A 49,945-nucleotide genomic window follows, 5' to 3' on the forward strand; every position below is an offset into this window, starting at 1 on the left:
TCCCACCGTGGCGGGCGTCTCTCTTACCCATACACCCTTCTTCGTGGATATCTCCAACTTGTGCTCTTTTAAAACCCCCCCGCCCCGGGGCCCCCCCCCCCCCCCCGGGGGGGGGCCCCGGCCCCCCACCCCCCCCCACGTTCAACACCGCCCGGACTCCCCGATCGGGCAAAGGCAAGGACACGACATGACCACCCCCACCCCCACGCCTACCCCGGCCGGACCTGCTCTGGAAGGGTTCGAGCACCGCTATGCCGACGTCAACGGCACCCGCCTGCACTACGTCACCGGCGGCCGCGGGGAGCCACTGGTGCTGCTGCCCGGCTGGCCTCAGACCTGGTGGCAGTTCCACAAGGTCATGCCCGCCCTCGCCGAGCGGTACGAGGTCATCGCAGTCGACTACCGCGGCATGGGCGACTCGGCCAAGCCCGAGAGCGGCTACGACAAAAAGACGATGGCGCGCGACATCTACGAGTTGGTCCGCCATCTGGGGCACGAAAGCGTCAACATCGCGGGCGAGGACATCGGCTCGATGGTCGCCTACGCCTTCGCCGCCAACCACCCCGAAGCCACCAGCAAGCTCGCCCTGTGGGAGGTCGGCCACCCCGGGGAGGTCTTCAACGAGATGCGCATGCTGCCCCAGCCCGGACAGCCGCACCTGTGGTGGTTCGCCTTCAACCAGGTCGACGACCTGCCTGAAAAGCTCCTCGCCGGCCGCTACCGGCTCCTGATCGACTACCTCATCGGCCTCGAAGCCCTCGACCCCGACGCCATCGAGGAGACCAGCCGCGAGATCTACGCCGCCGCCTACGAGGAGCCCGGAGCGGTCCGCGCCTCCAACGCCTGGTACCAGACCTTCGGGCGCGACATCGAAGACGCCCGCACCTACAACCAGCTGACCATGCCAGTCCTGGGCCTGGGCGGCATGAACTTCGGCTTCGTCCCCGCCCTCCTCGACGGCAAAGCCGCCGACGTGCGCTACGTGGAGTTCAAGGGCGCCGGCCACTACCTTTCCCAGGAACGCCCCGAAGACCTCACCCGCGAACTGATGCAGTTCTTCGGCTGATACGCACGGCCCCCAGCCGTCGGCCGGGGCCCAGTGGGCGCAAGGTCGCTCGGTGTCGGTCACCACGCGGAGGGCGCCGGCTCGCGCGGAAAGAACCGGCCGTGGCGGGTCCCGCACAGCGTCCCCGAAGCCGACAGCCGCGCACACCCCCTGGCTAGCCGTCCGGGGACCAGAAGTACCGGATGTGGGGGTCCCGGCTCCAGCCCGGCGACAGGTACCGGGACAGGGCCTCGTGACGCGCCGCCGCCTGCTCGTGGGTCATCCACGACCGCACCTGCCCCGCGTTCTGGTACTCCTCCTCGGTGAGCGGGACCCCGAACTCCCAGAGCCTGGGCAGCATGTCCAGCTGGGCGACCTCCTGGAGGTACTGGGCCCGGGCCCGGTCGTCCCCCTGCGGCCGGCGGCCTCCGCGTCGTGCCGGCGGCCCTCCAGCCCCCGCTCCTGGTCGAACCGCAAGAGGGCCGCCCACTTGAGCTGTTCCGCGGCGGTCATGCGCGCCTCCCCCCGGCCCGCTCGTACCGGGGCCGCCGACCGGGCCGCCGCCGGTCGGCGGCCCGTGCCCACCGGACGATCCTCCGCCCGGAGAGCCGGCGCCAGACGCCCCGGTGACAGCGCCCGCCGGCACGATCATCGAAGCGGCACCCGCGGCCGGCGCACGGCGGCCGGCCGGCGGGTGTCCGGCTACTCACACGACCGGTGAGTACCCGCGCTCTGCTCCACCGGATGTGGTGCGCTGGCGACGTGGAGAGATGGTTGCGAGTTGGAATTGCCGCATCTGGAGCCGTGTGACGCCCAGGAGAGCATCGCAATCGACGTGGTCGTGTGCCCGATGGCCTCGCCTTCAGTGTCCCTGGACCGCTGTGATCGTTACGGCAGACATGAGTCCTACTAAGCGCACCATCGCCACCGTGATCCTCACGGGCGCCCTGGCGACTGCCGGAATCGCTCAGGCCAGTGCTGCCGAAGCGCAGGCCCGGCCTGAGGTATCACGGCAGAGTGCCGATCCGGCCGACGGGTTCGACATCATTTTCGATACTGTGGAGGAGCCGTTCGGCACGGTGTACAACACCGCGGTGGGCCTTGTCCGAGCTGTGTCTGGAGGGAGTCTCCTCCCAGCTGCTCGCGGGTGACCTGCGTCGGCTTTCGGACCCCCGCTCGGCATCCCCCTGCGCACCGGTGCCCGGTTGCGGCTCCGCCGACCCCAGACTCTCGCACGCGCGTCTAGGTCTAGGCGCTGCCCCCAAGGCGTGTTGTGCTGGTCAAAGGCCCCAGCGCGGCCGGGCTTGGCGTCAGCCTGGGCCATCAGGAGACGACGTCTCAGTTCGTGAGCGCCGTGTCAGATGAGGGTCGCGGCTATGGCGACGACACCAAGGAAGTGTTCGGCCTGCGTTCGTAGCGGCGATGGAGTCGGCGGCATTCAGCAAGGCAGGACATGGCCCGCCGTTTCTCTGATCCCATCTCACCATCACCAAGTTCGCCACGTCGCGGACAGAGCTCAGGGGACCAGTGCAGACTGCGGTTATGGCTGATGAAACGCTGAATCCGAACGAGGACGATCCGACCAGGTTCTGGCGCCTTGACGGCGACGGAAACCGGCTCGACTTCCAGTGCGGCAGAGGGACCTACTTCCATCCGGAGCTCCAGGCGTGTGTCCATCCGTACCAGATGCCCTCCGGCTACACCGCCCCGGAGGGCTGGGCCCCGCCTGAGGGCTGGCCGCCCCTGCGGGAAGCGTAGTTCGCCGCAACCCCTTGGCCGTCACCACCCTGGCGGGCGACCCACCTGAAAGAGGAAGCGATGAGCGACACCGGTGAGAGTGCAACCCCCAGGTCCGCGTATGACAGGGAACTGGAGAGGATGATGCGGATCGGCGGCATCACGACTGAGCAGCCCGGCGAACTCGGCGTCCCCGTGGGTACGCCCGACGGCACCGAGCCCGAAGCCGACGCCAAGTAGAGACCGCTCGAACGCACCGAGGCCCGTCCTGCATTTCTGCTCTCATGCAGTTGCGGAGGACGGGGCCTTGCCTCGTCCAGCCCAGCGGTTATGAAAGCCGGCCGCCGACGCCCACGCCTCTCGGTGATGGGTAGTTCGTCGACGTGGTCTCGCAGACCCCGCCCCAGGTCAGACTCTGGTGGAGCCGATCCCAGGTCCGGCCATGGCCTTGCAGGGAGGCCAGTAGGTAAACGGCAGGCCAGGGGGCTCCGCGGCGTTCTGGCCGGGGTCCTGGTTCGCCGGGGTGCTGGTGGCGGAGGTCAGCGCGGACCGAATCGTGGGCCGGGAAGCGCCGGCTGGCCCAGGAGGTCACACCGGAGTTGCGGGGCTGGGACTTGTGCCACTCCTCCCGGCTGTCGAACACCGCGCGACGAAGAGCCAGGGGGTGCCTTCGCCGCCGAGATCACTCTGTCGTCACACGCACGCATCACGCGCTGGTACTTTATGTAGTCGGTTGCTCTCTCTTGGTCATCTCACTTTTCAGGGGTTGGTTTGCGCTCGTGGCGACGCTGTCTGGACATGAGTTGCGTGCGGGAGCCTCGACTGCGAGCTGACTACGCGGCAGCTGACCGGTATCTGCGACGCCGGGAGTTTGCTCTGTGGGGTGCGATGCGACTACTGACGCCGCCCGAGTTTCAACCCCATGCCGCTGCCGGGACAGCGCTGCTGGTTTTCACCGATGACATCTGTGACCGGGGGGCTGCCTCCAGCCGTTTGAAGCGGTTCGAGACCTGGGCGGGTCATGTGCAGAGGGCTCTGAATTCCGGCACTTCCCGCCATCCTCTGCTGCGGGCCTATCTGCATTCCGCGCAGGCGTGCGGACTGCCCCGCCGCTGGGTGGATGCGTACCTGGCAGGTACCCGCATCGATCTGGACTTCCCCGGGTTCGCTGACGAGGCCGACTACCAGCGGTACATCGAGACGTTGACGTGGCCCGGGGTGATGGTGAGCACGGGGCTGATGCCGCGCCTGGTGGCCGATGAGGTGTTCGCGGACTCCTGCTGGCTGATCGCTGACGGGTTTCAGCGCGTCGACTTCCTGACCGACTTGTCCGAGGACCTGCAGAGCGGGCGCCTGGCGTTGCCCATGGCCGACCTCGACCGTCACGGTGTCAGCCGTGCCGATCTTGAAGCGGGCCGGGACACCCCCGGTGTGCGAGTTCTGATCTCGGCGACAGCGGGCCTGGCACGGGCCTCGCTCACTGCGGCCCAGGTCACGATCGACCAGGTGCCCGATGCTTATCGGCCGGTGGTGCGCTGCCTTCTCGGCTTGTACCACCATCGCCTGGACAGGGTCATGACCATGGGCGCCGCCATCACGCGTCGGCCGGTCCGGGATGACCCGTTGGCGTGTCTGCGGCTGCTGGCCCGCTCTCGCCGACCGGAGCTGCCCGGTCAGCCGGCTCCCACGGACGTCAGGACGAACACACCCGCCCCTTCCCCGTAACCAAGCCCCCCGCCCGCCTGCCCGTCTGAGGCGGGCGGGAGGGGGGAATGTGGCCCTGCCCGCATCCGCAGGGGCCGGCATCAGACAGCGGAAACACCGGACGAAGCCTGGGCCCGTCCGCTGTGAGGCTGGGCTCGGTCAGTGCTGGGCGACAGCCGCGCCTGCGTGCTGCTGCACGAGAAATTCGGCCGTGACGGCTCCATAGCGGCGCTGCCGACTGTGATAGGTCGCGATGGCCTGGGCCAGGTGCTCGGCGCGGAAGTCGGGCCACAGGACGGGAGGGAAGTACATCTCGGCGTACGCCATCTGCCACAGCAGGAAGTTGGACAGACGGTGCTCACCCGAGGTGCGGATCAGCAGGTCCACGTCCGGGAGGTCGGGCTGCTGCATGTGCCGGGCGAGGAGCTCTTCGTTCACGTCAGCGGCTTGGACACCAGCGTCGATCATGGAGCGGAACGCGTTGACGAGATCACGTCGGCCGCCGTGGTTGAAGGCCATCGTCAGCGTCATGCCGGTATTGGCGGCCGTGAGGTCCTGGACCCGTGTGATGTCCTCGCGGACGAAGTCGGGCACGGGGGCGTCCAGCGCGCCCAGGTAACGCAGCCGGAGGCCCATGCTGTGCCAGCGCGGGGCGTTGTTACGGATCACCCGCTGGTTGAACCGCATCAGGTAGTCGACTTCTGCCTGCGGACGGCGCCAGTTCTCGGTCGAGAACGCGAACAGGGTCAGCCACTTGATGCCCATGTCGTGAGCGCCTTGCACCGCGGCCACGATCGCGGCTTCACCGGCGGAATGCCCACCGGTCCGCTCCAGACGGCGCTGCTGCGCCCAGCGGCCGTTGCCGTCCATGATGCACGCCACATGCGCCGGCGTCGCGCTCTCGGCAACCGGGGTCGCATCGGCGGGCGCCTGCAGCTCGCGGGCGGGACGAGGACCGGCAGGCATCTCCTGCGACGGCACTTGCGGCCCCGAAGCGAAGGTCACGACATCCTCCTGTTCAGCGAATGGCTGGCGAAGCAGGGACGGCACGGCGGCACGCCAGCGTCCCCGGCCATCCGCACTCCACTTGTGCAACGACTGACCCAGATGGCGGACACGCACCCCCGGTGCGCCGGTGGTGAGGCGTGTGGGACAGAATCCGTGCGCACGCCCGCCGCTTGGACAATGTTCAGTGCTCGGGCCCGGCGGCTCGGCCCTGTTGCGCAGGCGAGGCTGCGTGAGGCACTACGGGGGTGAGTTGTGGTTCCGCGCGCATTGGCGCGGTTTCTTGGCGCGGCACGGGAAGACCGGCGTTGCCGCTTCCTCGCCCAGCCACAGGGGTCAGTGCGGCTGCGGGCAGGGTGCTGCGGGTGCCGCGGCGGAAGGCCATCAGGGCGATCAGGGCGGCTCCCGCGAACCAGGTGAGCTGGATGACCAGGTGACGCGGCACCGGGTTGCTGGAGAATCCCGCCGCGGTGCTGGCCTGCATGGCTCCGTAGGAGGGCAGGTAGCGCATGATCGGGGTGTCGGCTCCGGAGCTCGTGATCGGGTTCTGCAGTGCGAGGTCGATGATGCTGGTCATCACGATGGCGAACATGCCCTCGACCTCCCGACGCAGCACAGAGCCGAAGCCGACGCCAAGAGCGCCGTAGGTGAGCCCGGCGGTGAACAAGGCGGCGGCCAGCAGGAAGGGCTGTCGGGGTGTCCAGGCCAGGCAGGTGATGGCAGTGGCGTAGGCAGCGACGGCAGCCGAGATCAGAGCCAGGGCGGTGACCTTGGCCAGGACGAGGTGGACGCGGGGGTAGCCGGCCATCGCCAGCCGGCGGTCGAAAAGGCTGCCGGAGAAGGTCGCGGCGAACATCATGAAGCCGGTGATCAGGGTGACCGCGTTGAGGGCGCCGCTGATCTCAGTCAGCTCGTTGCCGCGGGGGGACAGCCTCTCGCCCGTGGCATGCAGCTGCATGGGGGCCGGGGTCTCGGGCATCGCCAGGTAGGCAAGAGTCGTCCACAGAGGGACGAACAGGACCACGAGGACCATGGCGAACCGATTGCGGCCGTGCTCGGTCAACGCGAAGCCGGTCGCGAGAGCGAAGCGGGACAGGTGAGACCTCACGCGGCCACCACCTGGTCCGGGCACAGTACCCCGCCGTCCAGACGCCACAGCTCGTCCAAACGCTCCGTGTCGTACGCCAGGTGGGAGACGACCAGGACAGAGCGTCCCGCATCCCGCAACCGCACGGCCAGATCCCAGAACCGCTGGTAGGTGTCCCAGTCGAAGCCCTGATAGGGCTCGTCCAGCAGCAGCACCTGCGGATCGTGCATCAACGCCAGCGTCACGTTCAGCTTCTGCCGCGTCCCGCCGCTGAGCACCCCGGCCCGCTCACTGGCATAGTCGGCGAACCCGAGCACGTCCATGACCTCTTCGGCATACCGCAGATCTGCCAGACGGTAGGCCCTCTGGAAGAACCTCAAATGCTGCCAGACGGTGAGCGCGTCGTTGAGGACCACGTGCTGCGGGCAGTAACCAAACCGGCCCCCATGAAGGACCACGCCCCGGGCGGGCCGCAACTCACCGGAAAGAATCTTCAACAGTGTTGATTTGCCCGCACCGTTCTCCCCGACGATCCCACACAGCACCCCGGCTTCGAGCCGCAAGTCAACGCCCCTCAGGACCGCACGCCGACCGTAGGCATGGTGCACGTCCTCGACCTCCACGCCTGCCTCCCCGGCACTCGAACCGACCCCGTATACACGCCACAACGATGACGCTGCAGGAACGACACGGATGGACCACGACACCGCACACCACCGAGGCACCCCTATGCCCGCGGCGTGCTGGACCTTCGACGGCGACCTCGAAAAGCGTCTCCTACGCCAGGTTCACCGGATACTCGAGGCGGAACGGCGCGCCCTCCAGATACATTCGCTGGCCAGTGTCATGTGACCGGTTGCTCCGAGCCCCGAGACCACGCGCTTCTACGCTGGGAGCCCCGTGTCCTGTATCAGCCTGTGCTTGTACGCCCGCAAGTCTGCGCCGGTCGCTGACCGCCAGGGAACTCCCCGCCGCCAAAGCCACGACAGCAGCAGACGGATGTCCCGTCGCGTAATTCCGACGCGATTCCCGTTCCAGGCTGCGGAATTCGGGTGACAGAGCGAACTGCAGCAACTCTGCGTCCACGACGAAATCAGGCCGTACAAATACCGGATCGCCCGGCCGAAGCCCCACCGACTCCAAGGCGGCCGGGAGGTCTCGGACCCCCAGCATCCCCTCCTCCGGCAGTGGCCCCCATCGCTCCGGATCCGGCACGAATACCAGCCGCCACTCGTCCATCTACCACGCCTGTGAGTCGCTTGAACTCACTCAAATATCAGGGAAGGGATCATCGGCGCGGTCACCCAGTACCCTCACCCGCCCGCAGCTGCTCATCCTCGGCCGCCACGACCAGGCCGGCCGCCTGCGCCCTATCGGTCGCACGGTGCCTTGGCGGGCTGGTCAGGCCCGCCAGGTCGCGGAGCACCTGGCCGCAGCCGGCCCCGGGCACCCGTGGGAGGGAGCCCGGTTCACTGCCGCATGGGGCCCCGGGACGTCCTCGATGTCACGGTGGTCAGTCCGGAGCTGGTGGCTGAGGTCAGCGCGGATCGGGCCGGTGCTCGGGGTGTTTTCCGGCACCCGCTCCGCTTCAAGCGGCTGCGCCTGGACGTGAGCGTGCAGGATGTGCCCTCGTTCGGGGCGGGTCCTGCAGCGGCTGTCGGCTGAGCTGTTGCAGGGAGCGTGATTGCGATGACGTGGCCTGGACCCTGGTGCGGGCGCTGAGGCTGGCCGAGTGGCAGACGGCCCGGCCGTCCTGACTAGGCTTGGAGCCCAGGCTGGCCTGGTCTCCGAGGGCGTGGGAGAGGTGCGAGCTCGGACCGCTGGAGGCCAGAGCCTGCACTCCGCCGTCCCGCCACATCTGATGCCACTGGTAGACCGATTTCCGGCTCACCCGCAGCCTCCGCGCTACCTCCGGTGGCTTGAGCTTCTGCCTGAACAACCCGGCCGCCTGCATCCGTACCGCCTCCCGGCGTCGGCGTCCCGCAGCGGTCAGCCCACCCCCATCCGCATACCTCACACACCACGAAATACAACCAGCACCCCAGCTGCATCAGGAACTTCGCGAAAGATCACCCTGACGAGCCGAAGTCAGTAACGCAGACGCCCCAAGCGTGGCCGTGCTCTGTCTCGGTCAGCATGTACCGCAAGCGCCCGCGATGGTTCTCGTCCTCATGCACGGTGGGAATCATGCCCCGACCACGCTCTGACGCTGAAGCCGTTCGTTCCCGCCGGGCACACGGTCAGGGGTCGCCGCTGGGCGGCGGCACTTGCCCGGTGTCAGTCGGCTGAGACTGAGCACGATAGGTGTCGTCATCCTTCCGTCCCGACCTGCCCTTTCGTGAAGTTCTGAGCGCGACATCTGTCGCCGAATTCGCATCGTTCCTGACGTGATCCGCACTCTTCGCAGGCAAGTTGTCGTCCGGACCGTAGGCGCCGTGCACGGACACGGCGCGGGTCGGCGCGTTCTTGTACGACGACGGGGTGGGCGTGGGGGAGCTGGACGGTGCGTTCGTGATCGGGTCCTGGTGTGGGAGAAAGGAGCGTGGGGCGGGTTCTTCTCGTTGTGGCGGGCGGCGTTCTCGGTGTCCGGCAGGGCCGTTGCCCTGGGTTCACGTCATGGAGACGACGACCTTGCCGGCCTTCGCGCGGCTCTTTTCGACGTACTCCATGGCCTGAAGGGTCTCGTCGAAGGGGAAGATTCGGTCGACGACGGGGCGGATCTTCCCGGCGTCGATGAGGGGGGTGAGTTCGCGCAGCTGGTCGCCACTGGCCTTCATGAACAGGAAGGAGTACGTGACACCGAGACGCTTGGCCTGGCGCCGGATCTTGGCGCTGAGCGCGGCGATGCCCAGGCGGAGCACCAGGTTCGAGCCGAGTTCGCGGGCAGTGGCCGGGTCGGGCGGGCCCGCGACGGAGATGGCCAGGCCGCCGGGCTTGAGGATGCGCAGGGACTTGGCGAGGTTCTCGCCGCCGAGGGAGTCCAGGACGAGGTCGTAGCCGGTGAGGAGTTCGGAGAAGTCCTGGGTGCGGTAGTCGATGACCTCGTCTGCGCCGAGGTCCTTGACGAGGTCGATCTTGGCGGTGCTCGCGGTGGCGGCCACGTGCGCGCCCAGTGCCTTGGCCAGTTGGATGGTGATGGACCCCAGGCCGCCGGCGCCCGCGTGGATGAGGACCTTCTGGCCCGGCTGGACGTTCGCCCGCTCGACCAGGGCCTGCCAGGCGGTCAGCGCGACCAGGGGGAGGGAGGCGGCCTCGGTCATGGTGAGCGTGGCGGGCTTGGCCGCCAGGTCGTCCTGGTGGACGGCGAGGAGTTCGGCGAAGGTGCCGATGCGGTCCTTGTCGGGCCGCGCCCAGACCTCGTCGCCCACCGCGAAGCGGGTGACGGACGATCCGACGCGGACGACGGTCCCGGCGAGGTCGTTGCCCAGGACGAGCGGGAGACGGTAGGGCAGGATCTGCTTGAGGTCACCGTCGCGGATCTTCATGTCCAGCGGGTTGACACTCGCCGCGTCGATCCTGACCAGGACGTCGTCGGCGCCCATCTGGGGTTCGGGTATCTCGGCGGCACGCATGTTGGACGCGTCACCGTACTTCTCGACCATGAAGGCCTTCATCGTCATCTCCGTTCGTGTGGTCTCCCGTCCAAGCGGGAGGGGTGTTCTGTCCGTGAGAGGTTTGTCTCGTTACGAGATGGTTTGTGGTGTCTTCTGGTCCGCGCGCTCCGCGTCGGCACGGCAGTGGCCAGTGCCTGCGCGGAGAGCCCTGCGGCGGCCGTGTTTCCGGGCTCAGGCCACCGGCACGACCGGGGCGATGACGCTGCCCGCGTCGCCGCCCTGGAGGCGGCCCAGCGAGCCCGCGACGCCCTCGTGCGGTACGCCGAGCGGCATGGCGCTGACCTTGTCGAGGCGCGCGTACTGCTCGTCGGTGAGCTGGACGTCGAGGGCTGCGAGGTAGCTGTCGGCGCTGTCGAGGAAGGTGCCGCCGACCTCGGCGAACCGGTCGAAGATCCGGCGGGCCTCGTCGGGCTCGGCGCCGGCGCCCCAGCCGGTGCCGAAGTTCGCGGTGCCGAGCGCGTACTCGGAGACGCGCAGTCCGGTCTTGCGGCCGAAGGCCGTTTAACGCATGAGAAGTCCTTGCGCAAGGGGGCCTGGAAGGCCGTCGTGCCGTGGTGGAGGGGGTGAGCGTCAGCCCGCGTTCGGCTGGGGCGCCGCGGACAGGCTCTGCTTGACGTACCTGCTGGTCTCGTCGGCGAGGATCTCGGGCAGGCCGGTCTCGATGCCGTAAAGGGCCTGGGCCGCGACGTCGGCGGCGGCGACCTTCTGATCGGCGGGCACGCCGGCGGCCATGTCGGTGTCCATGTAACCGACGTGCAGCGCCGAGACGGTGATCCCGCGCGGTGCCAGCTCCTCACGGGTCGCGTCGCTCAGCGCCCAGGCGGCGGCCTTGGAAGCCGCGTAGGAGCCGAGGCCTGCCGGGTGGAACCAGGACAGGGCGGACAGGACGTTGAGTACGGCGCCGCCGCCGTTGCCCTCGATGACAGGAGCGAAGGCTCGTGTGGCGACGAGCGGGCCGAAGAAGTTGGTCTCCATCTCGCGACGTACCTCGTCCAGGTCGCCGCCGACCAGCGTCGCGCCGGTGGAGACGCCCGCGTTGTTGATCAGAAGCGTCGCGTCCGACGCGATGCGGGCGGCCTCCCGTATCGACTCCTGGTCCGTCACGTCGAGGCGCAGTGGGCGGACGCCCGGCAGGTCGACCGTCTCGGGACGGCGGGCCGCCGCGTAGACCTTGGCGCCATGCGCCACGAGCTGGGCGGCCAGGTGCCGCCCGAGGCCCCGGTTGGCGCCGGTGACCACCGCGACCGCGTTCTTGAGTTCCATGCTCGCTCCTGTCCTTCACAGGCGCCGTCGGAGCACCCGTGTCAATTAGATTGCAAGCACAATCTAAACACAGGGCTATGATAGATGCCAATCGACATCCAAACGGGAGGTGGCCATGGGCCGCGTATCGCAGGCGCAGGCGGAGGAAAATCGCAGGCGGGTGGTGGACACCGCGTCGCGGCTGTTCCGGGAGCAGGGCACCCACGTCAGCGTCGCCGATCTCATGAAGGCGGCCGGCCTCACCCACGGCGCCTTCTACAAGCAGTTCGCCTCCAAGGAAGCGCTCGTCGATGAGGTCACCGCCCACGCCTTCGATGAGATCGCACGGCGCAATGCGGCCGGGCTCGAGCGGCACGACGGGCAGCGGGATGCCGCTCAGCGGGCCCTGATCGACGCCTACCTCTCCGTCGAACACCGTGACAACGCGGCGGACGGCTGCCCGGTCGCGGCTCTCGCCACCGATATCGCGCGCGGACCCGAAGGCCGCGAGGCGCGCCGTACCTACGCGGAGGGCGTGGCCGACTTCGCCGCGTTCCTCGCCCCCGCCGAGGCCGTCGGGGGCGGCGAGGGCGTCGGGGGCGTCGGGGGCGGCGAGCGCGGCCTCGCCCGGCTGTGCACCCTGGTCGGTGCTCTGGTCCTGTCCCGGGCCACCCAGGGCTCCCCGCTCTCCGAGGAGATCCTCGCCGCCGCGCACGCGGCCCTGACGGAAGCCGACTGACCGGGGGCCCGGCATCGGGCGCCGCGCGGCGTGTGCGCACCGGCCGCACCCGCGATCTGTTGGGCAAGCCCTCGACTCGGAGGGCTTGCCCAGCGTCCGGATCACGTGGCGGGACGGCTCCCGAAGTCGTGGCGTCACCGTCCGGGATGTGGAGGCCCGGAGCCGCCCTACGCCTCCTCGGCGGTCGTACGACGGAGTCATGAGACGACACCAGCAGAACAACACCGGGCTCGTACCGAGCCTCCCGGGGGACATGCGGCACGCCCTCGCTTCCCTCCACGGGACCCACGTCGATCCCGTCGGCCACCTCGTACCCCTCGACCGCCCCGATGCGTTCCTCTCCCTCACCCGGCCCGGCGACATCGGGTTCACTGCGCGAGTGGAGCTGTCCGGCGGGGAGACGATGGGCCACCTCCACGACCTGATCACCACAGTCACCCGCGGCATCACCTACGAACTGGGCGCTGCCGAGCCCGGGACCGCGTTGGAGATCATGTTCGGCAAGCGCCACCAGCTCGCCCTTCACACCGGCCACGTCGACGGCCTCACCCGGCTCCTGCGCGATGCCGTCGACACCGTCGACGCGCACAGCACCTCCGGCGACGGACCCTGCTTCCACTGCTACGGCTCCGGGCGTGCGCATCCTCTGTGGGGAGTCGAGGCCGAGCAACCCTGAGCGCCTGGGTAAGCCTTAGGCGACTCTGGGCAGGCCCTTCCGTGCGGGGGCTTGCCCAGGCTCCTCTCCCGGGCCGTCCCGTCCCGGGCGCAGGACGTCGGCGTAGATCCGGGCCCGGACACCGGGCTCACCGGGATCTCGGCGCACCGGGCCGATGCCCGAGGTTGCCCAGCGCTCCTCCAGCGCGGTCATGACGGCCCGGACGGTGTCCTCGTCCCTGCCGGTGATGTCGAGCACGACCAGGCCGGGCTCCGCGATGTGCTTCTCGTCGAGCTTCATCCGCACGTGCGCGAACCAGAGGCAGGTCTGCCCGGTCGGCCGGACCGGCCCCCAGCGGTTTAACGGAGCCGGTGCTGCCGCAGGGATGGGGGGACTCACCCCCCGTGTCGCGGGGGGGCTATGTCCTTCGTCAAGGATGTGGCGCCGGGTTTGAGGCTGTTTGGGGGCGGTCATGCGGCGAGAGTCACGGTAGGGGTTCGGGATTCGTAGAAGGTTCCGTCGCGGAGCATGGCGAACAGGACGCTGATGCGTTGGCGGGCGAGGCGGAGGAGGGCTTGGGTGTGGGTTTTGCCGCGGGCTCTTTGCCGGTCGTAGTAGGTGCGGGAGGCCTGGTCGGCGTTCATGCAGGCGAAGGCGGAGAGGAACATGGCGCGTTTGAGCTGCCGGTTTCCGCCTCGGGGTGCGTGTTCGCCGTGGATCGAGGTCCCGGAGGACCTGGTCGTGGGGGCGAGGCCGGCGTAGGAGGCGAGGTGGGCGGCGCTGGGGAAGCCGCTTCCGTCGCCGACGGTGACCAGCAGGACGGCGGCGGTCCTGACGCCGACTCCGGGCATTGAGGTCAGGACCGGGTGAAGAGGGTGGGCCTCCAGAAGGGTGCTGATCTGGGCTTCGAGGGCCCGACGCTGGTCGTGGACCGCGGCGAGCGAGCGGGCCAGCGACGGGATGACCACGCCGAGGGTGCCGGTTCCCGGGACCACGACGGTCTGTTCGTCGAGGGCGTCGAAGACGTCGTCGATCAGCCGGACCGCCATGCGGGGGGCCTTGGGACGGATCACCTCGACGAGTCTGCGGCGGCCGGCTTTCCGCAGAGCGTTCGGGGATCCGTATCGCTCGAGGAGCCAGGTGACGGCGGGGTGATCCAGCCGCGGGCCCAGGACCCGCTCGAGGCTGGGGTGGAACTGGGTCAGCAGACCGCGTATCCGGTTCGAAGTGCGGGTGGCCTCGGCCGCGAGGTCCTGGTCGAAGCCGGTCAGGACGGTCAGTTCGGCGGTGATCTCGTCGGTCAGCTCCAGCGAACGTAGCGTGTGAGGGATCGTCCGGGCCGCGTCCGCGATCACAGCCGCGTCCTTCGCGTCGGTCTTCGCCTCGCCTGGATAGAGGTCGGCGATCCGTCGCATCGCGAGTCCGGGCAGGTAGGCGACCTGGCAGCCGGCGTCGCGGGCGACCGTCAGAGGCAGGGCGCCGATGGATGCGGGCTGGTCCACGATCACCAGGACGGTGCCGAACTTCGCCTTGAGCTTGTCGAAGACGGCCCGCAGCTTCGGTTCGCTGTTGGGCATCGGCTTGTCGAAGACCTTCTTCCCGGCCGGGGTGAGCCCATGACCGAAGTGGGAGGTCTCGACGACGTCCATCCCGAGGAAGACGCCTATGCCTTCGGTGTCTAACATCGCACCCTTCCGCAGGTGTTGACCGTGCCGGCCTTGGCGGTGGCACCGTGCTCGCGCATCCACGTTACGCAGACCTGCCGCCCACTCATCTGCCTGGCATTGCGCCAGGCCGGGCGGTGGCCGGGTCTCTCATCAGCGTCTCCGACGGCACCCCACAGGCCCGGCGACACCACCCCCCAGGTCATCCGTTTCGACAGAGGGGACACAGTCATACCGGGCCCGGAGGCCAGCGGCCCCATTGCAGGACCGCGAAAACATAACGGGGGGGCCGCGCACAAGCTCAACCTGCGAGAAGGGCCGTCTATGGCCGGGGTGAGCGGGGTGGGGCCACTTCCCGCCGTTCCCCCGGGGCCGGCCAACCCCGTCCAAGACAGCCGCCCCCCAACTCGGCGAGCGCCGGCCGCTGCCGGTCGGCGCCGGCGACGAGAGTTCGGTGCCCCCGGACCACGGCCCGGGGGCACCGCAGCTCTACTCCGCGTGCAGGCTCCATCCGCTGCTCCGCCACTCCTCCCCGTGGAAGTCACCGGCAGGATGCACGGTCACCACCGGCACGACGTGCGTGGAGTACACGAGGAACGCCACCGGACGCTCAATCTTGCCCATGTGCACCTCCTCGGACTTGCGGACCCACCATCCGGTGCCTGGCACGACTCCGAGCGGCTGCTCGTCGGCCACCGTTTCGATCTCCGTGAAGCCGGGCTGCTCCGCTGCCGCCACCACGCGCCCGGCCGTCCGGTCCAGGACCATCGCCGCGCCGTCGGAGTCCCGCCACCCCACGACCGGCTGGCTGACCACGTCGTCTTCGTCAGCGTCCGGGGCGGGGTCCTTGAACCGGGCCGTGAACCGCAGTTGTGAATTCATCCGACCATCCTTACGGCCAGCACCCGGGCCTGTCCGGCGTACGGGATCACGCCCCGCACCAGGTCCGCCGGCACGGCGACCGCGACGTCGACCGCGTGTTGGTGGAGGACTCCTGTCGGCGGCGGTGTCCGCTTCGCAGGTCAGGCTGCGTTTCACGGCAGCGGCCGCAGCCGCCGGGCGCGGCAACTACAGGAGAGGTTGGTAGCAGGTGGGGGAGACGAAGGAGGGCGCGCTGAGCGCGTACCGGCAGCGGGCGGAGCGCCGACGGGAGAGCCGGGGAACGGGCGAGGCCCGGCCATCCTCCCCGTTCGCCACAAAAGGCCTCCTGGTCTGCGGCTTCACGAGAGCACAAATTGGGACACAGGCAGGGCCACAGGAGAGGACAAAGGGACACAGGCGTCGCTGCCGACCGAGTGGGGCCCGGGGTGGATAACGCGCAGCTCGTGCCCGTTGCCACCCCGGTATCCAGCGCCGTTGCCGCCGGGAGGGTCAGCCTTCCTCGCCGGTGGCCGCTTCCGTGATCGCCCCCTGGACGAGGCGGAGCTCCGTCTCGTCCAGCGTGCCCAGCGCCGCCTTGAGGTTGAGGGGCGCGGCCCCGGCCAGCGAGGTCGCGATGCGCAGGACGGCCATCTCGCTGCGCGAGCCCCGGATCGCCGGCACGTTCGTCAGTGGGAACTCGTTCATCAGGCGATCGTCCAGCCGGACGACGTCGGGGTCCAGGCCGGCTCGCCGCAGAAACTCGAGTAGGTCGGCGGGGCCGAGGATCTCACCGTCGCAGCGCACCCGGCGCCCGCCTTGGTGGTCGGGCGGGTAGAACACCACGCGCAGGTCAGGACTCGTCCCTCCACCTGCCGGTACCCGCTCACTCCAGCACTCCCAAGGCGGTGTCTGGTCGGCAGTGGACGCACGCGGGCACGCCCGCGGCCAGCAGCCGCCGTATCTGCTCTGCGGCGGCGGGGGCGCAGCGGTGGCCGGTGTCCCAGCAGTCCCCGGTGTGCACGCGGGCCGGGAGCCGGCCAGATCCGATCCCGCGCTCGACCAGCCATGCGGGCGGCTCCTTCGGGGGTCGTCTGGAGGCTTCGAGGGCCTCGCGTTCCTCGGCGACGGCCAGCGCCTGTTCGGCCCGGCCGAGTTCACCGCGCAGGTAGGTGACTAGAGTCCGCAGCCGGGGCAGGTCGGGCGGCAGGACGGACACGGCTCAGCCCCCGTGCTGCGCCCGCCGCGCTTCCTTGCACGCCGCACACAAGGGCGGCGCTCCCACCCCGTACCGGCACGTCGGAGCGTGGCTTCTCTGCACTTCACCCGATCCTGGACGGGGATGACGAACGTTGGCGGCGCTTCTGTCAGGTGTCCGCCATCATCCGCCGAGCCTGGGCGGGGCAGCCCCGTTGGAGGCAGAGCCTGGTTGCGGCGCTGGGTTGTTCCGGGCCCCCGCTACGGGGGACAGGAGGAGTCTTCGCTGTGTGCCATGCCGGGCGTTAGGGATGCGTAAGGATTTTTGGGGTTGGGAGTTGGCAAGAAGTGCTGTGGTGTCCTCCGGGCACGGGGCATGGGGGCGGTGGCATGGTTCCCTGATCGGTGCTTTGCCCGTTACTGCGTGGCTTGTTGAGGTTGGGGATCCTAGCCGGGGTGCTGGGTGATGCGTAGGGCACAAGAGCAGGGCGGGTAATGGGGCTGGGCTGTCCGGTGCGGGTCCGCGTCGGCGGCAGGGCCATACTCGATGATCGTCGTGAGGCCCTGAGTTGGTGGCCGTTATGTGGGTGCGCTGGACGGGCCGGGAAAGGTTGATGGGGGATATGAGGGACGCGGATCAGGCGGGTATGCCGGAGGTGGTGGACAGCCCTGCGCTGCGGGCTCAGCCGTCCGGCGGGCTGGCACGGTGGATGCTGCGGCACCAGGTGCAGCCGGTGGGGCCGGCGGCGGGCGAAGGGCATGCCAAGCCGCACGCGTGGTGGAAGGTGATGTGCCTGACCGGCGTCGACTACTTCTCCAGCCTGGCCTACGTCCCGGCGATCGCCGCCCTTGCCGCAGGGGCCGTTTCGCCGCTGGCGACGTTGCTGATCGTGGCGCTGACGCTGCTGGGGATGCTGCCGATGTACCGGCGGGTGGCGAAGGAGAGCCCGCACGGCGCCGGGTCGGTGGCGATGCTCGAGGACCTGCTGCCGTTCTGGTGGGGCAAGCTGTTCGTCCTGATCCTCCTCGGCTTCGTGGCCACCTCGTGGATCATCACCATCACCCTCTCCACCGCGGACGCCTCCGTGCACGTGGTGGAGAACCCCTTCTTCCCCGCCGCCCTGCACGGCCACGAAGTCGCCCTCACAGTGGCGCTGCTGCTGGTCCTCGGAGGGGTGTTCCTGCTGGGGTTCAGCGAAGCCGTCAGCGTCGCCATCCCCCTGGTCGCCATCTTCCTCGCCCTGAACGCGGTCGTCATCGGCATCGGCCTGGCCCATGTGTTCACCACCCCGGGGGCCTGGTCGGCGTGGACCGACGCCCTCTCAGCGGGCGGAGGCGGCTTCGGTGACCTGGTGGGCCCAGCGCTGCTGGCTTTCCCGCTGCTGGTGCTGGGCCTGTCGGGCTTCGAGACCGGCGTGAGCATGATGCCGCTCGTCGCCGCCGACGGAGCCGACGCGGAGCAGCGGCTGCGCTCGCGGATCCGTAACACCCGCAGGCTGCTGACCGCCGCCGCGCTCATCATGAGCGTCTACCTGCTGTCGGCGAGTTTCGTCACCACGCTCCTCATCCCGCACGAGTTGTTCGAGCCGGGCGGCGCCGCCAACGGCCGCGCGCTGGCGTGGCTGGCCCACGAACATGTCGGAGAGGCGTTCGGCACGGTCTACGACATCAGCACGATCCTGATCCTGTGGTTCGCAGGTGCTTCAGCCATGGCGGGCCTGGTCAACATCGTTCCCCGCTACCTGCCCGACTACGGCATGGCCCCCGAATGGGGACGCGCCGTCCGCCCGGTCGTGATCGTCTACACCGTCCTGTGCATCGCCATCACGATCGCGTTCAACGCCGACGTCGACGAACAGGCCGGCGCCTACGCCACCGGCATCCTCGCCATGATGGTCTCCGGCGCCTTCGCCGTCACCGTCTCCGTCGCACGCCACCGCCGCCGCGCCACCACCGTCGGCTTCGCCCTGCTCACAGCCGTCCTGCTCTACGCCCTGGTCGCGAACATCATTGACAAGCCCGACGGCATCGTCATCTCCGCCTTCTTCATCGCCGGAATCATCATCGTGTCGCTGATCTCCCGCGTCTCACGCACCACCGAACTGCGCGCCGACCGCATCGTCTTCGACGCCGACGCCCGCCAGTTCATCAACGACACCCTCGCCCACGACAACTCAATCAACATCATCGCCAACCGCCGCCAGGCCGGCGATGTCGCCGAGTACAGCGACAAGGAACGCGAACAGCGCGGCGTCAACCCGGTGCCCGGCCGCGCCGACGTCATCTTCCTCGAAATCGACGTGGTCGACCCCTCGGACTTCAGCGACACCCTCACCGTCCACGGAGTCGACGTCGACGGCTACCGGATCCTGCGCGCGGCCGCGCCTGCCGCGCCGAACGCCATCGCCGCCATCCTGCTGGCCCTGCGCGACGCCACCGGCGTGCAGCCGCACTGCTATTTCGCCTGGGCCGAGGGCAGCCCGCTGGTGCACATGGTCCGCTACTTCCTCCTGGGACGCGGCGACACCGCCCCGGTCACCCGCGAGATCATCCGCAAACACGAACCCGACCCCGCCCGCCGCCCCGGCATCCACGTCGGCGGCTGACCACTGCAGCCGTACGCAGCCACTTCCCAAGACGCCGAGGTGGGGACACCGAAAGGCACGCCATGAGCTCTACGCCGGACCGCCGCATGCGGCTCAGGATCATCGTCCTCACACTGGGCGCCACCGCCATGATCACAGCAGGAGCGGCCACCGAATGGTGGTGGTTGCTCGGCATCGGCGTGTGAACCCTGATCATGGCGTTCCTGACGGAGCTGGTCTACCGCCCGTAGACCGGTGACGCCTTCGTTCTCCGTGCCCGTATCAACCCCTGTGCCAACGGCCTCAGCGGCGCCTGGCACAGATGGCTCAGCGGCCGTGCGTGCCCGGCCAAGGATGTTGATCATCGAAGCACCTTGAAGATCATTAGGGATTCCCGTGCCCGCACCGAAGGAAAGGCGGCCCACTCGTGACCCGGGTGCTCGTGGTGGAGGGTGATCCTCAACTCGTCCGCGCGCTCAAGATCAACCTTCAGGCCCGGAAGTTCGAGTGTCAGGAAGCCGGCACCGGAGCCGACGCGCTGCGGCTCGCAGCTGCACGCACTCCCGACGTCATCCTGCTGGACCTTGGTCTGCCGGACATGGACGGCGTCGATGTGATCAAGAGCATCCGGCGCTGGAGCGGAGTCCCCATTCTGGTCCTGTCCGCCCGGCGTACCTCGCAGGAGAAGGTCCGCGCCCTGGAAGCGGGCGCGGACGACTACGTGACGAAGCCGTTCAGCATGGATGAGTTGCTCGCCCGACTCCGCGCTGCCACCCGAAGGAAGGCGATGCCCGGCTCCGCGGACCGGCATGCGGTGGTCATCACCGAAGACTTCACCATCGACCTTGCCGCGAAGAAGGTCCGGCGCGAGGAGCACAGTGTCCGGCTGACCCCGACCGAGTGGCACCTGCTGGAGATTCTCGTCAGCCACCCCGGCCACCTGGTCGGCCAGCGCAAGCTGCTTGTGGAGGTCTGGGGACCTGCATACGCCGACAACGCCACCTACGTGCGGGCCTACATGGCAAAGCTCCGGCACAAGCTGGAGGCCAACCCTTCTCATCCGCGGTACCTGATCACCGAACCAGGCATGGGATACCGCTTCGAACCCTGACCGTTCGCTCCGGCCCCGTACAGCAGCACCACCGCGCACGGGGAGCCATGCGCGGTGAATGCCTGCGCCTTCGTCGAAGAAGGTGCAGTTAACAAGTCACCGACAGCATGGACCGGTCTGCGACGGGGACCACGTGGAGATCGGCGGCCTGGTGGCGGGGGCCGGGGCGGGGGAGGTCATGGCGCTGCTCCTCGGTGCCGGGATCCCTCCATTCCATCGTGTGTTCGATTATTTGTGCGAGTGCCTCGCAGGTCACCTGCCGTACGTCTTGTGACTGTGCGCGATAGTTGGCGCTTGAGCACGCTAGTTGGCGGCTGCGCGCGATAGCTGGCTGGAAGGATGGTCTGCGGCGTGCAGCGCCCTGACTACCCGGTGGCTCTCCTTGGTCCGGATCGCTCATGATCCAATCTCTGGTGGATTCGGCGGGGGTGCGGCGTGGGGGACTGGCGGACCGATCCGACGTTCGCGATGTGCAGGGCTCTGGTGGACGGGGCGGATCTGGCGTCGTTCGCGGGAGGCCCATTCGACATCCGGGCTGTGACGGCGACCATCCGGCCCGAGACCATCGACGGAGCCGTCCTCGACGGCCTTCCCTGGGGGAACTTCCCTCACGGGGAGGATGCCCGGGAGGCCGTTCGCCTGCTGCGGACCAAAGACGGATCGGCACGTAGCGCGACGGGTGTACTGATCGGCATGTGCGCCGACGACAGCCGGGCCGCCGCTGCTCTCGCCGTCCCGTTCCTGATCCGGATCGCCACGGACGCGCACCATCCACACCGCACCGCCGCCCTCGGGGGTCTCGCCGCCCCGGCCCGCGCCCGTTACTTCGGTGTCGCCTCCCGCGCCGAACTCCTCCTCCACCGCCCCGGCCCCCGGCACGACGACTACGACGACTACGGCGTTGAGGTGACCGGCTACCTGGCAGGTTGGTCGGTGGCCGCTGCCCGAGCCGCGATCACCGCCGGAACCCCCTTGCTCCTGCCTCTCCTCGATGACTTTGACCCTGCCGTGCGCATCGACGCCTCCTACGCTCTCGCCACCGCAGCCGACCCCGGCCATGCGGTCCGAGCCGCGTTCGCTACCCGGTTCGCCAAGGAGCAGGACCCCATGGTCCTGGCCGCCATGATTCTCGCGACCGCAGAAGCCACACGTGCCCACCCGCACCCACCGGCCACCGCGTGGATCCGCGAGGTGTGGCAGGACCGGGCACAGGCCCCCGAAGTCCGTCTTGCCGCCGCGATCGGCTGGCTCTGCCTGACCGACGAACCCGCCCCCGACGCCCTGCACACCGCCATCGACGTCCTGGCCACCGAAGAACGCGCCCGCGCCATGGAGGCCTGCCCTGGATGGCCGCCGTCGGCGGCAACGAGCCGCCTGCGCCCGCGTGGGGTGGCATGTGTGCTGAGGGCGTCGTATCAGCCGTGATGGTGGAACTTCACCGTGTGTGGGAGGCGTTAGCAGGGTGGTGCACGAGGAAACGTGTCCAACGACGACGTGGCAGAAGCTGAGGTGGCACGAGTGGCGATGTGGGATCGGATCAAGGACCAGGCGACCAGAGGTCTGCAGCAGGCCCAAGGGGTGCGCGGCGGCTCCGGCGGCCATGGGCCGTCCGGCGCACGGTCCGGAGGCGGTTCCAGGGCCGAGCTCGTGTCCGCGCTGAAGTCGCAGCTCACGTCGCTGAAGACGGAGCTGAAGAGCGGCGCTTTCCGGGACGCCAGCATGGCCATGTGCGCGTTGGTGGCCGCCGCTGACGGACGGGTCGATCCGGCCGAGCGCCAGCACGTCGAGTCGCTCATCCTCACCAACGACGTCCTTCAGAACTTCCCCGCTGACCAGCTCCGCCAGCGTTTCAACAAGCACCTCGACCAGCTTTCGGCCGGCTTCGTCATGGGCAAGGCGGCGGTGCTTCAGGAGGTCGTCAAGGTGGCGAAGAAGCCCACCGAGGCACGGGCTGTCATCCAGATCGGCATCGTGGTCGCGGGTGCGGACGGGTTCATCGAGCCTGCCGAGGAGCAGATCATCCGCGAGGCGTGCGCTGCGCTTGGCCTGCCGACGGCGGAGTTCGGCATCTGACCCGCTGACCGCGGCGAAGAGCCGCGCGGCCGCCTACCTCCCGCTGCCCCGTCAGCCCCCCGTCCCCGCCCGCCTTTCCGCGGCCGTTGGATCCCGGGTAGCCGACAGTTGCTGAAGCCTTCCGTGGAGCCGTCGCTGCCGACTCCGGCCAGGGCCTGGAAGGCGGAGAACCGCGCCGTCGTCGCCTTGTGCTGGTGTGGCAGTCAGCTCCTGGTTGTACGTATCGGCGTCGTGCGGTCGGTGCTCCGTGGTGTCTCCCGAGTCTGCCCGAGTGCGTGGCCTGTCCGGATGCGTACGGGCGATGGCGCCCGCGTGACGGTGGCCGGGCTGATGCGTGCGGCGTTCCAGCCGCACCAGAGCGGGAAGGCCGGCGGCCCGCTCGCCGACGCCGCAGCCGAAGGCGGTGAGCCGGAGGTCGCTTCCTCTGCCAGTCACCGCACCGTCGACTTCCATGATCCGATCGAGGAAGGTCGAGATCATCCAATGCGCCGACCGCTGCTGCGGCACGTCGAACGCGCCAAGCGCCGACAGTCCACTACGACGACGTAGCGGCGGCACGGCGGCCTGTACTACTGCCCGCCTGCGAGGATAAGAAACCCGTAAATGTCGCGTGCATGATCGAGAAGGGTCGGGGCAACCGCTGTTTCGGAGGTTGATAACTATGGTTCCCCTGCTTCTCGTTCTTCTGCTCGTTCTGATCCTTTTCGGCGCCGGCTTCGCGGTGGAGATTCTTTGGTGGGTCGCGATCGCGGTGCTGGTGCTGTGGCTGATCGGGTTCGTCGCCCGCCCGAAGGGCGGCAGCGGACGCTGGTACCGCTGGTAGCGGCACACGAAAAGTGACACGACATAGCGCTGCGGCGGTGCACAGTCCCCTGGGGGCTGTGCACCGCCGCAGACGTGTGCGGAGTCAGCCCGACGCGATGAGTTGACGCACATGAGGTGAAGGCGCACGCCCGGGGGTATGCGGCACATAACCGGGCCGGTCGTCGTGACGCAGCAGGGGACCTGCTCACCTCCAAGGATCGACGACCGTCCCGGCCTGATGACCAGGTCAACTCCTGCCCGTGCCGGCCCACCGGGAGATGCAAGCGTCGGTCCAGTTCCCGCGCGTCCTGCGGCTCGGTCCCGAGGCTTCGTGGCGACGGAGACGATGCGGATCACGCCGGCGATCATTCGGGCGGTCATGTGTTGCGCCGCGGCCTCGTCGGCCGGGGTGGAGTCTGGGTCTGCCGCGGATTCCTCTGCGTCGTCGATGTCGTAGACCGGGATGGCCGCGGCGAGCGGGCGGATCCGGAGCATCTTGTGCAGACCGGGGACGAGGACGCCGGTCACGGCGACGGCGGTGGCCGCGGTCTCGTTCGGCAGCCAGACGCCCGCGGCGCGTACGAGGCTGAGGAGGAAGTACGCCCAGGGCGGCATGATGCCGAGCAGGGCACGGGTGCGCTCGGCCTCCGTCAGTTCCGTCAAGGTGTCCCGGTCCGGGAGGCCGCCGCCGTAACCAGGCAGCACCATTGCCCCACACTGCTGACCAATGTGACGCTCGCAGTCTGGAGGAGGCGTTAGCGGGTAAGCGTCGAGCCGGGGGGCGCTGCTTGGCCGACTACCCAGGAGCAGCCCCTCACCGCTACCGCATCGTGAGGTGAGTGTGATGGTTCGAGCGGATATGGCCTACAAGGGAATACCCTCAGCAACGCCTCTGTGGCTCCTGATCGCCATTGTCGTGATCATCTCCATATACGCCATCGCCGTTAGGGTGCGGCGCAACAGGCAATGACAGATCGGCAGACGGCCCCGCAGGGAGACGACGGTCGGCGGTCGGGCACGGACATGGCGGATCCGCAGCCAACGATCACGCGAGCTCCGGATCTGCCCGCGAAATGGGCCGTTCCGGCCACGACTCCGCCAACTACGCGGCCAGAAGCGCCAACTGCGTTGGCCTGAAACGCGGTGACCAGGCAGAAGACTATCGCCCCGCCGCCAACTAACGTGACCAGTCATACAAACCGGGCGGTCAAGGGGGTCTGACGGACCCCCTTGACCGGCGCCCCACTCGACCCTCCTGTGACAGAGGCCTGGCTGGCTGGCTATTGCGGGGGTTTTCCATGGTTTCGCCGTGCGCGTCCCCGTCTGCTGGGACCATCGGTTGGGTAAGTGTGCGCGTTGAACCGTGGTGAGAGATCGCCCGTGCCGGCACCGCAGGAGCAGACGATGGAAGCAACGACACGATGCCGCCCTTCGGCGGATCTGTTCCCCCGGCGCTGAGAGTCCGCACTCCACCAGTGCCGATGCCGACGACCGCGAGAGCGGGGGGCTCGTCAAGGTGGGCGAGTGCCGTACGACGGCACGGGCCGCACCTCGCCCACCACGGGCGACAGCGACGAGCCGCCGTACGAGTCGGGGGTGGCGGCGCTCCGGGCGGGCTGGCGGCTGATTCAGGCTGCTCAGCTGATCCCGCCGTACCCGGGTCATGAGTACAACCTCTCCTTCCTCAAGCACGAGTTCTTCTTCGAGCGTATCGTCGACGCGCGAGCGGAGCCGCGGGAGGCGTGCTCCCGGTAGGCGAGGCACTCCGTCCTTGTGAGGCGGCGGCACCGAGGAGGGGCAGGGCAGGGTCAGGCTCCGGCCTTGCGCTTGTTGTAGACGTCGAAGCCGACGGCCGCCAGCAGTACCAGGCCCTTGATCACCTGCTGGTAGTCGGTACCCACGCCGACCAGCGACATGCCGTTGTTCAGTACGCCCAGCACCAGACCGCCCGTGAGCGCGCCGATGACCGTTCCCACACCGCCGCTCGCGGAGGCGCCGCCGATGAAGGCGGCGGCGATCGCCTCCAGCTCGAAGTTGATGCCGGCCTGCGGGGTACCGGCGTTGAGTCGCGCGGCGAAGACCATCCCGGCCAGGGCCGCGAGGACGCCCATGTTCACGAAGGCCAGGAAGACGACCCGCTTGCTCTTCACCCCGGACAGCCTCGCCGCCGCCTCGTTTCCGCCGATGGCGTAGGTGTGCCGGCCGAGGATCGAGTTGCGCATCACGTATCCGAAGCCGACCAGCAGGACGCCGAGGATCAGCAGAACGATCGGCACCCCGTGGTAGCTGGCCAGCAGCAGCGTGAAGGCCACCACGGCCGCGGTGATCGCGCCGAGCTTCACCAGGAAGAGCCCGGCCGGGAGGGGTTCCAGCCCGTACGAGGCGGCCCGCCGCCGTCCGCGCACCTCCTGCAGGATCGTGACGGCCAGCACCACGAAGCCCAGCAGCAGGGTGAGGTTGTGGTAATTGGTGTGGGGGCCGACCGCGGGGAGGAAGCCGCTGCTGATGTTCTGGAAGCCCTTGGGGAACGGCGCCACCGACTGGCCCTGCAGGAGGATCTGGGTCCCACCGCGGAACAGCAGCATGCCGGCCAGCGTGACGATGAACGAGGGGATCCCGAGATAGGCGATCCAGAAGCCCTGCCAGGCTCCGGCGAGAGCCCCGATCAGCAGCGCGGCCACCAGCGCCACGGGCCACGGCGCGTGGTGTTTGACCATCATCACCGCGGCGGCCGCCCCGACGAAGGCGGCGAGCGACCCGACCGACAGGTCGATGTGCCCGGCGATGATGACGATCATCATGCCGATGGCCAGGATGAGGATGTAGCCGTTCTGCTGGATCAGGTTGGTGATGTTGAGCGGCTGGAGCAGGATGCCGTCCGTCCAGAACTGGAACAGCAGCACGATCAGCGCCAGCGCGAGCAGCATCCCGTACTGGCGCAGGTTGCCGCGCAGCACTCGGGCCAGTACGGCACCGGCTGACGGTCGTTGGCCGCTGTGCGGTGTGCGGGGCGTGGTGTCTGGGGTGGTCTTGGTCTGGGCCATGCCTCACACCTGCTTGTCGGGGTATGCCGCGCTCATGGTCATGAGCCGCATGAGGGATTCCTGGGTGGCTTCCGCGCGGTTGACCTCACCGGTGATCCGGCCTTCGGCCATGGTGTAGATCCGGTCGCACAGGCCCAGGAGTTCGGGGAGTTCGGAGGAGATGACGAGTACCGCCTTGCCCTGGGCGGCGAGTTCGGCGATGACGGTGTAGATCTCCGCCTTTGCGCCGATGTCGATGCCCCGGGTGGGTTCGTCGAGTATCAGCACGTCCGGCTCGGCGAAGATCCACTTGCTGAGGACGACCTTCTGCTGGTTGCCGCCGCTGAGTTTGCCGGTCTCCGCGAACACCGAGGGGGCCTTGATGTTCATGGTCCGCCGGAACGATTCGGCGATCCGCGCCTCCTCGTGCCTGTCGACCCAGCCCCGCCGGGCGACCTTGCCGAGGGCGCTCAGCGAGATGTTCCGGCTGATGTCGTCGTTGAGGTTGAGGCCGAGCTGCTTGCGGTCCTCGGTCACGTACGCAATGCCGTGCCCGATCGCCTCCGGCACCGTCCGGGTACGGATCTCCCGGCCGTCCAGCCGCACCCGGCCGCCGGTCCACCGCCCGTACGAGCGGCCGAAGACGCTCATGGCCAGTTCGGTGCGGCCGGCGCCCATGAGGCCGGCGATGCCGACGATCTCGCCTCGACGGACGTTGAGCGAGACGCCGTCGACCACCTTGCGCCGGTGGTCGATCGGGTGCTGGACGCTCCAGTCCTCGATCTCGAAGGCGACCTCGCCGATCTCCGCCCCTGGTGCCGAGTAGGGCTGCCGGTCGGGGTAGCGGTGTTCCAGGTCACGGCCGACCATGCCGCGGATGATCCGCTCCTCGGAGATGCCCTCGGGGCCGATCGCGATGGTCTCGATCGTCCGCCCGTCGCGCAGGATGGTGACGGCATCGGCGACCCGGGCGATCTCGTTCAGCTTGTGTGAGATGAGGATGCAGGAGATGCCCTGGGCCTTGAGCTCGAGGATCAGGTCGAGCAGCTTGCGGCTGTCCTCGTCGTTCAGGGCGGCTGTCGGCTCGTCCAGGATGAGCAGCTTGACCTTCTTGGCGAGCGCCTTGGCGATCTCGACCAACTGCTGTTTGCCCACGCCGAGATCGGCGATCCTGGTGTGCGGGCTCTCGTCGAGTCCGACCTGTCGGATCAGTGCGGCGGCGTGGGTCAGCGTCTTGGACCAGCTGATGACGCCCCGGGTGGCGTGCTCGTTGCCGAGGAAGATGTTCTCGGCGATGGACAGGTAGGGCACCAGCGCGAGTTCCTGGTGGATGATCACGATGCCGCGCTGCTCGCTGGCCCGGATGTCCCGGAACCGGCAGGGCTCGCCCTCGAAGTAGATCTCGCCCTGGTAGCCGCCGTGGGGGTGGACCCCGCTGAGTACCTTCATCAGCGTGGACTTGCCGGCGCCGTTCTCACCGCAGACGGCGTGCACCTCACCCGAGGCGACGGTGAGGTTGACCTCGGAGAGGGCCTTGACGCCGGGAAACGTCTTGCTGATCGACCGCATCTCGAGAACGGGTCGGGCCATGGTTGTGCATCCGTATCGTCGGGGCGGTGCGGCATCGGCCGGTCTCCCGGGCGTCGCACCGCCGTGTCGTCGTCGCCGACCCGTCGGCCGGGCTCCGTGGGCTACTTCAGCTGGTCCGCGGTGTACTGGCCGCTGTCCACCAGGACCTTCTGGTAGTTCTCCTTGTCGACGCTGACTGGCTGGAGCAGCTGCGCCGGTACGGTCTTGACGCCGTTGTTGTACTGGGTGGTGTCGTTGACCTCGGGCTTGCCGCCCGTCAGTAGCGCGTCGCCCATCTGGACCGCTGCCTTGGCCAGTTGGCGGGTGTCCTTGTAAACGGTCTGGGTCTGCTCGCCCGCGGTGATCGACTTCACCGAGGCCAGCTCGCCGTCCTGGCCCGTGACGACGGGAATGGGCTGGCCGGCGCCGTAGCCGACGCCCTTGAGTGAGGAGATGATGCCGATCGAGATGCCGTCGTACGGCGAGAGCACGGCGTCGACGCGTGCGGAGGTGTACGACTTGCTCAGCAGGTTGTCCATGCGGGACTGGGCGAGGCCGCCGTCCCAGCGCAGTATGGCGATCTGATTGAAGGAGGTCTGGCCGCTCTGCACGACCAGCTTCTTGTCGTCGATGTACGGCTTCAGGACGCTCATCGCACCGTTGAAGAAGAAGGTGGCGTTGTTGTCGTCCGGTGAGCCGGCGAACAGCTCGATGTTGAACGGGCCCTTGCCGTCCTTGAGGCCGAGCTTGTCGACGATGTAACTGCCCTGGAGGACGCCGACCTTGTGGTTGTCGAAGGTCGCGTAGTAGTCGACGTTCTCGGTGCCGCGGATCAGCCGGTCGTAGGAGATGACGGGGACGTGGGCGTCGGCGGCCTTCTGCAGCACGTTGGTGAGCGAGGAACCGTCGATGGCGGCGATCACCAGCAGCTTGGCGCCCTTTGTGATCATGTTCTCCACCTGGGAGACCTGGTTCTCCACGACGTTGTCACCGTACTGGAGATCGGTCTTGTAACCCTTGGCCTGGAACTCCTTGACCATGTTGTTGCCGTCATTGATCCAGCGCTCCGACGACTTGGTCGGCATCGCGATGCCGACGAGGCCGCCTTTGGCCTCCCCGCCACCCCCGCCCTCGCCTGCTCCGTTGGCGCTCTGGCCGCAGGCTGCCAGCGACAGCGTCAGGCCCAGGGTGACAAGGCCGGCTGAAAGCTTCCGCACAGTTCCTCCAGTGATGTTCCGCGACCGGCACGGTGCGACCCGGTTGGGAGAAGCCGGAAGCGGTCGAGCGGGGCCGACCCGGAGTCGTTTCCTCGCACTGTGTGAAGTCCGGGTTCGCGGCGGCTCCGGCCTGGCGATACCTGAGTGTTAACGCTCACAAGTGGTCCGTCAAGGGTCTGTTCGGATCGCTGTCGGGGCATACGTCCGGCGTGCGGGAGCGGATGTGCGCGGAAATTCCGGGAGCTGGACCACCGGCCCGACCCCGCTGCCCGTGTTCTGGTCACCCGCAGCTCGCACACCCTCGGCGTGGTCGGCTTCGACTCGACCCCGCCGTTCGACCAGGGCCTGGAAGACGTCGACGTGATCGCGTACCGGATCTCCGCCGTCAGTGCGGCGGCCCGGCGCGCCAGTTCTGTGCCCCACGCGGCCGTCGGTTCCAGCAGCCGGCCGAGGGTCCCATGGCGTCGCGACTCGGTCGCTTGTAAGACGACGTCGGCTGCGGGAACAGTGTGACGCCGAGCTGGCGGAGGGAATCGTGCCCGAGCTGTCCCGCCGCGTCATGAACGACGAGACAGAACTGCCCGGTCTCCTCCTCCACCACGGCCAGCCCGTCGCATACCTCACAGGCCGGGCCGCCCACCAGGCGCCCACCACCTACCGGGGCGAGGACGAGACCGACGCCCGCGACGCCTTCGTCATCGCGGACCCGGCCCGCGTCCGCCGCGGCGTGAGCATGTTCCGGCCCGGCGACGACATTGCCCTCGACCTGCGGGTTCTCACTGCACGGCGTCTGGGCGTGGTCCACGACCGGAGCCGCCGGATCAACCGCCTGCGGGGCCCAGCTCCTGGAGTTCTTCCCTGTACTGGAACGGGCCCTGGACCTGACGAAGGAGGGCCCCGCCATCTTGCTGACCGCCTACCGGACCCCGGCCACGATCCGCCGCATGGGTGTCCGGCGGCTGGAGGGCATGGCTCCGTAACCGTAAGGTCGGCGGGGCGGCCGCGCTCGCAGCCCGGGCCGTGGAAGCTGCCCAGAACCAGATGACCGCCCCGCGAGGCGAAGAGCTGGGCACCGAGCTCGTCGCCCGCTCGGTAGCCGCCCACAGCGACGAAGCGGCCGAACTCGACGGCCGAATCGAGACCCGGTTCCGCCGGCACCAGGACGCCGAGGTCATCCTCGCGATGCCCGGCATGGAACGCACTCTTGGAGCGGAGTTCGTCGCCGCGACCGGCGGTGAACTCACCGCCTTTGCCGGCCCCGACCGCCTGCCCGCGTTTGCCCGCCTGGCACCCGTCCCCTGGGACTCCGGGACGGCCAGCGGGAACCTGCGCGGACGCCGCCGCTACCACCGCGGCCTCCAGCGGGACCTCTACCTCTCCGCGCAGGTCAGCGTATTCTTCTGCCCGGTCTCCAAGGCGTAATGAGACCGGAAGGGGAAGGAAGGCAAAGGGTACAGCGAGCAGTTCTCACCCTCGCTCGGCGCCGCCGCAATGTCCTCTGGGTCATGATCCGCGACCACGCGCCCTTCCAGGCCGCCCCAGTCCGCGGCCAGAGCCGTTTGGCTTCAGGTGGGCAGTGCGGTCCCGGTACGGGTCGAGGTCGTTTGCTGGGCCTCGACTTCATCAGCTCCCCTTGCAGTTGACCGTCCTGATGTTGTTTCAGTGATCCGACGGATTCTTGCAGAAAATCTTGACAGTCACTCAGGCCCCTGGTCTCCTGCCTCCAACGCTCATGTGCGAGCTGCAAATTGTTAGCGCTAACAATCCTCCGTCGTCCCCCACCACCCTCAGGGGCCACACCTTGTCGCCGCTGCGCCGCGCCGTGCGGCCGGATCCGCAGGTGCCGAGGGCAGGTCGCCCCTGCCCAAACCGTGTGACAGCTCATCCGGTCACAAAGGAGATCTCACATGCGCAGACAAAGTTCCAGCCGCAGCCGCCTGTCCGCGGTGCTCGCCGCCGCGGTCGCGGCCCTGGCCACGTTGGCGGCGCTGCTCGTCGCCGGCCCGGCTCAGGCGGCCACCACCAGCGACTTGCGCGGTGTTGCTTCCGGCCGCTGTCTCGATGTGGCGGGCTTCAGCCAGTCCGACGGCGCAAACGTGCACATCTGGGACTGCCACGGTGGAATCAACCAGCAGTGGACGTTGACGGACAGCAGCCAGCTGACCGTGTACGGCAACAAGTGCCTGGATGTCCGGGGCGGCGCCACCACGTCCGGGACCCCGGTGCAGATCTGGACGTGCAACGGTAGTGAGAACCAGCAGTGGCGGGTGAACTCCGACGGCACGATCGTCGGCGTGCGGTCCGGGCTGTGTCTGGAGGTCTCGGGCTGGGGCACGGCCAACGGCACGGGGGTGCAGACCTGGTCGTGCCACGGTGGCAGCAACCAGAAGTGGACCGGCCTGTCCGGGGTGAGCAACGCGTGTGCTCTTCCGTCGGCCTACCGGTGGACCTCGACGGGTCCGCTGGCGCAACCGGCGAACGGGCAGCTGGCCCTGAAGGACTTCTCCACCACCACGTACAACGGTAAGCGCCTGGTCTACGCGACCACCTCCAACGGAACGGCGTGGGGCTCGGCGGCGTTCAGCCCCTTCACGAACTGGTCGGACATGGGGGCGGCCACCCAGACCAGGATGAACGAACCCGCGGTGGCGCCCGAACTGTTCTACTTCGCGCCCAAGGACGTCTGGGTGATGGTGTCCCAGTGGAGTCAGTGGCCGCTCTACTACCGCACCTCCAGCGACCCCACCAACCCCAACGGCTGGTCCGCCGCGCAGCCGCTGTTCACCGGCAGCCTCCCCGTGGGACCCGGGGACCGGAGGGACGCCCCGATCGACCCGACCATGATCGCCGATGACCAGAACATGTACCTGTTCTTCGCCGCCGACAACGGCAAGATCTACCGGGCGAGCATGCCGATCGGGAACTTCCCGGGCAACTTCGGCTCCTCGTACACGACGGTCATGAGCGACGCGACGGACCTTCTGTTCGAGGCGCCGGAGGTCTACAAGGTCCAGGGCCGGAACCAGTACCTCATGATCGTTGAGGCGCAGGGTTCGAACCGCTACTTCCGCTCGTTCACCGCCTCCAGCCTGAACGGTCCGTGGACCGTCCAGGCCGGCAGCGAGAGCAGCCCCTTCGCGGGTCAGGCCAACAGCGGTTCCACCTGGGCCAAGGGCGTCAGCCACGGTGACCTGGTCCGCAACAACCCCGACCAGACCATGACCATCGATCCCTGCAACCTGCAGTTCCTCTATCAGGGCCTCCCCACCACCACACCGGAGAACACCGACTACCTGAAGCTGCCGTACCGGCCGGGTCTGCTCACCCTGCAGCGCTGATCCGTCTGAACCACGGCGCTCGCGATGTGGTGCGTTCCGCCGACGTGCAGCCGAGCGGTTCATGGCGTGGGCAGCTCCACCTGCTGACCCACGCTCACCGCACCGAGGAACCCCAGCCGGGCATCGGCTGGGGTTCCTCATCCTGTACCGGCGGTCAAGGCGTAGCGGAGCCGGGCCGTGGAACGCCACGGCCCGGCTCCGGGGCGCTGCGGCTCAGCGGGCGCCGAGGAGGTGTTCGAGGGCGAGCTGGTCCAGCTGCTCGAAGGCCATGCCGCGGCGGGCGGCGGCGTCGACGTCGAACTCGTCGAAGGCGGACGGGTCGGCCAGCAGCCCGGCCAGGCCGTCCGCGGCGGTCGGGAGGGCCAGTTCGGGCAGCCGGGAGGCGGCGAGCGCGGCCCGGACCTCCGGATCGGACCGGAAGGCGTGGGCACGCTCCGCCAGGATCAGGTAGTTGCGCATGCAGCCGGCCGCCGAAGCCCAGACGCCGGCGGAGTCCTCGGTGCGCGGCGGCTTGAAGTCGAAGTGACGGGGGCCGTCGTAGCCGGCCGACTCCAGCAGGTCGACCAGCCAGAAGGCCTGGCGCAGGTCGCCCGCACCGAAGCGCAGGTCCTGGTCGTACTTGATGCCCGTCTGGCCGTTGAGGTCGATGTGGAACAGCTTGTCGTGCCACAGGGCCTGGGCGATGCCGTGCGGGAAGTTCAGCCCGGCCATCTGCTCGTGGCCGACCTCCGGGTTGAGGCCGACCCGCTCGGGCCGCTCCAGCTCGTTGATGAACGCCAGGGCGTGGCCGATGGTGGGCAGCAGGATGTCGCCGCGCGGCTCGTTGGGCTTGGGTTCGATCGCGAAGCGCAGGTCGTATCCCTGGTACTCGACGTACTCGCCCAGCAGGTCGAAGGCCTCCTTCAGTCGGTCGAGGGCGGAGCGCACGTCCTTGGCCGCGCCCGACTCCGCGCCTTCGCGGCCGCCCCAGGCGACGTAGACCGAGGCGCCGAGTTCCACGGCCAGGTCGATGTTGCGGATCGTCTTGCGGAGCGCGTACCGGCGCACGTCCCGGTCGTTCGCGGTGAAGGCGCCGTCCTTGAACACCGGGTGGGTGAAGAGGTTGGTGGTGGCCATCGGGACCTTCAGCCCGGCCGTGTCGAGTGCGGTGCGGAAGCGCTTGACCGCCTGCTCGCGGGCGGCCTCGCCGGCGCCGAAGGGGATCAGGTCGTCGTCGTGGAACGTGACGCCGTAGGCGCCGAGGCCGGCTAGCCGCTCCACGCTCTCGACGGGGTCGAGGGCGGGTCGGGTGGCATCGCCGAATGGGTCCCGGCCCTGCCAGCCGACGGTCCACAGGCCGAAGGTGAACCTGTGCGCGGGGGTGGGGACAAGCGGGTCGCTGGTCAAGAGGCGCTCCGGATCTGGGGCCGAGGGCTATTTGTAATGGCGAAGAACAAATTAGTATGCGGACATGCCAGAAGGAACCCCACCGGAGGAACGCATGTCTGCTCAGCGTGTCGTGATCGGTGTCGACAGCTCGACCCAGGCCACCAAGGCCCTCGCCGTCGACCTGGACACCGGCGCCGTCCTGGGCGAGGGCCGCGCCGCTCACGCCGTCAGCGCGGGCGCCGAACGCGAGAGCGACCCCGAACAGTGGTGGCGGGCGCTCGGCGAGGCCATGGCGGGCACCGGCTGGGCGGATCGCGCCGCCGCCTGCTCGATCGCCGGCCAGCAGCACGGCCTGGTCACCCTCGACGCGGCCGGACCGCCGGTGCGCCCGGCGCTGCTCTGGAACGACGTCCGCTCCGCCCCGCAGGCCGCCGAACTCGCAGCCGCGTTCGGTGCGGCAGAGCTCGCCCGCCGCACCGGAAGCGTCCCCACGGCCGCCTTCACGGCCGCCAAGTGGGCCTGGCTGCACACGAACGAGCGCGCCGCCGCCGACCGCGTCGCGGCCGTCCGGCTTCCCCACGACTTCCTGACGGAGCGCCTGACCGGTGAGGCGGTGACGGACCGCGGTGACGCGTCGGGAACCGGCTGGTGGGGCCCGGACGGTTACGACCAGGACGTCCTCGGCTGGATCGGCCTCGACCCCGGGCTGCTGCCGCAGGTCCTCCCGCCGGGAGCCCGGGCGGGTGTCGTCCGAGCCGGGATGCCGCTGCGCAGGGGCGCACTGGTGGCGACCGGGACCGGTGACAACATGGCCGCCGCCCTCGGGCTGGGCCTGACCCCTGGACGTCCGGTGCTGAGCCTCGGTACCTCCGGCACCGTCTACGCCGTCGGCCGGACCAGGCCCGCCGACCCGGGCGGAACCGTCGCCGGCTTCGCCGATGCCCTCGGCGGCTGGCTGCCGCTCGCCTGCACGCTCAACTGCACCCTCGCCGTCGATCGCTTCGCCGCCCTCGTCGGCCGCGACCGGGAGGACGTCGAGGGAGGCGGCACGGCGGTGGTGCTTCCCTACCTGGACGGCGAGCGCACCCCCGACCTCCCGGGTGCTTCCGGCCTGGTCCACGGCCTGCGCCACGACACGACGCCGGGCCAGCTGCTCCAGGCCGCCTACGACGGCGCCGCCCACGCCCTGCTCGCGGCCCTGAACGACGTGCTGCGCGCCGGAGGCGAGAGCCCCGCCCCCGGCGAACCACTCCTGCTGATCGGCGGCGGAGCCCGCGGCAGGGCCTGGCAGAGGACCGTCCTGCGACTGTCCGGGCGAGCGGTCCAGGTGCCCGAGGCCCGGGAACTGGTCGCGCTCGGGGCCGCCGCCCAGGCCGCCGCACTGCTCACCGGTGAGCCTGCCGATGCCGTCGCCCGGCGCTGGCGGACCGCCGAGGGCCGGGTACTGGAGCCCGTACCCCGTGACGACGACACGCTCGAACGGATCACCAGTACGCTGCGGCGGGCGGGGGCCTTGCAGGAGGTCATGCCGGGAGAGCGATAGGAGGGTCGGGCCGATGACGGGGACCGGCAGGGGGAGCGGGGGCGCGGAGGCCGCGCCCGCCTCGCAGCAGGGGATGCGCCGGCGGAACCTCGCGGTGGTGATCGGCGTGGTCGCCGCGCACGGCCCCCTCTCCCGGGCGGACGTGGCCGGGCACACGGGCCTGACCAGGCCGGCCGTCTCCTCCATGGCCGACGAGCTCATCGGTCGAGGAGCGCTGACCGAGACGGAGACCGCGCCCAGCGGACGGGTCGGCCGCCCGGGACGGGCGCTGGCCCTGAACGATCGGGGTCCCGCGGGCCTCGGCCTGGAGATCGGCGTCACCCGTCTCGCCGCGTGCGTCGTGGACCTGCGCGGTGAACCCCGGGTCTGGCGTCGCGTGGAGCGGGCCAACGCGGGCCGGCCGGCCGGAGAGGTGCTGGCGGAGGCCGCCGCGCTGGGCGCCGAGGCGGAGTCCGAGGCCGCGGCCCTCGGCCTGCGCGTCGAGGGCCGCGTCCTGGCCGTGCCGGGGGTGGTGCCGAACGAGCCGGGCGGACTGGTCGCGAACGCTCCCAACCTCGGCTGGCAAGCCGTCCGCCCCGCCGACCACTGGCCCGACCCCGACACCGCGCCCGAGCCGGAGAACGAAGCCAACCTCGGGGCGCTGGCCGAGCAGTGGTACCAGGGAAACCCCGCCGGGACCTTCGTACACGTCTCCGCCGAGGCCGGAATCGGTGCCGCACTGGTCATCGGCGGGCAGCTGTTCCGGGGCGCCCGCGGCTTCGCGGGCGAACTCGGCCACCTGCCCGTCCACCCGGAGGGCGCCCGTTGCGCCTGCGGGGCGCGCGGTTGCCTGGAGCAGTACGCGGGCGAAGCGGCCGTGCTGCGCGAGGCCGGGCTGGGGCGCGTCGGCGACCCGGTGGCCCTGCTGGCCGAGCGGGCGGGAGCCGGGGACGCGGCGGCCCTGCGCGCCCTGGACCGCGCAGGACGGGCCCTGGGCCTCGCCCTCACCTCGGCGGTGAACCTGATCGACCCGGACGGCCTCGTTCTGGGCGGCGCCTACGCCGAACTCGCCGACTGGCTCCTCCCGTCCATACGCGCCGAACTGGCCGCCCGGATCACCGTCCGGCCCTGGACCCCGGAGGCGGTACGACCCTCCGCCCTGGGGCGCCGCGGACCGGTGCTGGGCGCGGCCTGGTCGACCGTCCGAGAGATCATCGCCGATCCCACTCGCCTGCCGGCCCGGTAGTGCTGTGACCGCGTGGGTTCGCCGGCCCGGTGGCCGCCGTTCCCCGGTGCACCGGGGCGGTCAGTCGTCTATCGCGCTCGCAGCGAGTCGCCGCTCGGACAGGCGGCCGGCCACTGTTCCACGGCCGTGATGTGGACGGTCGCGGCCGGTGCCAGGATGCGCGGACCGTGCCGGGCTTCAACTGGTTCACAGTCCCAGTGCCAGCCGGTAGTAAGCCTGGTTCCAGCGGAGATCGCGCCGGAACTGCTTCGGGGTGGTGGCCTCGTCGATGAGGGCGAGCTCCAGGCGGAGCATTTCCGCCAGGTCGTCGAGGTGGTCGGAGGTCAGGGCGGTGCTGAGGACGGTGTGGTGCGGTCCTCCGGCCGTCAGCCAGGATTCGGTGGAGGTCCGCAGGTCGGGGCGGGGCCGCCAGACCGCGCGGGCGACGGGCAGTGCGGGCAGCGGGTGAGGGGGTGCCACCACGTCGATGTCATTGGCGATCAGGCGGAAGCGGTCGCCGAGGTCGGCGAGCCCGACCACCACGGCCGGGCCGGGTGCCGCGTCGAACACCAGCCGCACCGGGTCCTCCCGCCCGCCGATGCCGAGGGGGTGGATCTCGCAGCTGGGCCTGGAGGCGGCGATGGTGGGGCAGACTTCCAGCATGTGCGCGCCGAGGATGAGCTCGTTGCCGGGTGTCAGGTCGTAGGTGTAGTCCTCCATGAAGGAGGTGCCGCCCGGGAGGTCGGCGGCAGCCACCTTGAGGGCGCGCAGCAGGACGGCGGTCTTCCAGTCGCCCTCTCCTCCGAAGCCGTACCCCTGGGCCATGAGCCGCTGGACCGCGAGGCCGGGCAGCTGGCGCAGTCCGCCCAGGTCCTCGAAGTTGGTGGTGAAGGCCCCGAAGCCGCCCGTTTGGAGGAAGGTGCGCAGGCCGGCTTCGATGCGGGCCGCGTAACGCAGCGCGTCGTGCCGTTCGCCGCCCGGTCGCAGTTCCGGCGCCAGGTCGTACAGGTCGGCGTACTCCTCGACGAGCAAAGCCACGTCGGTCTCGTCCGCGCTGTCGACGACCTTCACCAGGTCGTTGACGCCGTAGGTGTTGACGGAGACGCCCAAGCGCAGCTGGGCCTCGACCTTGTCGCCCTCGGTGACGGCCACGTCGCGCATGTTGTCGCCGAAGCGGGCGACCTTGAGGGTGGCCAGTTCGGATCGTGCGGCGGCCGCCCGCGCCCAGATCGCGACGCGTGCGCTCGTCTCGGGATCGGTGACGTGGCCGGCCACCGTTTTGCGGGGTACGCCCAGACGGGTCTGGATGTGCCCGAACTCGCGGTCTCCGTGGGCAGCTTGGTTGAGGTTCATGAAGTCCATGTCGATGGTGTCCCAGGGCAGGGCCACGTTCGACTGGGTGTGGAGGTGCAGCAACGGCTTGCGCAGCGCGTCCAGTCCGGCGATCCACATCTTGGCCGGCGAGAAGGTGTGCATCCAGGTCATCAGCCCGATGCACCGGTCGTCGGCGTTCGCGTCGAGGCACACCCGGCGGATGGCGTCGGCGTCGGTCAGTACCGGCTTCCACACCACGCGCGCGGGAATGCCGGAGGCGTCGGCCAGCGCGGCGGCGATCTGCAGCGACTGTTCGGCGACCTGCTTCAGCGTCTCCTCCCCGTACAGGCCTTGGCTGCCGGTGAGGAACCAGATTTCCTGGGCGGGGGATGTTCGGCTGGGCACATGGACTCCTGAAGGTGACGTCCCGCAACGGTGGTGAGGGCGGCGGGCGGGTGGGAATTGCGGGAACGGACAACGGGGCGGGGGTCAGCCCGCGGTGTGGGTCGTGTCGCGGATGTGTCTGAGGCGGTGCAGCAGGCCCCCCGTGGCGAAGTGGTCGTGCAGGAGCCGGTATTCGGCGAAGAGGGCGTCGTACGCCTCGGCCCGGGTGGCGTCGGGCAGGTAGACGGCCGGCAGCCGGCGGCCCATGGCGGCGGTGGCCGTCCGTACGTCGCCGTGCGCGCCGGCGGCTACGGCGGCGTGGATGGCCGACCCGAGGGCGGGGCCCTGGTTGGACGCGGCCAGGGATACGGGGCGGCGCAGCACGTCGGAATAGATCTGCATCAGCAGTTCGTTCTTGGCCAGTCCGCCGGCGACGATGAACTCGTGGACCGGTACGCCGCCTGCTTCCAGGGCCTCCACGATGACGCGGGTGCCGAACGCGGTGGCTTCGAGCAGTGCGCGGTAGACGTCCTCGGGGCGGGTCGCGAGGGTGAGACCCACGATGACTCCGGAGAGGTGGTGGTCGACGAGGACCGAACGGTTGCCGTTCAGCCAGTCGAGGGCGACCAGTCCGTGGCCGCCGACCGGCTGGCCGGCGGCCTTCCGGGTCAGCAGGGTGTGCAGGTCCTCGCCGCGGTCGGCGGCCTCGGCGAGGTAGTCCGGCGGGACGCCTTGGTCCAGTACCCAGGCGAAGATGTCGCCGACCGCGCTCTGGCCGGCCTCGTAGCCGTAGGTTCCCTCGACGATCCCGCCGGCCACGACACCGCAGATGCCGGGGACGTCGGCGAGGACGGGGGAGTTCACGACGTGGCAGGTGGAGGTCCCCATGATGGCGAGCAGTTGTCCGTCCTCGACTGCCTGGCCCGCCGACGCGGTGACATGGGCGTCGACGTTGCCCGCGGCCACGGCGATGCCGGGGCGCAGCCCTGTCCACGCTGCCGCCTCCGTACTGAGCGAGCCCACTCGTGATCCCAGAGCGGAGAGGGGGAATTCGAGGCGGGTGCGTGCGAAGTCGGCGAACCGGGGGTTTAGGGCGGCCAGGTACTCCTCGCTCGGGTAGGCGCCGTCCTGGTGGATGCCCTTGTATCCGGCGGTGCAGGCGTTGCGGGACTCGGTTCCGGTGAGCTGCCACACGATCCAGTCGGCGGCCTCGATCCACCGCGCGCAGCTGTCGTAGACGAGCGGGTCTTCTTCCAGGACCTGGAGCGCCTTCGCGAACTGCCACTCGGCGGAGATCCGACCGCCGTAGCGGGCGATCCACTTCTCCCCGCGGGCGTGGGCGAGTTCGTTGATGCGGTCGGCATGGGACTGGGCGGCGTGGTGCTTCCACAGCTTGGGCCACGCGTGGGGCCGTCCGGCGAGCTCGGTCTCGGAGAGGGGAGTCCCGTCGGCCAGCGTGGGCAGGACGGTGCAGGCGGTGAAGTCGGTGGCGATGCCGATCACCGCGGCGGGATCGATCCCGGCCGCCGCCAGGGCCTGCGGGACGGCGCGACGCAGTACGTCCCGCCAGTCCTGGGGGTGTTGCAGGGCCCAGTCCGGAGGCAGCGGCGCACCGCCTTGCGGCAGGTATCGGTCGATGACGCCGTGCCGGTAGGGGTGGACCGCCGCGGCCAGCTCCTGACCGTCGCGAACCCGTACCACCACGGCGCGGCCCGACAGGGTGCCGAAGTCGACACCGACCGTGTACTGCTCCGATTCCTCGGAAGGAGGGGCGGGCGCGAGGAGATGGGGTGACGTCAACAGAGTGCCTTTCGAAGGAGCCGTGGGCGGCACGCGGCGCGGCCCGGCAGCCGGAGATGCCGTCCCGACCATCCTGGCGGTCGGCGGAGGATCCGATGAGCTTGCAGTGTGAGCGCTAACAATGTCGAGAGGCAAGGGGTCTGCGTGGATCATGTGGGAGACCCTCATGGTGCGGCGGCCTTCGTATACGGGGCCGCGACTCGATATGCCTTTGATGCGAGGCGGTTTGAGGTCTCCGATTCGGGTAGGCGGGGTCGATGGTCGCGCGAACGGATGGAGTCCGCGTTGTTGTCGCACGTGACGCGGTAACGGACAGGTAACGCGGCGCAAAGGGGTTGAGAACCCGGCTTGTTAGCGCTCACAATGCGACGGCGCCCCCTCACGGGCATACCGCTCCTATCGCCCCGCCCCCGCCCCCGACCCCGACCCCCGCCTCGGCCCCGCCACGCCCATGACCACGGGCGCAGCCCGGCACCGGCCGTGCGGAGCCTCATCCGTAGCCCCCGAAAGGACACCCGTCATGGCTCGCAGAGCAGCCCTCGTCCTCACCGTCGCCCTTCTCGCCTCCTCGGCGCTGACCGCCTGCTCGACCGAGGGCCCCACCTCCGCCCCGGCCTCCGGGGCCAAGACGGGCTCCGGCGGCACGATCACCATGGGCTTCGCCCAGGTCGGCGCCGAGAGCGGTTGGCGTACCGCCAACACCAAGTCCGTCCAGGAGGCGGCGAAGAAGGCCGGGATCGAGCTCAAGTTCTCCGACGCGCAGCAGAAGCAGGAGAACCAGATCAAGGCGATCCGCACCTTCATCCAGCAGAAGGTCGATGTGATCGCCTTCTCGCCGGTCGTGGAGTCCGGCTGGGACACGGTGCTCAAGGAGGCCAAGGACGCGGGCATCCCGGTCATCCTCACTGACCGGGCCGTGGACACCAAGGACACCTCCCTCTACAAGACCTTCCTGGGCTCGGACTTCGTCAAGGAGGGCAAGTCCGCGGGCGAGTGGCTGACAGGCGCGTACGCGAACGAACAGGGCCCGGTCAACATCGTCGAGCTCCAGGGCACCACGGGCTCAGCACCCGCCAACGACCGCAAGGCCGGCTTCGCCGATGCCATCCGTGCCGACGGCAAGTTCAAGATCGTCGCCTCGCAGACGGGCGACTTCACCCGCGCCAAGGGCAAGGAGGTCATGCAGGCGTTCCTGAAGTCCCAGAAGGACATCGACGTCCTGTACGCCCACAACGACGACATGGCCCTCGGCGCCATCCAGGCCATCGAGGAGTCCGGCAAGAAGCCCGGTACGGACATCAAGGTGATCTCGGTGGACGGAATCAAGGACGCCTTCGTCGCCATGACCGAGGGCAAGATCAACGTCGTGGTGGAGTGCAACCCGATGCTCGGCGACCAGCTGATGGAGCTGGCCAAGAAGGTCGTGGCGGGGGAGAGCGTGCCGACCCGGGTCGAGACCCAGGAGGGCGTCTTCCCGCAGGACAAGGCTGCGGCCGCCCTGCCGTCCCGGAACTACTGACGCGACAGGTTTTGGTGCCGGAGGAGGCCCGGCTCCGGTGCCTCCTTCACCCTCCGGAGCCCGCTCCACCACCCCACACATGAGAGGAGGGCGGATGACGCATCCGTCCACCCCGCCGGCCACGGGCGCCGGCGGCCCGCGGCCGGTCCTGGAAGCCCACGGCATCCGCAAGCGCTTCCCGGGCGTGCTCGCGCTCGACGGAGTCGCCCTGCGCCTCTTCCCCGGTGAGGTGCATGCCCTGATGGGCGAGAACGGCGCCGGGAAGTCCACCTTGATCAAGGTACTCACCGGTGTCCACCCCGCCGACGGCGGCGCCATCCTCGTGGACGGCCGGCCCCACGCGTTCACGGACCCTCTCCAGGCACAACAGGCCGGAATCAGCACCGTTTATCAGGAGGTCAACCTCTGCCCGAACATCTCGGTAGCCGAGAACATCCTCATCGGGCGCGAACCGCGCCGGTTCGGTCTCATCCACTGGTCCGCGATGCGGCAGCGGGCGGCAGAGCTGCTGACGGAACTCGACCTCGGTCTGGACGTCACCAGTCTGCTCGATTCGCACTCCCTGGCGGTGCAGCAACTGGTCGCCATCGTCCGGGCGGTGGACGTCTCGGCGAAGGTGCTCGTACTGGACGAACCCACCTCCAGCCTGGATCGCGAGGAGGTCGCCCAGCTCTTCACCCTGGTGCGGCGCCTGCGGGACCGCGGTGTGGCCATCCTGTTCGTCACGCACTTCCTCGACCAGGTATTCGACCTCTGCGACCGCGTCACCATCCTGCGCAACGGCCGGCTGGAAGGCGAGTACCCGATCGGGGAACTCACGCCGGTGACGCTGGTACAGCGCATGATCGGCGGAGAACTGGCCACCCTCGACCAGCTGTCCGGCCGTGCCCCCGAGGAAGCGGCCGAACGGGCGGCCGGCGAGCCGTTCCTCCAGGCCCGACAGCTGACCCGTACGGGCTCGATCGAACCGTACGACCTTGACATCCATCCCGGCGAGGTCATCGGACTGGCCGGCCTCCTGGGCTCGGGCCGCACCGAGGTGGCGCGCCTCCTGTTCGGCGCGGACAGCGCGGACGCCGGAGAAGTGAGCATCGAGGGCGAGAAGGTGGTCCTGCGCAGCCCCCGCCACGCCATCGCCCGGGGCATCGCGTTCTGTTCCGAGAACCGCAAGTCCGAGGGACTGGTGGGCGAGCTCACGGTCCGCGAGAACATCGTCCTCGCCCTGCAGGCCGCCCGCGGCTGGACCAGGCCGCTGGCCCGTGCGAAGCAGGACGAACTGGCGCGGCACTGGACAGAGGCCCTGGACATCCGCCCCGCCGACCCCGAAGCCCAGGTGCGCCACCTCAGCGGAGGCAACCAGCAGAAGGTCCTCCTCGCCCGCTGGCTGCTGGCCGCACCCCGGCTCCTGATCCTCGACGAACCCACCCGGGGCATCGACATCGGGGCCAAGGCGGAGATCCAGAAACTCGTTGCCCGCCTGGCGGGCGAAGGCACCGCCGTGCTGTTCATCTCGGCGGAACTCGAAGAGGTCCTGCGCCTGAGCCACCGCATCGCCGTGCTCCGCGACCACCGCATGGTGGCCACCCTCGTGAACGACGACACCGTCACGCCCGAACGCCTCCTCACGACCATCGCCACCGGAACGGACTCATGACCACCCAGCCCCCCAAGTCCGAGGCGGCCGCCGCGATCGGGAGACGGCTGGCCGGCCACCGTCTGCTGTGGCCCGCGCTCATCCTGCTCGCCCTGCTCCTCGGTAACCTCGCGTTCCACCACGACTTCTTCTCCGTCCGCGTACGCGACGGCCATCTCTACGGCAGCCTCATCGACATCCTGCAGTTCGGTGCGCCACTCATCCTGGTGGCGCTCGGCATGACCCTGGTCATCGCCACCCGCGGGATCGACCTCTCGGTGGGTTCCACCGTCGCCATAGCCGGCGCCCTCGCCTGCGGGCACATCTCCACCGCCGCGCATCCCGGCAGCGTCGCCACCATGCTCACGGCCGTCGCCCTCGCGCTCGGCGTCGCCCTCGTGCTGGGCCTGGCCAACGGCTTCCTGGTGTCCGGGCTGGGGGTGCAGCCCATCGTGGCCACCTTGATCCTCATGGTCGCGGGCCGCGGCGTCGCCCAGCTGATCACGGACGGCCAGATCTTCACGGTGACCAGCGCCCCCTACAAAATGATCGGCGGGGGTTACTGGCTGACCTTCCCGTTCGCCGTCCTCCTGGCGGCCGCCCTCGTCGCGCTCACCGCCTTCGTCACCCGCCGCAGCGCACTCGGCCTGCTGATCGAGTCCGTCGGCGGCAACCCCGCGGCCAGCCGCCTGGTCGGCATCCGGGCCGGCGGCCTGCTCGCCCTGGTCTACGTCTTCAGCGCCCTTTGCGCCGCCGTCGCCGGACTGATGATCAGCTCCAACGTCTCCAGCGCCGACGGCAACAACGCCGGCCTGTGGATCGAGCTCGACGCGATCCTCGCCGTCGTCGTCGGCGGCACCGCACTGACCGGAGGACGCTTCTCCCTCGGCGGCACCGTCCTGGGCGCCCTGATCATCCAAACCCTGTCGACCACCGTCTACACCCTCGGCGTCCCACCCGAGACCACCCTCGTCTTCAAGGCCTTCGTCGTCATCGTCGTCTGCCTCGTGCAGGCCCCGGTCTTCCGGGCCAAGGTCCTGCGCCGCCGCAGGACGACCACTCCCCGATCCCACACCACGGCGGGCGCCGCCCCGCTGCAGCAGGAGGTACGCGCATGAGTACCGGCATCGCGAGCGCCGCCGCGCACCTCACCCGCCCCTTCGCGACCGTGTCCCCGCGCACCCGCACCCGTATCCCACTGATCGTCACGGCTGTCCTGCTGGCCGTCATGTTCAGCGTCGGATCGGTGCGCTACGAGGGCTTCCTCTCGGCGCAAGTCGTACTGAACCTGCTGATCGACAACGGATTCCTCCTGGTCGTCGCGGTCGGGGCGACCTTCGTCATCCTCACCGGCGGCATCGATCTGTCCGTCGGCTCCATGGTGGCCCTGTCGACCATGCTCACCGCTTGGCTGGTCGAGTCGCACGGCTGGCCCCTGGCCACCGTCATCCCCCTGGTCCTGCTCGTCGGCGCCGGGAGCGGGACGCTCATGGGCTGGATCATCCACACCTTCGAGATCCAGCCGTTCATCGTCACCCTGGCCGGCATGTTTCTCGCCCGCGGGCTCTGCTACACGATCAGCACCGAATCCATCACGATCAGCGACCCCACGACGGTGGGAATCGCGCAGACCCGGCTGTACGGCCCGGGAGGACTGTTCGTCTCGATCCCGGTGGTCATCGCCCTGGCCGTGCTGGTGATCGCCTTCGTCGTCCTGCACCACACGCGCTTCGGCCGCAACGTGTACGCGCTGGGCGGCAACGAGTCCTCCGCTCGGCTGATGGGTCTTCCGACGGGCTCCACCAAGATCGCCGCATACGCCGTCAGCGGCCTGTGCTCCGCACTCGGCGGCCTGTTGCTGACCTTCTACATGCTCTCCGGCTACGCCCTCCACGCGATGGGCATGGAACTCGACGCGATCGCCGCCACCGTGATCGGCGGCACGCTGCTGACCGGAGGCTCCGGTTTCGTCCTGGGCACCGCCCTCGGCGTGCTCGTCCTCGGCACGATCCAGACGGTGGTCAACTTTCAGGGCACGCTCAGCTCCTGGTGGACCCGGATCGTCGTCGGTGCCCTGCTGCTCGTGTTCATCGTGCTGCAACGCCTGATGAGCGGCCGCCGCCCCGCCGCCGACTGACTCCGGCTCCGCAGCCCACCCGCCCGTGCCACCGCGTTCGCGTGCCGCGATCACAGCTTGGTCCCGGCGCGCATCCGGTGGACCGACTTCCAGGGAATGCCGTCATGGAACACGCATACGAATCTGTCGACCAGGCCGCCGAGCCCAGGCAGACGGCCGCCTGTCCGCGGACGGCCCGCCCCCTGCGTCTGAACGATGGCGGAACGGGGGAGAGGTGGCGGTTCGGCTTCCCCGGCAGGGCCCGTGCCGAGGTCCACACGCGCGGCGCCCGGCTCCGTTCACTGATCCTGCCGGACCGCTGGGGCCACACCGCTGACGTGGTGCTCGCGCCCCGCGACCCCGCCGCCTGCGAGGGTTCCGCACGCTACTTCGGTGCGACGGTGGGCCGTTACGCCAACCGCATCGCACGCGGCGGGCTCGTAGTCGACGGCGTCACCCACCGGCTCGCCACCCAGGAGACCGGGCACACATTGCACGGTGGTCCCGACGGGTTCGACCAGCGCCTGTGGCGGTGCGAACCCTTCCACTCGGCGCACCGCACCGGTGTCCGTCTGTTCTTGCACAGCCCCGACGGCGACCAGGGATTCCCCGGTGCCCTGAACGTGCGCCTCACCTACACGCTGGACCGCGACGACAACCTGACGATGTCGTACCAGGCGGTCGCCGACGCCCCGACGATCGTCAACCTCACCAACCACGCCTACTGGAACCTCGAAGGGGAGGGGCGCGGCAACGTCCTGGCCCACCACCTCCAGGTCGCGGCCCCCCTCTACACCCCCGTCGACGCCGAGTTGATCCCCGACGGCTCCCACCGCCCGGTCAGCGACACCCCGTTCGACCTCCGCCGGCACCGGCGTCTCTCCGACGCCTTGACCCATACGGAGGCGCAACTGGCCCTCGCCGGCGGAGGCTTCGATCACAACTGGGTCCTCGACGACGCCCGGCGAGACAGTCCTCGTAAGGCCGCTGTGCTGTACGCCCCCGCATCCGGCCGCCGCATGGAGGTGCGCACCACGGAACCGGGCATCCAGGTCTACACCGGGCAAGGCCTGACCGGTGACATCACGGGCAAGGCAGGCAGGCCGTACCACGCCTACGCGGGGGTCGCGCTGGAGACCCAGCACTTCCCGGACTCCCCGAACCGCCCCGACTACCCGACGGTCGTCCTGCGCCCGGACGAGCTGTACCGGTCGACCACGATCCACAGTTTCACCACGGTCGCCGCCTGAGAGGGGCGGCGGCGGCCGTAGCCGCTGTCCGGTGCCGGGGGGCACCGGACAGCGGCTTTGGTGCCTGTGCCCGGTTTCCCGCGTACGAAGGTGCCCCCGCGGACCCGGCCTCCTGCGAGAGGGGTCAACCGCCGGGCGCGTGGGGGTCATTCGCCGGGGGGAGCGATCCTGCGGGCCGTGCTGGCGCGCACGATGAGCTCGGGCGCCAACACCAGGTGGGTCGACTCGTCGGTCCTGCCCTCGATGTGGTCCAGGAGCAGCCCGATGCTGTCGCGGCCGAGCGAGGCGAAGTCCTGGCGGATCGTCGTCAGCGGGGGCGGGAAGAACTCCGCCTCGGGGATGTCGTCGAAGCCGGCGACCGCCACGTCCTCGGGCGTCCGCAGGCCCGCTTCCCGCAGGGCCCGTAGGACACCGAGGGCCATCTGGTCGTTGGCGACGAACACCGCGGTGAGGCCGGCTCCCTGCCCTCGTGATGCCAGGACCCGCCCCGCCAGCTGCTGGCCGGCCTGGTATCCCGACAGCGGACTCCAGTCGCCGCGCAGCACGGGCGGCACCTCGGCGCCGGCATCGCGCAGCGCGTCCTCCCACCCCTGTGTGCGTGCCTCGCTCTCGAGCCAGTCGGGGGGGCCCGCCACATGCCACACGGTGGCGTGGCCAGACGCGAGAAGGTGCTCCGTGATCATGCGGGCGCCGAGGTTCTGGTCCAGCGACACCCCCGGCAGGTCGAGGGTGTGGCCGCCTTCCACGGTGACCACGGGGCACGGTGCTTCCAGTGCCGCCAGGGCGCGTACCGCGGCGCGTTGCGGAGTGACGGCGACGATCCCCTCCACGCCCCACCCGGCGAGGTGCTGCATGGCCTCGGAGAGGGCCGTCTGCGTGGCGGTGCGGAGCGTGACGGCGGACGTCAGGTAGCCGCGGTCCCGAGCCGCCTCCTGCACTCCCGCCACGGTACTGGCGGGCCCGTGCAGAGTGGTGTTCACCGCGATGACGCCCAGCGTGTGGGTCCGGCGGGTGGCCAGAGCCCTGGCCGCCGAATTGCGGCGGTACCCCAGCTGCTCGATGACCTGAGTCACCGCGGCCCGGGTCTTGGCGCTGACGTTCGGGTGGTCGCTGAGCACCCGCGAAACGGTCTGATGGGACACGCCGGCGACGCGTGCGACGTCCGTCATCGTGGGCGCTCGCGAGACGTCTGGGAGCTGGGTCAACTCTCTTCCTTTCCTCATCGAGCGGCCTTCCCTCAAGGTACCGAACCAGCCGCGGCCCGCACACATCTCGGACCGACCGGAGGATTGTCGACCAGGTGTAGATGTTTGCGCTCACATTATGCAGCGTTGATCGCATGCTGTGGGCAGGAATCTCCTCGTACCCTCTTGAGATTGCGGCTTGTTAGCGCCCACAATCTGATCGGGGCGGCCGAGGTGGGCCAGCCGCGATGTGCTGCGGCCCCGATCAGTCCAGTCCACTCATGCGCGACCGCGGGGGCCTGCCGGGCAGCGGTCCCGGAGAAACCCGCCGCGCATGCCGGAGAGATGGTGAGACGTAGTGAGCGAGACCTTCCTGGGGGACCTCCGTCGTGAGGTCCTCGCGGCCAACCTGCGCATCCTGGAGGCCGGTCTGGCCACCCTCACCTGGGGAAACGTCAGCGGAGTGGACCGAGACGCGGGCGTCTTCGTCATCAAGCCGTCCGGCGTCTCCTACGCCGACCTCACCGAGGAGGACCTGGTGGTGGTGGCGCTGGAGGACGGGCGGGTCGTCGGGGGACGCCTCAGGCCGTCCACCGACACCGAAACCCATCGGTGCCTCTACCGGGCCTTCCCCTCCATCGGAGGCGTCACCCACACGCACTCGACGCACGCCGTCGCCTTTGCTCAGGCGCGCCGCCCGATCCCCGTACTCGGCACGACGCACGCCGACACCTTCAACGGGCCCGTTCCCGTGACGGAGGACCTCACTGCCGAGCAGTGCGCGCGGGACTACGAGTACAACACCGGACAGGTGATCGTCGCCCGGCTCGACGGGGACCCCCGGCTGGCCGACGAGGTCCCCGGAGCACTCGTTTCACGACACGGACCCTTCACCTGGGGTGCCACCGCGAAGGCGGCGCTGGAGAACGCCATCGTCTGCGAGGCCGTGGCGGAGATGGCGCTGCACACGCTGGCGCTGGGGTCCCGCCTCGGGGAAGCCTCCGAACCGCCGAAGCATCTGCTGGAGCGGCACTTCACCCGTAAGCACGGACCGGACGCCTACTACGGCAACGTCCCGCACACCCCGAGCGTCTGAGAGGATGGTTTGTGAGCTGTTGTCCATTGCTGGGTGAGGCTGGGAGGGTGCTGCTGTGATGTCGATGTCGACCTGTAGTTGGCCGTTCCGGCTCCGAGTCGGCCAATGGGCGGACGCGTGACGGGGCATGCGGAGGTCTCTCATGGGCTTGTGGCTAATGCGAACGACTCGGACGACCCGCTCCAGCTGCTGATGGGCCTGGATGTCAGCGCCGTGTCTTTCGTGCGCGACTACGTCGAGCTGCACTTCGATGGACCGATTCTGCGGGCCTTGGGCGACCCCTCGGGCGTGTACGGGGGCCGCGAGTGGCGCTTTCCCGCACCAGGTTCGCTGGATCTCATGCGCTGCTACATCGGCAAGACCGACGGCTATGAACTGGATCCAGATCGGATGTTCGACTTCGCACCATCTCGCGCGCCAAGCGCTGACGCCGTCCGGGCCCCCTGAAAGGGGCGGTCCACCGAGCCGCCATCGGTACTGGTCTCGCTCGCCAGCGCTGGCCGTACCGTGCGGCACGCCCGTGACCACGGCCGTTTCGCCGTCAACATCCTCAGCTGGCAGCAACGGGACCTGATGGACCGCTTCGCCCGGCTGCCGGCGGCGGAGCGCTTCCAGGGCGTCCCGCACCGGCACGAAGAGGGCTGTCCGGTGCTGGAGGGGACGGCCGCCACCGTGGTGTGCCGGCTCGACCAGGCTCCCACCGCGCTCGATCACACCCTGCTGATCGGCCGTGCCTTGTGGACCACACAGGACCCCGACGCCCGGGCCCTGGTGCTCTACCAGCAGCAGCAGAACGCCGTGACCGGCTGACCTCCGCCCCCCGCCCTGCGGCCCACCTGCCGTGGCCCGGGCTCCCGCACGCACCCGCACCCACGTCCGACAGGAATGAACATGAGCATCTTCGCCACCATGGAATCAGAAGTCCGCAGCTACAGCCGGGCCTGGCCCACCGTGTTCACCACCGGACGCGGCGCCGTGCTGCACGACGAGTCAGGACGGTCCTACATCGACTTCTTCGCCGGCGCCGGCGCCCTCAACTACGGGCACAACCCGCCCGAACTGAAAGCCGCGCTGCTGACGTACCTGTCCGGCGATGGCCTCACGCACGGCCTCGACATGCAGACGGCGGCCAAACGCGTCTTCCTGGAGCAGCTGCGGGACCTGATCCTCATACCGCGCGGCCTGGACTACCGCGTCCAGTTCCCCGGACCCGGCGGTACCAACTCGGTCGAGGCCGCGCTCAAGCTCGCCCGGAAGGTCACCGGGC

The 49,945-nt window shown here is 69.4% G+C and carries 46 protein-coding genes and 2 pseudogenes; 28 read left to right on the forward strand and 20 right to left on the reverse strand.

What is annotated here, in order from left to right:
• Window positions 1–187: 187 nt before the first annotated feature.
• Entirely contained in the window at window positions 188–1,066 is an 879-nt protein-coding gene (locus ACFWUZ_RS33145; protein WP_384381322.1) for an alpha/beta fold hydrolase, read from the forward strand.
• Window positions 1,067–1,220: 154 nt separating this feature from the next.
• Here ACFWUZ_RS33145 and ACFWUZ_RS33150 read toward each other — a convergent pair whose 3' ends face one another.
• The gene (locus tag ACFWUZ_RS33150; RefSeq protein ID WP_384381324.1) at window positions 1,221–1,406 is read right to left on the reverse strand and encodes a hypothetical protein; all 186 of its coding nucleotides are present in this window, start codon (window positions 1,404–1,406) and stop codon (window positions 1,221–1,223) included.
• A gap of 1,181 nt (window positions 1,407–2,587) precedes the next feature.
• Here ACFWUZ_RS33150 and ACFWUZ_RS33155 point away from each other — a divergent pair.
• From ACFWUZ_RS33155 to ACFWUZ_RS33165, 3 genes are all read left to right on the forward strand, one after another.
• Window positions 2,588–2,803 (forward strand): chitin binding peritrophin-A domain-containing protein, encoded by a 216-nt coding sequence (locus ACFWUZ_RS33155; protein ID WP_384381326.1) that lies wholly within the window; start codon window positions 2,588–2,590, stop codon window positions 2,801–2,803.
• A 60-nt stretch (window positions 2,804–2,863) separates the two neighbouring features.
• Window positions 2,864–3,022 carry a hypothetical protein gene (locus ACFWUZ_RS33160; protein ID WP_384381328.1) on the forward strand — a complete coding sequence of 53 codons (159 nt, stop codon included), beginning with the start codon at window positions 2,864–2,866 and terminating at the stop codon, window positions 3,020–3,022.
• A gap of 648 nt (window positions 3,023–3,670) precedes the next feature.
• Window positions 3,671–4,507 carry a squalene/phytoene synthase family protein gene (locus ACFWUZ_RS33165; RefSeq protein ID WP_384381330.1) on the forward strand — a complete coding sequence of 279 codons (837 nt, stop codon included), beginning with the start codon at window positions 3,671–3,673 and terminating at the stop codon, window positions 4,505–4,507.
• Window positions 4,508–4,645: 138 nt separating this feature from the next.
• Here ACFWUZ_RS33165 and uppS read toward each other — a convergent pair whose 3' ends face one another.
• From uppS to ACFWUZ_RS33200, 7 genes and pseudogenes are all read right to left on the reverse strand, one after another.
• Window positions 4,646–5,491 carry a polyprenyl diphosphate synthase gene (gene uppS / locus ACFWUZ_RS33170; RefSeq protein WP_384381332.1) on the reverse strand — a complete coding sequence of 282 codons (846 nt, stop codon included), beginning with the start codon at window positions 5,489–5,491 and terminating at the stop codon, window positions 4,646–4,648.
• Window positions 5,492–5,675: 184 nt separating this feature from the next.
• Window positions 5,676–6,599 (reverse strand): ABC transporter permease, encoded by a 924-nt coding sequence (locus ACFWUZ_RS33175; protein ID WP_384381334.1) that lies wholly within the window; start codon window positions 6,597–6,599, stop codon window positions 5,676–5,678.
• Window positions 6,596–7,201 (reverse strand): ATP-binding cassette domain-containing protein, encoded by a 606-nt coding sequence (locus tag ACFWUZ_RS33180; RefSeq protein WP_384381336.1) that lies wholly within the window; start codon window positions 7,199–7,201, stop codon window positions 6,596–6,598. The genes ACFWUZ_RS33175 and ACFWUZ_RS33180 overlap by 4 nt, the downstream gene beginning before the upstream one ends.
• 965 nt (window positions 7,202–8,166) lie before the next feature.
• Entirely contained in the window at window positions 8,167–8,595 is a 429-nt protein-coding gene (locus tag ACFWUZ_RS33185; RefSeq protein ID WP_384381338.1) for a helix-turn-helix domain-containing protein, read from the reverse strand.
• A 592-nt stretch (window positions 8,596–9,187) separates the two neighbouring features.
• A complete protein-coding gene (locus ACFWUZ_RS33190; protein ID WP_384381395.1) occupies window positions 9,188–10,192 on the reverse strand; it encodes an NADP-dependent oxidoreductase in 1,005 nt (334 codons plus the stop codon).
• 348 nt (window positions 10,193–10,540) lie between these two features.
• Window positions 10,541–10,669, reverse strand: a pseudogene (locus ACFWUZ_RS33195) (aldo/keto reductase); the annotation flags it as partial.
• A gap of 93 nt (window positions 10,670–10,762) precedes the next feature.
• Window positions 10,763–11,455, reverse strand: coding sequence for an SDR family oxidoreductase (locus tag ACFWUZ_RS33200; protein ID WP_384381339.1), 693 nt, complete (start codon window positions 11,453–11,455; stop codon window positions 10,763–10,765).
• A gap of 115 nt (window positions 11,456–11,570) precedes the next feature.
• On the opposite strand from ACFWUZ_RS33200, the gene ACFWUZ_RS33205 reads away from it, so the two are divergent.
• Together ACFWUZ_RS33205 and ACFWUZ_RS33210 are read left to right on the forward strand one after the other, a co-directional pair.
• On the forward strand, window positions 11,571–12,173 hold the full coding sequence (locus ACFWUZ_RS33205) for a TetR/AcrR family transcriptional regulator (RefSeq protein ID WP_384381341.1): 603 nt from the start codon (window positions 11,571–11,573) through the stop codon (window positions 12,171–12,173).
• A 199-nt stretch (window positions 12,174–12,372) separates the two neighbouring features.
• Entirely contained in the window at window positions 12,373–12,849 is a 477-nt protein-coding gene (locus ACFWUZ_RS33210) for a hypothetical protein (RefSeq protein WP_384381344.1), read from the forward strand.
• A gap of 15 nt (window positions 12,850–12,864) precedes the next feature.
• On the opposite strand, the gene ACFWUZ_RS33215 is transcribed toward ACFWUZ_RS33210, so the two are convergent.
• The 5 genes from ACFWUZ_RS33215 to ACFWUZ_RS33235 all read right to left on the reverse strand — a co-directional run bounded on the left by ACFWUZ_RS33215 (window position 12,865) and on the right by ACFWUZ_RS33235 (window position 16,569).
• Window positions 12,865–13,128, reverse strand: a complete 264-nt coding sequence (locus ACFWUZ_RS33215) for a DUF6207 family protein (protein WP_384381397.1) — start codon at window positions 13,126–13,128, stop codon at window positions 12,865–12,867.
• Window positions 13,129–13,298: 170 nt separating this feature from the next.
• Entirely contained in the window at window positions 13,299–14,513 is a 1,215-nt protein-coding gene (locus ACFWUZ_RS33220) for an IS110 family transposase (RefSeq protein ID WP_384381346.1), read from the reverse strand.
• A 468-nt stretch (window positions 14,514–14,981) separates the two neighbouring features.
• On the reverse strand, window positions 14,982–15,374 hold the full coding sequence (locus ACFWUZ_RS33225) for a hypothetical protein (RefSeq protein WP_384381348.1): 393 nt from the start codon (window positions 15,372–15,374) through the stop codon (window positions 14,982–14,984).
• Between the two features lie 489 nt (window positions 15,375–15,863).
• A complete protein-coding gene (locus ACFWUZ_RS33230; protein WP_384381350.1) occupies window positions 15,864–16,058 on the reverse strand; it encodes a hypothetical protein in 195 nt (64 codons plus the stop codon).
• A 178-nt stretch (window positions 16,059–16,236) separates the two neighbouring features.
• Window positions 16,237–16,569: a DUF6233 domain-containing protein gene (locus ACFWUZ_RS33235; protein ID WP_384381352.1), complete on the reverse strand. Its 333-nt coding sequence runs from the start codon at window positions 16,567–16,569 to the stop codon at window positions 16,237–16,239.
• Between the two features lie 601 nt (window positions 16,570–17,170).
• Here ACFWUZ_RS33235 and ACFWUZ_RS33240 point away from each other — a divergent pair.
• From ACFWUZ_RS33240 to ACFWUZ_RS33275, 8 genes are all read left to right on the forward strand, one after another.
• On the forward strand, window positions 17,171–19,153 hold the full coding sequence (locus ACFWUZ_RS33240) for an amino acid transporter (protein ID WP_384381354.1): 1,983 nt from the start codon (window positions 17,171–17,173) through the stop codon (window positions 19,151–19,153).
• A 62-nt stretch (window positions 19,154–19,215) separates the two neighbouring features.
• Window positions 19,216–19,338 (forward strand): hypothetical protein, encoded by a 123-nt coding sequence (locus tag ACFWUZ_RS33245; RefSeq protein ID WP_384381356.1) that lies wholly within the window; start codon window positions 19,216–19,218, stop codon window positions 19,336–19,338.
• 221 nt (window positions 19,339–19,559) lie between these two features.
• Window positions 19,560–20,243, forward strand: a complete 684-nt coding sequence (locus ACFWUZ_RS33250; protein WP_384381358.1) for a response regulator — start codon at window positions 19,560–19,562, stop codon at window positions 20,241–20,243.
• 537 nt (window positions 20,244–20,780) lie between these two features.
• Window positions 20,781–21,668: a hypothetical protein gene (locus ACFWUZ_RS33255; RefSeq protein WP_384381360.1), complete on the forward strand. Its 888-nt coding sequence runs from the start codon at window positions 20,781–20,783 to the stop codon at window positions 21,666–21,668.
• Between the two features lie 93 nt (window positions 21,669–21,761).
• Window positions 21,762–22,316, forward strand: a complete 555-nt coding sequence (locus ACFWUZ_RS33260; protein ID WP_384381399.1) for a tellurite resistance TerB family protein — start codon at window positions 21,762–21,764, stop codon at window positions 22,314–22,316.
• A gap of 288 nt (window positions 22,317–22,604) precedes the next feature.
• Complete coding sequence (locus ACFWUZ_RS33265; protein WP_384381361.1) at window positions 22,605–22,865, forward strand: hypothetical protein; 261 nt, start codon at window positions 22,605–22,607, stop codon at window positions 22,863–22,865.
• A gap of 112 nt (window positions 22,866–22,977) precedes the next feature.
• Window positions 22,978–23,139 carry a hydrophobic protein gene (locus tag ACFWUZ_RS33270; RefSeq protein WP_069918249.1) on the forward strand — a complete coding sequence of 54 codons (162 nt, stop codon included), beginning with the start codon at window positions 22,978–22,980 and terminating at the stop codon, window positions 23,137–23,139.
• Window positions 23,140–24,644: 1,505 nt separating this feature from the next.
• Window positions 24,645–24,875 (forward strand): hypothetical protein, encoded by a 231-nt coding sequence (locus ACFWUZ_RS33275; protein WP_384381364.1) that lies wholly within the window; start codon window positions 24,645–24,647, stop codon window positions 24,873–24,875.
• Between the two features lie 53 nt (window positions 24,876–24,928).
• Here the strand turns inward: ACFWUZ_RS33275 and mmsB are convergent, their stop codons facing one another.
• The 3 genes from mmsB to chvE form a co-directional block, all read right to left on the reverse strand.
• A complete protein-coding gene (mmsB, locus tag ACFWUZ_RS33280; RefSeq protein ID WP_384381366.1) occupies window positions 24,929–26,164 on the reverse strand; it encodes a multiple monosaccharide ABC transporter permease in 1,236 nt (411 codons plus the stop codon).
• Window positions 26,165–26,167: 3 nt separating this feature from the next.
• Complete coding sequence (mmsA, locus tag ACFWUZ_RS33285; protein WP_069918248.1) at window positions 26,168–27,733, reverse strand: multiple monosaccharide ABC transporter ATP-binding protein; 1,566 nt, start codon at window positions 27,731–27,733, stop codon at window positions 26,168–26,170.
• Between the two features lie 101 nt (window positions 27,734–27,834).
• On the reverse strand, window positions 27,835–28,929 hold the full coding sequence (gene chvE, locus ACFWUZ_RS33290; protein ID WP_069918247.1) for a multiple monosaccharide ABC transporter substrate-binding protein: 1,095 nt from the start codon (window positions 28,927–28,929) through the stop codon (window positions 27,835–27,837).
• Between the two features lie 559 nt (window positions 28,930–29,488).
• Between chvE and ACFWUZ_RS33295 the strand changes: the two genes are divergently transcribed.
• From ACFWUZ_RS33295 to ACFWUZ_RS33305, 3 genes are all read left to right on the forward strand, one after another.
• Window positions 29,489–29,974 (forward strand): transposase, encoded by a 486-nt coding sequence (locus ACFWUZ_RS33295; RefSeq protein WP_384381401.1) that lies wholly within the window; start codon window positions 29,489–29,491, stop codon window positions 29,972–29,974.
• Window positions 29,971–30,351 carry a transposase gene (locus tag ACFWUZ_RS33300; protein ID WP_384381369.1) on the forward strand — a complete coding sequence of 127 codons (381 nt, stop codon included), beginning with the start codon at window positions 29,971–29,973 and terminating at the stop codon, window positions 30,349–30,351. Before ACFWUZ_RS33295 ends, ACFWUZ_RS33300 begins: the two co-directional genes overlap by 4 nt.
• A 485-nt stretch (window positions 30,352–30,836) precedes the next feature.
• A complete protein-coding gene (locus tag ACFWUZ_RS33305; RefSeq protein ID WP_384381371.1) occupies window positions 30,837–32,267 on the forward strand; it encodes a non-reducing end alpha-L-arabinofuranosidase family hydrolase in 1,431 nt (476 codons plus the stop codon).
• A gap of 213 nt (window positions 32,268–32,480) precedes the next feature.
• Here ACFWUZ_RS33305 and xylA read toward each other — a convergent pair whose 3' ends face one another.
• Window positions 32,481–33,653: a xylose isomerase gene (xylA, locus tag ACFWUZ_RS33310; RefSeq protein ID WP_069918243.1), complete on the reverse strand. Its 1,173-nt coding sequence runs from the start codon at window positions 33,651–33,653 to the stop codon at window positions 32,481–32,483.
• Between the two features lie 94 nt (window positions 33,654–33,747).
• Here xylA and xylB point away from each other — a divergent pair, with 94 nt between their 5' ends.
• The gene (gene xylB / locus ACFWUZ_RS33315) at window positions 33,748–35,178 is read left to right on the forward strand and encodes a xylulokinase (RefSeq protein WP_384381373.1); all 1,431 of its coding nucleotides are present in this window, start codon (window positions 33,748–33,750) and stop codon (window positions 35,176–35,178) included.
• Between the two features lie 13 nt (window positions 35,179–35,191).
• Window positions 35,192–36,403, forward strand: a complete 1,212-nt coding sequence (locus tag ACFWUZ_RS33320; RefSeq protein WP_384381375.1) for an ROK family protein — start codon at window positions 35,192–35,194, stop codon at window positions 36,401–36,403.
• A 186-nt stretch (window positions 36,404–36,589) separates the two neighbouring features.
• Here the strand turns inward: ACFWUZ_RS33320 and araA are convergent, their stop codons facing one another.
• Entirely contained in the window at window positions 36,590–38,101 is a 1,512-nt protein-coding gene (araA, locus tag ACFWUZ_RS33325) for an L-arabinose isomerase (protein WP_384381377.1), read from the reverse strand.
• Between the two features lie 84 nt (window positions 38,102–38,185).
• Window positions 38,186–39,880 carry a ribulokinase gene (locus tag ACFWUZ_RS33330; protein WP_384381379.1) on the reverse strand — a complete coding sequence of 565 codons (1,695 nt, stop codon included), beginning with the start codon at window positions 39,878–39,880 and terminating at the stop codon, window positions 38,186–38,188.
• 520 nt (window positions 39,881–40,400) lie between these two features.
• Between ACFWUZ_RS33330 and ACFWUZ_RS33335 the strand changes: the two genes are divergently transcribed.
• From ACFWUZ_RS33335 to ACFWUZ_RS33355, 5 genes are all read left to right on the forward strand, one after another.
• Window positions 40,401–41,399, forward strand: coding sequence for an ABC transporter substrate-binding protein (locus tag ACFWUZ_RS33335; protein WP_069918238.1), 999 nt, complete (start codon window positions 40,401–40,403; stop codon window positions 41,397–41,399).
• A 94-nt stretch (window positions 41,400–41,493) separates the two neighbouring features.
• Entirely contained in the window at window positions 41,494–43,053 is a 1,560-nt protein-coding gene (locus ACFWUZ_RS33340) for a sugar ABC transporter ATP-binding protein (protein WP_384381382.1), read from the forward strand.
• Window positions 43,050–44,150 (forward strand): ABC transporter permease, encoded by a 1,101-nt coding sequence (locus ACFWUZ_RS33345; protein ID WP_384381384.1) that lies wholly within the window; start codon window positions 43,050–43,052, stop codon window positions 44,148–44,150. The genes ACFWUZ_RS33340 and ACFWUZ_RS33345 overlap by 4 nt, the downstream gene beginning before the upstream one ends.
• Window positions 44,147–45,169: a galactofuranose ABC transporter, permease protein YjfF gene (gene yjfF / locus ACFWUZ_RS33350; protein ID WP_079153942.1), complete on the forward strand. Its 1,023-nt coding sequence runs from the start codon at window positions 44,147–44,149 to the stop codon at window positions 45,167–45,169. The genes ACFWUZ_RS33345 and yjfF overlap by 4 nt, the downstream gene beginning before the upstream one ends.
• Before the next feature lie 104 nt (window positions 45,170–45,273).
• Window positions 45,274–46,398 carry an aldose epimerase family protein gene (locus ACFWUZ_RS33355; RefSeq protein ID WP_384381386.1) on the forward strand — a complete coding sequence of 375 codons (1,125 nt, stop codon included), beginning with the start codon at window positions 45,274–45,276 and terminating at the stop codon, window positions 46,396–46,398.
• A gap of 146 nt (window positions 46,399–46,544) precedes the next feature.
• On the opposite strand, the gene ACFWUZ_RS33360 is transcribed toward ACFWUZ_RS33355, so the two are convergent.
• On the reverse strand, window positions 46,545–47,621 hold the full coding sequence (locus tag ACFWUZ_RS33360; protein WP_384381388.1) for a LacI family DNA-binding transcriptional regulator: 1,077 nt from the start codon (window positions 47,619–47,621) through the stop codon (window positions 46,545–46,547).
• A gap of 319 nt (window positions 47,622–47,940) precedes the next feature.
• Between ACFWUZ_RS33360 and araD the strand changes: the two genes are divergently transcribed.
• From araD to ACFWUZ_RS33380, 4 genes and pseudogenes are all read left to right on the forward strand, one after another.
• Complete coding sequence (araD, locus tag ACFWUZ_RS33365) at window positions 47,941–48,678, forward strand: L-ribulose-5-phosphate 4-epimerase AraD (RefSeq protein WP_384381389.1); 738 nt, start codon at window positions 47,941–47,943, stop codon at window positions 48,676–48,678.
• A gap of 150 nt (window positions 48,679–48,828) precedes the next feature.
• Window positions 48,829–49,125 (forward strand): hypothetical protein, encoded by a 297-nt coding sequence (locus ACFWUZ_RS33370; RefSeq protein WP_384381391.1) that lies wholly within the window; start codon window positions 48,829–48,831, stop codon window positions 49,123–49,125.
• A 21-nt stretch (window positions 49,126–49,146) separates the two neighbouring features.
• Window positions 49,147–49,488, forward strand: a pseudogene (locus tag ACFWUZ_RS33375) (flavin reductase family protein); the annotation flags it as partial.
• A gap of 81 nt (window positions 49,489–49,569) precedes the next feature.
• Window positions 49,570–49,945: aminotransferase class III-fold pyridoxal phosphate-dependent enzyme (locus ACFWUZ_RS33380; protein WP_384381393.1), on the forward strand; the 376-nt coding region annotated here is incomplete at its 3' end.

Source organism: Streptomyces sp. NPDC058646 (assembly GCF_042716875.1).
Taxonomy (GTDB): domain Bacteria; phylum Actinomycetota; class Actinomycetes; order Streptomycetales; family Streptomycetaceae; genus Streptomyces.

Coding starts and splice junctions, on each gene's coding strand:
- yjfF (WP_079153942.1), top strand. CDS start 44,147: ATGAGTACCGGCATCGCGAGCGCCGCCGCGCACCTCACCCGCCCCTTC.
- ACFWUZ_RS33240 (WP_384381354.1), top strand. CDS start 17,171: ATGAGGGACGCGGATCAGGCGGGTATGCCGGAGGTGGTGGACAGCCCT.
- ACFWUZ_RS33165 (WP_384381330.1), top strand. CDS start 3,671: ATGCGACTACTGACGCCGCCCGAGTTTCAACCCCATGCCGCTGCCGGG.
- ACFWUZ_RS33150 (WP_384381324.1), bottom strand. CDS start 1,406: ATGCTGCCCAGGCTCTGGGAGTTCGGGGTCCCGCTCACCGAGGAGGAG.
- mmsB (WP_384381366.1), bottom strand. CDS start 26,164: ATGGCCCAGACCAAGACCACCCCAGACACCACGCCCCGCACACCGCAC.
- xylB (WP_384381373.1), top strand. CDS start 33,748: ATGTCTGCTCAGCGTGTCGTGATCGGTGTCGACAGCTCGACCCAGGCC.
- ACFWUZ_RS33245 (WP_384381356.1), top strand. CDS start 19,216: ATGAGCTCTACGCCGGACCGCCGCATGCGGCTCAGGATCATCGTCCTC.
- ACFWUZ_RS33225 (WP_384381348.1), bottom strand. CDS start 15,374: ATGAATTCACAACTGCGGTTCACGGCCCGGTTCAAGGACCCCGCCCCG.
- ACFWUZ_RS33295 (WP_384381401.1), top strand. CDS start 29,489: ATGAACGACGAGACAGAACTGCCCGGTCTCCTCCTCCACCACGGCCAG.
- ACFWUZ_RS33190 (WP_384381395.1), bottom strand. CDS start 10,192: ATGAAGGCCTTCATGGTCGAGAAGTACGGTGACGCGTCCAACATGCGT.
- ACFWUZ_RS33355 (WP_384381386.1), top strand. CDS start 45,274: ATGGAACACGCATACGAATCTGTCGACCAGGCCGCCGAGCCCAGGCAG.
- ACFWUZ_RS33215 (WP_384381397.1), bottom strand. CDS start 13,128: ATGAAGCTCGACGAGAAGCACATCGCGGAGCCCGGCCTGGTCGTGCTC.
- ACFWUZ_RS33220 (WP_384381346.1), bottom strand. CDS start 14,513: ATGTTAGACACCGAAGGCATAGGCGTCTTCCTCGGGATGGACGTCGTC.
- ACFWUZ_RS33320 (WP_384381375.1), top strand. CDS start 35,192: ATGACGGGGACCGGCAGGGGGAGCGGGGGCGCGGAGGCCGCGCCCGCC.
- ACFWUZ_RS33205 (WP_384381341.1), top strand. CDS start 11,571: ATGGGCCGCGTATCGCAGGCGCAGGCGGAGGAAAATCGCAGGCGGGTG.
- ACFWUZ_RS33360 (WP_384381388.1), bottom strand. CDS start 47,621: ATGAGGAAAGGAAGAGAGTTGACCCAGCTCCCAGACGTCTCGCGAGCG.
- ACFWUZ_RS33345 (WP_384381384.1), top strand. CDS start 43,050: ATGACCACCCAGCCCCCCAAGTCCGAGGCGGCCGCCGCGATCGGGAGA.
- ACFWUZ_RS33335 (WP_069918238.1), top strand. CDS start 40,401: ATGGCTCGCAGAGCAGCCCTCGTCCTCACCGTCGCCCTTCTCGCCTCC.
- ACFWUZ_RS33305 (WP_384381371.1), top strand. CDS start 30,837: ATGCGCAGACAAAGTTCCAGCCGCAGCCGCCTGTCCGCGGTGCTCGCC.
- ACFWUZ_RS33300 (WP_384381369.1), top strand. CDS start 29,971: ATGACCGCCCCGCGAGGCGAAGAGCTGGGCACCGAGCTCGTCGCCCGC.
- ACFWUZ_RS33155 (WP_384381326.1), top strand. CDS start 2,588: ATGGCTGATGAAACGCTGAATCCGAACGAGGACGATCCGACCAGGTTC.
- ACFWUZ_RS33160 (WP_384381328.1), top strand. CDS start 2,864: ATGAGCGACACCGGTGAGAGTGCAACCCCCAGGTCCGCGTATGACAGG.
- ACFWUZ_RS33145 (WP_384381322.1), top strand. CDS start 188: ATGACCACCCCCACCCCCACGCCTACCCCGGCCGGACCTGCTCTGGAA.
- ACFWUZ_RS33270 (WP_069918249.1), top strand. CDS start 22,978: ATGGTTCCCCTGCTTCTCGTTCTTCTGCTCGTTCTGATCCTTTTCGGC.
- ACFWUZ_RS33230 (WP_384381350.1), bottom strand. CDS start 16,058: ATGAACGAGTTCCCACTGACGAACGTGCCGGCGATCCGGGGCTCGCGC.
- ACFWUZ_RS33340 (WP_384381382.1), top strand. CDS start 41,494: ATGACGCATCCGTCCACCCCGCCGGCCACGGGCGCCGGCGGCCCGCGG.
- ACFWUZ_RS33210 (WP_384381344.1), top strand. CDS start 12,373: ATGAGACGACACCAGCAGAACAACACCGGGCTCGTACCGAGCCTCCCG.
- ACFWUZ_RS33265 (WP_384381361.1), top strand. CDS start 22,605: ATGCGTACGGGCGATGGCGCCCGCGTGACGGTGGCCGGGCTGATGCGT.
- ACFWUZ_RS33200 (WP_384381339.1), bottom strand. CDS start 11,455: ATGGAACTCAAGAACGCGGTCGCGGTGGTCACCGGCGCCAACCGGGGC.
- mmsA (WP_069918248.1), bottom strand. CDS start 27,733: ATGGCCCGACCCGTTCTCGAGATGCGGTCGATCAGCAAGACGTTTCCC.